This is a genomic window from Oribacterium sp. oral taxon 078 str. F0263 (assembly GCF_000469565.1).
In the GTDB taxonomy this organism is placed as follows: domain Bacteria; phylum Bacillota; class Clostridia; order Lachnospirales; family Lachnospiraceae; genus Oribacterium.
This window is the reverse complement of the sequence record NZ_KI273125.1, coordinates 1-48,045: the sequence shown is the minus strand read 5'-3', so window position 1 is coordinate 48,045 and position 48,045 is coordinate 1. Positions and strand designations below refer to the sequence as shown.

Annotated in this window: 44 protein-coding genes and 1 tRNA gene; 3 read left to right on the top strand and 42 right to left on the bottom strand. The window is 55.5% G+C overall.

The features are described 5' to 3' along the window. Positions 1-70: 70 nt before the first annotated feature. The 4 genes from HMPREF1986_RS09240 to citD form a co-directional block, all read right to left on the bottom strand. Entirely contained in the window at positions 71-1,048 is a 978-nt protein-coding gene (locus tag HMPREF1986_RS09240; protein ID WP_036600099.1) for a hypothetical protein, read from the bottom strand. A gap of 266 nt (positions 1,049-1,314) precedes the next feature. Further along, complete coding sequence (gene citF / locus HMPREF1986_RS09235; protein WP_009214975.1) at positions 1,315-2,877, bottom strand: citrate lyase subunit alpha; 1,563 nt, start codon at positions 2,875-2,877, stop codon at positions 1,315-1,317. A gap of 1 nt (position 2,878) precedes the next feature. Further along, complete coding sequence (locus tag HMPREF1986_RS09230) at positions 2,879-3,781, bottom strand: aldolase/citrate lyase family protein (protein WP_036600121.1); 903 nt, start codon at positions 3,779-3,781, stop codon at positions 2,879-2,881. Continuing rightward, a complete protein-coding gene (gene citD, locus HMPREF1986_RS09225) occupies positions 3,781-4,080 on the bottom strand; it encodes a citrate lyase acyl carrier protein (protein WP_036600098.1) in 300 nt (99 codons plus the stop codon). Before citD ends, HMPREF1986_RS09230 begins: the two co-directional genes overlap by 1 nt. 663 nt (positions 4,081-4,743) lie before the next feature. Between citD and mgtE the strand changes: the two genes are divergently transcribed. Further along, complete coding sequence (gene mgtE, locus HMPREF1986_RS09215) at positions 4,744-6,150, top strand: magnesium transporter (RefSeq protein ID WP_242651629.1); 1,407 nt, start codon at positions 4,744-4,746, stop codon at positions 6,148-6,150. 5 nt (positions 6,151-6,155) lie between these two features. On the opposite strand, the gene HMPREF1986_RS09210 is transcribed toward mgtE, so the two are convergent. The 3 genes from HMPREF1986_RS09210 to HMPREF1986_RS09200 form a co-directional block, all read right to left on the bottom strand. Further along, positions 6,156-7,745, bottom strand: a complete 1,590-nt coding sequence (locus tag HMPREF1986_RS09210) for a helix-turn-helix transcriptional regulator (RefSeq protein ID WP_021774560.1) — start codon at positions 7,743-7,745, stop codon at positions 6,156-6,158. Positions 7,746-7,757: 12 nt separating this feature from the next. Beyond that, complete coding sequence (locus tag HMPREF1986_RS09205; RefSeq protein WP_021774559.1) at positions 7,758-9,143, bottom strand: extracellular solute-binding protein; 1,386 nt, start codon at positions 9,141-9,143, stop codon at positions 7,758-7,760. Positions 9,144-9,402: 259 nt separating this feature from the next. Further along, the gene (locus HMPREF1986_RS09200; RefSeq protein WP_021774558.1) at positions 9,403-11,718 is read right to left on the bottom strand and encodes a hypothetical protein; all 2,316 of its coding nucleotides are present in this window, start codon (positions 11,716-11,718) and stop codon (positions 9,403-9,405) included. Between the two features lie 144 nt (positions 11,719-11,862). Here HMPREF1986_RS09200 and HMPREF1986_RS09195 point away from each other — a divergent pair, with 144 nt between their 5' ends. Continuing rightward, entirely contained in the window at positions 11,863-12,057 is a 195-nt protein-coding gene (locus tag HMPREF1986_RS09195; RefSeq protein ID WP_021774557.1) for a hypothetical protein, read from the top strand. Between the two features lie 33 nt (positions 12,058-12,090). Here the strand turns inward: HMPREF1986_RS09195 and HMPREF1986_RS09190 are convergent, their stop codons facing one another. From HMPREF1986_RS09190 to HMPREF1986_RS09040, 30 genes are all read right to left on the bottom strand, one after another. Beyond that, a complete protein-coding gene (locus HMPREF1986_RS09190) occupies positions 12,091-13,155 on the bottom strand; it encodes a SipW-dependent-type signal peptide-containing protein (protein ID WP_021774556.1) in 1,065 nt (354 codons plus the stop codon). Between the two features lie 88 nt (positions 13,156-13,243). Next, on the bottom strand, positions 13,244-14,434 hold the full coding sequence (locus HMPREF1986_RS09185) for a DUF5305 family protein (RefSeq protein ID WP_021774555.1): 1,191 nt from the start codon (positions 14,432-14,434) through the stop codon (positions 13,244-13,246). Next, entirely contained in the window at positions 14,427-15,785 is a 1,359-nt protein-coding gene (locus HMPREF1986_RS09180) for a signal peptidase I (RefSeq protein ID WP_021774554.1), read from the bottom strand. The genes HMPREF1986_RS09185 and HMPREF1986_RS09180 overlap by 8 nt, the downstream gene beginning before the upstream one ends. Before the next feature lie 3 nt (positions 15,786-15,788). Beyond that, a complete protein-coding gene (locus tag HMPREF1986_RS09175; RefSeq protein ID WP_021774553.1) occupies positions 15,789-16,295 on the bottom strand; it encodes a hypothetical protein in 507 nt (168 codons plus the stop codon). Then, positions 16,292-17,029 (bottom strand): hypothetical protein, encoded by a 738-nt coding sequence (locus tag HMPREF1986_RS09170; protein ID WP_021774552.1) that lies wholly within the window; start codon positions 17,027-17,029, stop codon positions 16,292-16,294. Before HMPREF1986_RS09170 ends, HMPREF1986_RS09175 begins: the two co-directional genes overlap by 4 nt. Beyond that, on the bottom strand, positions 17,026-17,688 hold the full coding sequence (locus tag HMPREF1986_RS09165; RefSeq protein WP_021774551.1) for a response regulator: 663 nt from the start codon (positions 17,686-17,688) through the stop codon (positions 17,026-17,028). The genes HMPREF1986_RS09170 and HMPREF1986_RS09165 overlap by 4 nt, the downstream gene beginning before the upstream one ends. Continuing rightward, complete coding sequence (locus HMPREF1986_RS09160) at positions 17,688-19,337, bottom strand: sensor histidine kinase (protein ID WP_021774550.1); 1,650 nt, start codon at positions 19,335-19,337, stop codon at positions 17,688-17,690. The genes HMPREF1986_RS09165 and HMPREF1986_RS09160 overlap by 1 nt, the downstream gene beginning before the upstream one ends. Positions 19,338-19,444: 107 nt before the next feature. Further along, positions 19,445-20,335 (bottom strand): shikimate dehydrogenase, encoded by an 891-nt coding sequence (aroE, locus tag HMPREF1986_RS09155; protein ID WP_021774549.1) that lies wholly within the window; start codon positions 20,333-20,335, stop codon positions 19,445-19,447. A gap of 106 nt (positions 20,336-20,441) precedes the next feature. Beyond that, the gene (locus HMPREF1986_RS09150) at positions 20,442-21,164 is read right to left on the bottom strand and encodes a YoaK family protein (protein ID WP_021774548.1); all 723 of its coding nucleotides are present in this window, start codon (positions 21,162-21,164) and stop codon (positions 20,442-20,444) included. Between the two features lie 27 nt (positions 21,165-21,191). Further along, positions 21,192-21,944 (bottom strand): 23S rRNA (guanosine(2251)-2'-O)-methyltransferase RlmB, encoded by a 753-nt coding sequence (rlmB, locus tag HMPREF1986_RS09145; RefSeq protein WP_021774547.1) that lies wholly within the window; start codon positions 21,942-21,944, stop codon positions 21,192-21,194. Continuing rightward, the gene (locus tag HMPREF1986_RS09140; RefSeq protein WP_021774546.1) at positions 21,934-22,404 is read right to left on the bottom strand and encodes a Mini-ribonuclease 3; all 471 of its coding nucleotides are present in this window, start codon (positions 22,402-22,404) and stop codon (positions 21,934-21,936) included. Before HMPREF1986_RS09140 ends, rlmB begins: the two co-directional genes overlap by 11 nt. Further along, entirely contained in the window at positions 22,389-23,798 is a 1,410-nt protein-coding gene (gene cysS, locus HMPREF1986_RS09135) for a cysteine--tRNA ligase (protein ID WP_021774545.1), read from the bottom strand. Before cysS ends, HMPREF1986_RS09140 begins: the two co-directional genes overlap by 16 nt. A gap of 156 nt (positions 23,799-23,954) precedes the next feature. After that, entirely contained in the window at positions 23,955-25,397 is a 1,443-nt protein-coding gene (locus tag HMPREF1986_RS09130; protein WP_021774543.1) for a S1C family serine protease, read from the bottom strand. Positions 25,398-25,462: 65 nt separating this feature from the next. After that, positions 25,463-25,966: a 2-C-methyl-D-erythritol 2,4-cyclodiphosphate synthase gene (gene ispF, locus HMPREF1986_RS09125; RefSeq protein ID WP_036600111.1), complete on the bottom strand. Its 504-nt coding sequence runs from the start codon at positions 25,964-25,966 to the stop codon at positions 25,463-25,465. Positions 25,967-26,023: 57 nt separating this feature from the next. Then, positions 26,024-26,956 carry a diacylglycerol/lipid kinase family protein gene (locus tag HMPREF1986_RS09120; RefSeq protein ID WP_009215001.1) on the bottom strand — a complete coding sequence of 311 codons (933 nt, stop codon included), beginning with the start codon at positions 26,954-26,956 and terminating at the stop codon, positions 26,024-26,026. Positions 26,957-27,131: 175 nt separating this feature from the next. Beyond that, positions 27,132-28,505, bottom strand: a complete 1,374-nt coding sequence (locus HMPREF1986_RS09115; protein ID WP_021774541.1) for a S41 family peptidase — start codon at positions 28,503-28,505, stop codon at positions 27,132-27,134. 349 nt (positions 28,506-28,854) lie between these two features. Then, a complete protein-coding gene (locus tag HMPREF1986_RS09110; protein ID WP_009215004.1) occupies positions 28,855-29,943 on the bottom strand; it encodes a PucR family transcriptional regulator in 1,089 nt (362 codons plus the stop codon). Between the two features lie 222 nt (positions 29,944-30,165). Next, positions 30,166-31,278, bottom strand: coding sequence for an ABC transporter ATP-binding protein (locus HMPREF1986_RS09105; protein WP_021774538.1), 1,113 nt, complete (start codon positions 31,276-31,278; stop codon positions 30,166-30,168). Positions 31,279-31,745: 467 nt separating this feature from the next. Beyond that, positions 31,746-32,396, bottom strand: a complete 651-nt coding sequence (locus tag HMPREF1986_RS09095; protein ID WP_036600105.1) for a S1-like domain-containing RNA-binding protein — start codon at positions 32,394-32,396, stop codon at positions 31,746-31,748. Beyond that, on the bottom strand, positions 32,365-33,102 hold the full coding sequence (locus HMPREF1986_RS09090; protein WP_036600093.1) for an acyl-[acyl-carrier-protein] thioesterase: 738 nt from the start codon (positions 33,100-33,102) through the stop codon (positions 32,365-32,367). The genes HMPREF1986_RS09095 and HMPREF1986_RS09090 overlap by 32 nt, the downstream gene beginning before the upstream one ends. 43 nt (positions 33,103-33,145) lie before the next feature. Beyond that, positions 33,146-34,309 carry a cation diffusion facilitator family transporter gene (locus tag HMPREF1986_RS09085; protein ID WP_021774534.1) on the bottom strand — a complete coding sequence of 388 codons (1,164 nt, stop codon included), beginning with the start codon at positions 34,307-34,309 and terminating at the stop codon, positions 33,146-33,148. A gap of 75 nt (positions 34,310-34,384) precedes the next feature. Next, positions 34,385-34,840 carry a large conductance mechanosensitive channel protein MscL gene (gene mscL, locus HMPREF1986_RS09080; protein ID WP_021774533.1) on the bottom strand — a complete coding sequence of 152 codons (456 nt, stop codon included), beginning with the start codon at positions 34,838-34,840 and terminating at the stop codon, positions 34,385-34,387. A gap of 114 nt (positions 34,841-34,954) precedes the next feature. Continuing rightward, positions 34,955-35,797: a MurR/RpiR family transcriptional regulator gene (locus HMPREF1986_RS09075; protein ID WP_021774532.1), complete on the bottom strand. Its 843-nt coding sequence runs from the start codon at positions 35,795-35,797 to the stop codon at positions 34,955-34,957. A 53-nt stretch (positions 35,798-35,850) separates the two neighbouring features. Next, entirely contained in the window at positions 35,851-36,993 is a 1,143-nt protein-coding gene (gene nagA, locus HMPREF1986_RS09070; protein ID WP_021774531.1) for an N-acetylglucosamine-6-phosphate deacetylase, read from the bottom strand. Then, on the bottom strand, positions 36,990-37,883 hold the full coding sequence (locus HMPREF1986_RS09065; protein WP_036600088.1) for an ROK family protein: 894 nt from the start codon (positions 37,881-37,883) through the stop codon (positions 36,990-36,992). Before HMPREF1986_RS09065 ends, nagA begins: the two co-directional genes overlap by 4 nt. A 57-nt stretch (positions 37,884-37,940) precedes the next feature. Beyond that, positions 37,941-38,609: an SGNH/GDSL hydrolase family protein gene (locus tag HMPREF1986_RS09060; RefSeq protein ID WP_021774529.1), complete on the bottom strand. Its 669-nt coding sequence runs from the start codon at positions 38,607-38,609 to the stop codon at positions 37,941-37,943. A gap of 8 nt (positions 38,610-38,617) precedes the next feature. Continuing rightward, positions 38,618-39,490 (bottom strand): carbohydrate ABC transporter permease, encoded by an 873-nt coding sequence (locus tag HMPREF1986_RS09055; protein WP_021774528.1) that lies wholly within the window; start codon positions 39,488-39,490, stop codon positions 38,618-38,620. Continuing rightward, positions 39,487-40,383 carry a carbohydrate ABC transporter permease gene (locus HMPREF1986_RS09050; protein WP_021774527.1) on the bottom strand — a complete coding sequence of 299 codons (897 nt, stop codon included), beginning with the start codon at positions 40,381-40,383 and terminating at the stop codon, positions 39,487-39,489. Before HMPREF1986_RS09050 ends, HMPREF1986_RS09055 begins: the two co-directional genes overlap by 4 nt. 28 nt (positions 40,384-40,411) lie before the next feature. Beyond that, positions 40,412-41,734: an ABC transporter substrate-binding protein gene (locus HMPREF1986_RS09045; protein ID WP_036600085.1), complete on the bottom strand. Its 1,323-nt coding sequence runs from the start codon at positions 41,732-41,734 to the stop codon at positions 40,412-40,414. A 257-nt stretch (positions 41,735-41,991) separates the two neighbouring features. Further along, the gene (locus tag HMPREF1986_RS09040; protein WP_036600083.1) at positions 41,992-42,684 is read right to left on the bottom strand and encodes an N-acetylmannosamine-6-phosphate 2-epimerase; all 693 of its coding nucleotides are present in this window, start codon (positions 42,682-42,684) and stop codon (positions 41,992-41,994) included. Between the two features lie 311 nt (positions 42,685-42,995). Between HMPREF1986_RS09040 and nagB the strand changes: the two genes are divergently transcribed. Next, positions 42,996-43,727 carry a glucosamine-6-phosphate deaminase gene (gene nagB, locus HMPREF1986_RS09035; protein ID WP_036600081.1) on the top strand — a complete coding sequence of 244 codons (732 nt, stop codon included), beginning with the start codon at positions 42,996-42,998 and terminating at the stop codon, positions 43,725-43,727. Positions 43,728-43,979: 252 nt separating this feature from the next. On the opposite strand, the gene HMPREF1986_RS09030 is transcribed toward nagB, so the two are convergent. The 5 genes from HMPREF1986_RS09030 to HMPREF1986_RS09010 form a co-directional block, all read right to left on the bottom strand. Then, a tRNA-Glu gene (locus HMPREF1986_RS09030) sits at positions 43,980-44,051 on the bottom strand. 55 nt (positions 44,052-44,106) lie between these two features. Continuing rightward, complete coding sequence (gene aroA / locus HMPREF1986_RS09025; RefSeq protein WP_021774522.1) at positions 44,107-45,438, bottom strand: 3-phosphoshikimate 1-carboxyvinyltransferase; 1,332 nt, start codon at positions 45,436-45,438, stop codon at positions 44,107-44,109. After that, on the bottom strand, positions 45,438-46,076 hold the full coding sequence (locus tag HMPREF1986_RS09020) for a cytidylate kinase-like family protein (protein ID WP_021774521.1): 639 nt from the start codon (positions 46,074-46,076) through the stop codon (positions 45,438-45,440). The genes aroA and HMPREF1986_RS09020 overlap by 1 nt, the downstream gene beginning before the upstream one ends. Next, positions 46,073-46,954: an ABC transporter ATP-binding protein gene (locus HMPREF1986_RS09015; RefSeq protein ID WP_021774520.1), complete on the bottom strand. Its 882-nt coding sequence runs from the start codon at positions 46,952-46,954 to the stop codon at positions 46,073-46,075. The genes HMPREF1986_RS09020 and HMPREF1986_RS09015 overlap by 4 nt, the downstream gene beginning before the upstream one ends. Next, a complete protein-coding gene (locus HMPREF1986_RS09010) occupies positions 46,947-47,897 on the bottom strand; it encodes an ABC transporter permease (RefSeq protein WP_021774519.1) in 951 nt (316 codons plus the stop codon). The genes HMPREF1986_RS09015 and HMPREF1986_RS09010 overlap by 8 nt, the downstream gene beginning before the upstream one ends. Between the last annotated feature and the right edge of the window lie 148 nt (positions 47,898-48,045).

Below are 48,045 nucleotides of genomic sequence, written 5' to 3'. Positions count from 1 at the left end.
CCCGGGCGGATCAATCCGCCCGGGCCCCGCCCTTTTGCATTCTATGCGGGAAAGATCAGAGTCTCCCGTCTCAGCGCGTCCAAATGCCTGCGCCGTTTACATAATAGCCGTCCGGTGTGCGCGCGTTTGTGAGCATCGCACCGCTCTGCCCGAAGTAGTACCAGTTGTTGTCTCTATTGTAGTGGAACCAGCGGTTTATGTAGATATAGCCCGTTCCGTCGAAATAGTACCAGGCGTTATTGATAAACTTCCAGGTATTTCTCGGATAGGTCCTGTCCGGATTGAGCCACCACCAGCCCACATTGTCGAGGATCCACCTTCCGCCCGTGTTGGGGGTGGGGTTATTCTGTCTGATGCTGTTCACATCCGTGACCTCGAGCTCATCCGAGGTATCCCACTCTCCATAGGTTCCGTAGGCGAAGGCACGGACCTTATAGGTATAGGTTCCGTTCTGCGTGATCGCACTGGAGAAATCGTAGCTTGTATTGGTGGTCTCACCGCTTGTCACGAGACTGGATCCGCGATAGAGTTTCACATAATACTTCTGCGCATTATCAGAACCCGTCCAGGTCGCACTCGCACTGTCATCCTGCCACTGAAGATCCGCCACTCCGAGATCCGAGGTATTGCCCTTCAGCTTCGGAAGTTTCACGGTAAGGGTAATGGAGTTGCTGGAGCCCTGCGCCTTCACGAAGCTCGCGCTGGCGCCGTTCAGGGTATAGAAGGCCGCGGACTTCAGCGCATTCGTGTCAAAGCGGTGATCACTGTCTGCCTTGATCGTGATCTTGAATTTCGGGGTGACATTGTTCGCCCACTTCGCGCCCTCCATATTGATGGCAGTACCGCTGCTGTTTGTGACCTCATAGCTGTCCTCTGCCGCGTCGACAGAGATCGTCTTCGAGGCGGACCCGATCTCGATATCTCCCGCATCGATAGAAAGTGTCACATGATTGATCGGGGTCTTGGTGGATGCCGCAAGGGCGGGGAAGCTCAGTCCCGTCAGCAGGGCGACCGCGAAGCCCAAGCCCAGAATCTTTCCGTTTTTCATGTTCTCCTCCTGTACTCCGTCCTGCGGAGTTTTGTTTTTGCCTTGTCCCGGCAAGTTCTCTCTCAGTTTCACAGACTGCGGGAGCCCCCTTCCGGAACCGCTGTCCCTAGTATAGACAAAAATCGGAAAAGAGTGGTTACTTATTCCCTATCAATTCTGTGACACTTTAATTACAGTCTCTTTCGAAAAAATCAATCTTTATTTCGGCCCCGAAGCTCCCGCCGATGCGGCGCGCTTTGGCGCGCTTTCTCCTATCAGCCGCTTCCTCAATCCCTGAAGCTAAAGGGCTTGATCTCCCGGACCACATCCATGATCGTGCCGTCTCTCGCCTCGATAATTCCTACCACTCTGTCCCCGAACTGAACCTTCTCCGGCTCTCCGGTGATGGAATAGGCGATGTCCCGAAGCTCCTCGATCGTCTTGAAGGGGAGTCCGGAATCCTTCGTCGCCTCAATGAGATCGCTCCTCTTCGGATTGATCGCGATGCCGTAGTCTGTGATGACGACATCCACGTCCTCCCCCGGCGTCGTGACGGTCGTGCAGTCCGTGCAGATCGTCGGAATCCTTCCCTGCATGATCGGCGCGATGACGATCGTGCACTTCGCGCCCGCCGCAGTATCGGGATGCCCCCCCTGCGCTCCGGTGATATAGCCGTCGGAGCCCACGACGACATTGCAATTGAAGTGCGTATCCACCTCCAGTGCCGCCAGGATGACGAAGTCAAGCTTGTTCACATAGGCTCCCTTGTTGAAGGGATCCGCGTACTCCCCCGCCGTGATGTAAAAATGCCTCGGATTCGTCTTCATATTTTCGATCGCATCCTGATCGAAGTCCTGCGTATCCACAAGACAGCCGACAAGGCCCTCATCCAGGAGGTCGCACATGGGCTTTGTGAGCCCGCCGACTCCGAAACTCATGTGGATGCCCCTCTCCCGCATTACCTCTGCAAGAGAAATGGTAGACGCGATCGAGGCACCGCCGACACCGGTCTGGTAGGAGAAGCCCTCCTTGAAATAAGGAGTGTTCTTCACGAAATCCGTGCAGTACTGCGCCATCATCAGCTTTCTCTGATCTGTCGTCGGCTTCGCGGCCCCGGTCGCGATCTTTGTCGGATCGCCGATCTCCGCGACCTTCACGACATAGTCGACATGGGTCTGCGTGATCTGCGCCGGCAGATTCGGGAAGGGCACCAGGCAGTCCGTGACCGCGACCACCCGGTCCGCCATCTCCGCATCGACCGCCGAGTAGGAGAGCACGCCGCAGTCCGCCTTCCCCCCATTGGCATTCAGATTCCCGTACTCATCCGCAGTCGGGGCGCCGATGAAGGCGATGTCAATGTGGGTCTCCCCGGTCTCGATCGCACGGACTCTCGCGCCGTGAGAGCGCATGATCGCAAGCCCCCGGAGCTTTCCCTCCGAGATCGCCTTTCCGATGCCTCCCCTCACGCCGGAGCTCTGGATCTCGGTGATCGTGCCGTCCTCGATATAGGGCACGATCGGGTCGTTCTGCGCCCCCAGAGAGCTCGCCGCGATGCGAAGATCCTTGATCCCCATCTTATGGCACTCCTCGATCACCATATTGAGGACCTTGTCCCCGTTTCGGAAATGATGGTGAAAGCCGAGCGTCATGCCGTCCTTGATGCCGCATTTTTCGAGGGCCTCCCGGATGGACGGGAGAAGCTTCGTGCCGCTTTGGTTGATGACACAGCGGACCTTCGGTCCATCCTTTTTGAACTCATGGCCGTCGAAATGATGGGAGCCCTGGAATACCTCCTTCCCGGTCTTTTTCAGAATCTCCTCCGGGATATCTCTTCCTACCGCATTCAGCATATTATAAATCCCCCTTATAGATGCCGGCAGCCTTCGCAAGCATAATATTTCTCTTTGCGCCGTCGTAGAACGCGATGTCAATCATCTTGCCGTCCACCGTGAATACTCCGATGCCCTTTGCCTTCTTGTCATCGATCTCCCGGATCACCTTCTCGGAGAAGAGGATCTCCTTCATGGTCGGTGTGAAGATCTTGTGGACGACATCGATCTGCCGGGGATTGATGCAGGACTTTCCGTCAAAGCCCATCATATGGATGGTCTCGACATCCTTCCGAAAGCCCTCCATATCATCCAGATTCGTCCAGACCGTATCGAAGCACTGCACCCCCGCGGCCCTCGCCGCGATGATCATCTGCTGCCTTGCTCCCATCAGCTCCACCCCGGTCCCGGTGATTCTGGTCTGTAAATCCTTGGTATAATCTCCTCCGGAGAGCGCTACGCCGATCATGCGGTCCGAGGCCGTGCAGATCTCATAGGCATTCATGACACCCTTTGCGGACTCCAGTGCCGACATCAGAAGCGTCGTCCCCGGCTCTCTGTGGAATTCCTCCTCCGCCGCTAAAACCTTGTCCTCGACTGCCCTCACCATGTCCGCGTTCTCCGTCTTCGGGATGCGGATGACATCCGCTCCGCCCGCCACAACGCAGCGGATATCCTCCTCCCAGAGATCCGTGTCCAGGCCGTTGATCCGGACGACCCTCTCCGATCCTCTGTAGTCAATGCTCCTTAATGCATGATAGAGGGAAAAACGCGCGGTATCCTTCGCCGTGGCCGCGACGGCGTCTTCCAGATCCAGCATCAGAGAATCCGCCCCGTAGATATAGGGATCCTTGATGAGAGACGGCTTCTGTGCGTTCAGAAACATCATGGACCGCCTCAGTCTCTTCTTATTCGGGTTCTCGATCATCTGATGGCACCTCCCCAGGGTAAATCCTTGAACTGCTCCAAGGAGCGGTAAACCGCTCCCTCGACTCTGGCCCGGATCGTACAATCCAGTGCGCCCTTGTCGATAATGGAGATCTTTACGCTGTCCACACCGAGTCTGGAGAGCGTCTCCAGCGCGACCCTCCGGATTTCATTTCCGAACTGCTGCGCCACCACGCTTTCCAGGGTGAAGTCAATTCCTCCCTCCCCCGGCTCCAGGCTGACCTGGCAGTCACTGGACTCCATCGTCCCCGCGACTGCGGGTTTTCTGATTTCCATAAGAACCTCCTTCTGTATCAGCGACACGCTGCCCTTGTCCGTCGTCCAAGGCCGGGCCGCGGACTTGTTTTACAGGGGTCCGCAGCCCGGACTGCCCTCCCGCCGCTTTCTCTGTCCGGGCTTTTGTCCCGCCCTTTTATGCACCGCCGACCGCAGCAGCCGGAGCGAGAGCGTCCTCTGCCTGGCGGGGACTTATATCCTGAAATTATTATAAATCCTTTCCCCCCGCGGTAAAACGGCAGATATACCAGTTTTTCAGAGAGATCCGGGAAAGAACCGAGCATCTCCTACATAGTGCGCGCTCTCCCCGCGGGGAAAATCAATTTTCGCCGAAAATTATTTGGAATCCCGCCCCCTTTCTTGCGTTTCTCCCCTTTGCATGATAGGATAGATTCCGGTTTCAAAAATATGACAGGAAAGGAGAAATGCATGAAATGCAGCGATGACGTGGACCGAAGTCCCGGAAAGATACGAAAATGCTGCGGCGGCACAGATCCTTTCCCTTCCTTCGGGCACTTTTTCCGCCCTTAGAATCGGCTTTGATCGCCGATCTCCGCACTCTTTTCGGAGGACTTCCACACGCCAAAAAAATCCGGATTCCGGGAACTGACCCGGAAGCTTTTCTTGATGCGCATTCTTCAGGCTGTGAAAGGAGCGAATCCCATGGACAACACGATGGAAGCCAGAGTCCAGCAGGACTATGTACAGGAGATTCTCTCGCTTCTTCGAAGCGGGAAAAGCGATGAGGAGATTCGGGATCATCTCGGGGACTACCACGCAAATGACATCGCGGAGGCCCTGCCGGAGCTGAGTCTTGAGGAGCGGCACAGACTTTATGCGCTCCTTAACAACGAAGGCCTCGCGGAGGTCATGGAGTACTCCGACGAAGCGGATGATTACCTGGAGGAGCTCAGTCCCCAGCGGGCCGCGGCGATCCTGGAGGAGATGGAGCCGGATGAGGCCGTCGACCTCCTGAAGGAGACGGATTCCCGGCAGAAAAAGGTCTGGATGTCTCTCATGGACCCGGAGGACCGGAGATCCCTCCAGACTCTGGCCTCCTACGATGAGGACCTGATCGGAAGCCGCATGACCACCAATTTTGTGGCTCTGAACAGCGGTCTCTCGATCAAGGAGGCGATGCGCTCCCTCATCGAGCAGGCAGCGGACAATGACAATATCTCAACGCTCTATGTCGTCGGGAAAAACCGGAGCTATCTCGGGGCCGTCGAGCTGAAGGATCTCATCATCGCCCGCCGGGACACAAAGCTCTGTGACATCACCGCGACCTCCTATCCCTATGTCTATGCGAACGACCGGATCGAGGACTGCCTGGAAAAGCTGAAGGACTACTCCGAGCGCTCCATCCCCGTCCTCTCCGACTCCAAAAGGATACTCGGCGTGATCACCGCTCAGGACGTCATCGAGGTTGTGGACGATGAGATGGGCGAGGACTACGCAAAGCTCGCCGGTCTCACCGCGGAGGAGGACTTAAAGGAACCGATCCGGGAGAGCATCAAGAAGCGCCTCCCCTGGCTCATGCTTCTCCTCGTTCTGGGACTCGTGGTCTCCACCGTCGTCGGCATGTTCGAAGCGGTCGTAGCCAAGCTCACGATCATCATGGCCTTTCAGTCCCTGATCCTGGATATGGCCGGAAATGTCGGCACGCAGTCCCTCGCCGTCACGATCCGGGTCCTCATGGATGAGAAGCTCACCGGGAGACAGAAGCTCGGTCTGATCGGAAAGGAAATGACGGTCGGAGGACTCAACGGCATCATCTTAGGCTTTCTCGCGCTCAGCGGAATCGGGGCCTATATCGCGCTCTTTAAGCATCTTCCCCTGCATCAGGCCTTTTTGATCTCCTTTTGCATCGGAATCGCGCTTTTACTCGCGATGGTGATCTCCAGCTTCGTCGGAACGGCGGTCCCGATCTTCTTCAAAAGGGTCGGGGTCGATCCCGCGGCTGCCTCCGGACCGCTGATCACTACGATCACGGATCTCGTCGGCGTGGTCACATACTATGGCCTCTCCGCCATCCTCCTCATAGACATCATGCATATGGGGGCCATCTGAAGGTCTCACTTATCATAGACCTGATGCTTCTTCGGCGTGAGCAGCTTCTCCAGCCTGCCGCACCTCCGAAAGAGCTCCACATAGACCATGAGTTCATCCTTTGAGGCGACATTCAGCTTCTCATAGATACTCCGGTTATGCTTTCGGACCGTATTGATGGAGATATATAAAAGGCCCGGGAGCTCCGGGATATCATAGCCCCTGACATAATGGGAGAAGACCGCATATTCTGCGGCGGTCAGCCTTCCCACCCTCTCCTCAAAGGCATCGAAGAGCTCCGCGATCTTAAGAGGAATCCCCTCCCGCTCTATGCTGGCCTCCTTCAGCTTCTGGTCCACAAAGTGAAGGAGCTCCTCGATCTCGGGGATGCCGGACTCCAGAGCGGGATCTCCCCCGTTTCGAAAGGCATCCAGACTGTTCCTGATCGGAAGGACATAGCTCCTTGAGAGGAAGAAGGCCGCGATCCCCATCAGAATGAGAAGCACTGCCGCGGCGAGAGTCCAGCGGATCCGGTGAAAAACCACATAGTCCGAGTAGACGGACTGCGGCATCAGGACCGCGGCCTCCCAGCTCTGTCCCGGCTCCCCTCTCATGGGGAGCGGGGCCTGCACGCCGAGGAAGCTCTGCCCCTCAGAATAATAGCGAAAGAATCTCCCCTTTCTTCCGATCCGAAGCGCCTCGTCCGTCCGGACGGAGCTCCCCTCCATCTTCCCGGCAAGCCCCAGATCCATCCTAAGCCGTCTCTCCGAAAGAGGCGCGATGACGAAGATCATGCTGCCGGAGCGATTGGCATAGACCATGTGTCTCATCTGAAAGAGAAGCTCGTTCATTTCGATCCCGCACTCCCCATAGACTCTTCCGTCGCTCCCGAGTATCGGCACGCTGTAGAGAAGGATCTCCTCCCAGGTATCCGGCAGGTCCAGACGGTTTGACCAAAAGCCCGCCTCTGAGGCCTTATCGTAGTGCTTCCCGGAAAAGAGGCGAAAGCCGGGGAGACTCGTCGTGTCAAACTCCATATTCCAGCGATTATGAAGCTCGACCCTGTACTTCCTCGCAAGCTCCGGAATCCCGCGAAAACAGGTGAATTTGGGGTTCAGGGAGTAGTCCGCCGCGATATTGTATAATCTCAGATAGACCCCGCTCCGGGATTTCTCCGCCCCGGGGGCCTCCGTATTGGTCGTCGCATCGATCACCGCGTAGATGCCGGAGCCTCTGGAGAGCTGAAGGATGGAGCTAAGCTCCGGGTAAAATTCCTCCTGGAGCTCTAAAAGCTTATCCGGCTGATTGTTCAGCTTCGAGATCTCCGTGGAATACTCTCCCACGCAATCCTCCACCGAGGAGCCGAGTCTCCCGGAAAGAGTATGCGCATAGCCCTCCATCCTGCCGAGCTCATCCCGCATTTCATCCGTGAGAAGCCTAAGCTGCTGCTCCATCCCCTCATAGAGTCTGTCCTCCGTCAAAGAGAAAAATCCGAAGGCGATCCCCAGAAAGACAAAGGTCATAAAGGCAAGAAAAAGCATGAGAAGAAGGTAAAGGCTCATCCGAAACTGCATGGAGCGCCTCTCCCTTTTCAGATATCGAAGGATCTCAGACATATCGCCTCTCCCTCATTGAACATGCTTCCGAAAGCGATCCGCGGCCTCCTCTGCAAGCTCCCCGATGAGGGCCTCCGGATCCTCCGCCTCCTCTTTCTTCATGCGATACTGCTCCTCCGCGCGGGAGAGCTCCGATCTCATATACTTCTCCGTATTCATCTCAAGCTCCAGATAAGAGGAGAGCTTGGGAGCGGTATAAAAGCGGTAGTCCCTCTGTGTCTCCAAAAGCGCTTCGTAGAGACTTCGGTACTTCGGGGAGGAGAGCTTTTCCACCGCTGCGCTGAGCTCCTTATCGAAGGCCTCCTTTGTGACCGGCATATAGCCTACGCTCGTCACAAAGCGGACATTTCTCTCCGGATCCGTGAGCCAGCGGAGAAAATGCGCGGCGGCCTTCTCTCTCTCCTTCGTTGAGCGGAAGGTGCAAAAGCCCGCGCCCCGCTGCATCACAAGCTTCTCCCCATCAGAAAAGACCGGGCAGGGCCTGGAGATGATCTCTACCGGCTCGGAGGTATTGTCCTCATAGGTCACTTCATCCTTATAGTAGAGAACGCTCGCGGAGGATGCGACGCTCACAATCACGTCCCCGGTGCGGAGCGGCTCCGTCGCATAGCCCTCCCGGAGCCAGATGCCGCCCCGTATGGCCGCATCCGCATAGGCGTCCCAGACCCTCCGGAAGTTCTCATCAAAGCGGATCCCGTCTCCCTCGAAAAACTGTGCTCCCAGACTCTCCGCACCGACCTGGAGATAGTTGAAGAGATAGTCATGCGTGAAAAAGCATTTTCCATCCCCCTCCTTCTCCGGAGTTCTTTGATCGCTCCACTCATGGTAGAGCTTCGAAAGGCGGAAGATCCCCTCCCAGCTGGAGAGATCCTCCAAAGTGACCCCGCTTTCCTTGGAAAAGGCATCAAAGGCAGTTTTATTCACAAAGAGAATCTCCGTGGACTTTGCCACCGGGAAGACCACAAATCTTCCGTCCACCGTGCCCTCCTCGATGAACTCCGGAATATAGCGCTTAAGCTCCTCCTCACTGAAATAATCCCGGTAGTCCACGAGCACGGAGGGATCCGGCAGAGCGAGCACCGTCTTCGGATAGGAGACAAAAAGATCCGGAGCGCTCGGAGCTCCCGGCTCCTGACGAATCGCGGAGAGAATCTCCTCATGGATGGTATTCGTATTGGAGACCGCTACGACGCGGATATGGATCCCCCGCTTCTTTCCCTCCGTCGCGTTGAATTCCTCGATCAAAGGGCTGAGAGGGGAATCCGTCTGCCCCCCGTAGACATGCCAGACAGAGAGCGTCACAGTCTCCTTCCTTCTCCTGCAGCTCTGAAAGACGATGAACCCGGAAAGGAGGAGCAAAAAGCCCAGTACCGCCGCGCACGTTCTCCTTCCACCCATAAAAGACCTCCCTTTTTCGTCATAATTTCGTATGTAAAAATTATATCATCTGCAGAGAAATAGCGAATTATGATAATGGACCATTTATAAAATAACATTTTGTTAAATGTGCATAATCCCGGAGAAAAGAAAAGCGCCTCCCCATCCTCCGGGAAAGCGCTGTTTTGAGAAAGTCCCGCCCCATGACTTGCAGCCATGCCTATAAGGTCGGAATCATAATAGATGCAAAACGGATTTTTCTCCTTGCATGTCCCCATCCTCAGCCATATACCATGAAGTCCTCGGAGCTGACTCCGTCGTAAATGGAGCTGGCCTCCTCCGAGAGCTCCTCCTTCTCCCCATCCGCCCGGTAGAGACAGAGCTTCCCCTGTCCGCTCTTCGTCCGATAGTCGCCGATATAGGCAAAGCCTCCGTCCTTTAAGGGATAAAAGCTCTTTACCTCCTCTGCGGCGAGCACAGCCTTCCTCTTTCCCGGAAGGTAGATATCAAAAAGCCCCCTTCCGTCCCACTCGCCAATGAGATAGACCCTGCCCTCCGAAATGTAGATCCTCTGAATATCCGTCATGAGACGTTTTCCGGAGCAGTAGGCGGTTCCGCTCTCCTCTCTCTCCGCCTGATCCTTCATATAATAGATCTCCCCGTCGCAAAATCCGTTGAGATCTGTGACATTTTGGTCCAGCCTCTTCATCCCCGCGCTCTGCTTCTCCCAGAAAAGAAGCTCCATTTCTCCTTTTCTCGCTTCCAGGATACTTTTCTCCAGATCCGGATCCTCCTTCTCTTCCTCCCGAAGGGAGAGGGGAAAGCTGAGGCAGGCGAGTTTTCCGGAGTTTTCGGAGAAAATATCCTGAAGGATTCCCTCCTCCTCGATCTTCTCCTCCCTTCCCTCAAAGATGATCCGATAGCTCTGCCCCTGCAGGGCATCATAGAGGAGGCGGTCAGCGAGCCGCCGCGCGGCATAATAGGAGATCACGCTGTACTTCCAGCCGTTAAAGTCATCCTCGGAGATCTGCTCCTCCATCAAAAAGATCTCGCTCAGCGGGCTGCCGGAGATTCCGAAATAGTCATAGAAAAGGCATTCCAGATCGATCCCTTCTCCCTCAGCCTCTCCGGGCCATCTTCCATAGACCTGAAAGAAGACCAGGCTGAGATACTCCTCATAGAGCTCCGAGAGCTTCCTCGTCCCCTGATAGCCCTCCGCGATGCTGTGGAGCAAAAGGACCCTGTCCCCTCCCGTGATAAAGGGAAGCTCCGCCCGCTCTGAAAGGACTCTCAGCTCCTTCCCGTCATAGAGGCAGGCATCTCCGTAGGAGCAGATCGCATAATGGCAGGCATCCTTCATGGACTGGACAAACTGATTCCAGAGATAAATCTCCATATAGCGATAGAGAGCGCTCCCCTCAGGAATCCTTTCCTTCCCATAGAGCCTTTCCCTCTCCTTATCTCCGAGAGATGGAATCTCCGGAGAGTCCCTCCGGGACAGATCGTCCTCTGCGAGGAAATTGATCTCATCCGTCTTCTTTCTGATATAGCAAAGATTCCCCTCCGAATCGACCCTCACATAGATGAATTCCGCTCCGCCGTCGATCTGCTCCGGCTCCCCGAAGTTCTCGATCTTAAAAATCCTCTCCCCCTCATCCTCCTCTCTCCTCTCAGAGTAGTAGATTCTGTCCATGCTCTCGGAGCTCCCATAGAAGGTCCAGACTGCATCGCTGAGGCAGGAAAGCTTCCATTCCCCTCCCTCCTCTTTTTGCAAAGCGAAGAGCCGATCTGTCCAGCCGTCCGTGCCTTCCCCCTGATAGGCGAGAAAGAGGATCGTCTTTTCATCCTTACTCAGGAAATACGTGTGCGGTGTCCCGGAATAGAGCTTTTCCTTTTCCCCATCCGTAAAAAGATAGATCCCGCGGTTATTGCTCCTTATGTAGAGAAGGGAACCATCTGAGAGGAGCTGAAAGCTTTCCACTCCTTCCGCGATTTTTTTCACGGCGCTCTCCTCCCCGATCGTCTTCCTGCGGAGTATACCGTCGTGGAGATTTACGCCCGCGCAGCAGGCCTCCATCTCCGCCTCCCCCGACATTTCTTCCTCCCCCCAGGCCTCCTCCATAGCTCCCTCCGTCTCCTTTACCAAAACCTCCGGGCTCTCATATTCGATATAATAGAGATATTTTCCATCCTCGGTATACTGCACGTCCTCTTGATCCATGTGATTCCAGCCATTCTCCCAGCTCCCCTCCTGTACCTCTTCACTCTTTCCCAAGCTCCGGGAATAAAGCCTCAGCCCATCCTTCGAAAAATATAAGACCCTCTCTTCTCCTTCCTCTCCCTCGAGCTTTTTCTTCTCTCTCCCCTTCTCCCCGCTGTCCCTTTCCCGCGCTCTCACCTTCGTCTCCTCCTCTTCCCTGTCCCCGCTCTTCCTCCTTCCCCTGATCCCCTCACAGGATGTGAGAGAAAGCAGCATGGTAAGACAAAGGAAAAAAGCGAGCAGTCCCCTGCTCCTCTCTCCCGATCGAAAAAATTTCCCAAAGCTCTTCCCCCAAAGCCTCATCTCTGCCTCCTCCCCGCGATGCGCTCCCTTCATGCTGCACCTCCATACTATGACTTTCAGTGGCTAAAAACTATTACCCGTCGGATAATCTTTCCCGAAAATCTGCCTTTTCAGAGAGATAGAACGCGCTTTTTCTCATGCGGGCAAAGCGCAGCGCGGAAGGAAAGCAGGCAGCCCATGAATTTATCAGGCTGGGCTTTCGATATCCGCGTTCAGGGACGAAGAAAAGCTCTTAAATCCAATCCGGAGCTCCCGCTTCGATTCAGAATGCTCGGAGACGAGATAAAAGCAAATGAAAACAACGAAAGAAAGGCCCCCGGGGCTTTTGCTTACGCCCCGGAGGCCTCCCTCCTGCTTAGACGGAAAGACTGACTCTCCGCCTATGATATTTCTCTCCTAAGAGACTTAGTTTCCCTTGACCGATCCGGAATCCTTCTGATCCTTCTTCTGGTCCTTCTGTCCGCCATAGTTCTGGTTCTTCAGGATATTCGGCTTGCCCTCATCCTTTCCGACATTGAACTGATCCCAGAGGAAGTCGATTCCGATCTCAACGCCCTTGTTCTGGCTCTTCGTATCGTCATTGTCCTTCTTCAGGTTCTCGGTGCTTCCCGTGGTGTAAGCGCCGTCCTTATCCGGATCCATGGCGATGCCGATGAAGACATCCATTCTGTTGTCCGTAGCCGGGCTGCAGAGGATGGTGGAGTTCTCGATGGCCTTCTTGATATCCTTCTCATCCAGCTTCTCAAGAGCGGAGAGTCTCAGGAAGTCAACGCCGCCGACCGTGAAGAAATCCTTGTCGGAAAGAGCAAGGTCCTTCGTAAGACGGAAGACATGAGCGTTGTTGATCGAGGACTTCGGGTTAAACTGCTCCTGATGCATATAGAGCGCGATACCGAGCATATCCTTCACGGTGCTGGCATCCCTGTCCTTGCTGGAAACGGTGAACTTCATGTTTCCAAGCTTCGCAGCGATGCTTCCGACATTCAGAAGATCAGAGCGGAAAGCCTGTGCGTAGCCGGGATACATCTCGTTGATCTTGATGTCGATCCTGTCGCTTCCGTTCGTATTGGCGGAATTGTAGGGGCCGACCTGCTTCTTCAGAGGAGCCGCATCCTTGAGCTTGGCGTCAAACTCGGTATTGCTGTAGCCCTTCTGGCGCTCCTTGTACTTCTCGATGCTTCCGTCCTTCGCGATCTTGTTGTACTGCGTTCCTCTCTCGAAGAAATCCGACTCGACATAGCCCTTGTCGATGCCGTCGACGATGGACCAGCCCTTCGCTCCGTCGGTGTTGATCTCATCGCTGTACTGCGCATAGAGTCCCAGATCCACGAACTTCATGCCGAACTCGCCGGTAGTTGCCTTCGTCGTGATGTTCAGCGTATCCGTCCAATAAGCATAGCCTGTTCCGCCGAGGATCAGGGACAGAGCGAGAATTCCGCCGATCAGCGACTTCTTTCCTACTTTCTTCATTGGTGCTCCTTTCCTTCATGTGCACGAAGCATTATGTAAATGTTCGTATTTAGTATAACTTTTTTTAGAAAAATTTCATCCCTCGTTCTCAGTGACTTTCCTGTTCCTTTTTCCCAATGTCTTCTACACCTTTCGTTGTAGATGCTTCGGGGATTTCATAGCAGTAGCTCTCCTCTCCGTTTCGGAGAAGGAAACGTCTGCCAAGAGGCAGCCCTCTCTCATCGATACTGCAGGTCACAGGCTGTCTGAGCTCCTCAGAGAGGAGGAGGAGGCTGTCCATATCCCGGAGGTAGCTGAGCCCTCTGGGAAGCTCCTCTTCCCCGGAGCGGAGCATGACGATGCGGCTTCCGTATTTCCTTAGGAAGGCGCGGAGCCTCAGCTCCTCCACCTCGCCCTCATCCGGATCCCTCGTGAGGTAGAAGGTGAAAAGTCCCAGACCGACAGAGAGAAGTATGAGAAGCAGGGCGAGGGGCGTCCTCCCCTTCTCCGGCGGGACTTCCACTGTCCTCGTTTCGCTGAGCGCCCCGCCGTTCTGAACGGGCTCAGACTTTTTGATCATATAGAGGGCGCTGTCTGCATTCGGAAGATTCAGCTTCTCACTGAATTCCTCTGTCTTTGGCTCCTGTCCCTCCGCCTCGATCTGGTAGCTTCCGCTGAAAAGGAGATAGGCCTCTTTTTCGGGACTCCCTCCGATCTCATTCTCGATCTCCGCGAAATGCCCCATGTATTCCTCGGGTCGGATCTGCACGGTATCATCTATGCCGCTCGCCCCCGCCCCGGCCGGGATCTCTCCCTCCTTTATGGGGTAGCTCTTCATGTAGACCTGTTTCTTCTCCTCATTGACGAGGTAGCTGCCCTCCAGGACCGTAGAGATCGAATAATTTCCGTGGACGATCGCATTGAGCTCCCCTGCCCCGCTGAGCTTTGTGTGAAAGCCGGCTTCGATGTAGTCCGTGAGCTTTGCCGAATAGACGCGGTCCGCCTCCAGCCATTCCTCCGGATAGAGAGAATTCTCCTTGAGGTGAACCCGGTATTCGGAATCCGCAGAGAGCTCATAGGAAAAAAGCGGAACATCCTCCTCCTTCGTCTTCTTTTCCAGGAAGGCCAAAAGAAGGGAAATCCCGACCAGGAGAAGGACGGCAGAGAGAGCGAGAACTCCCATCCTCTTCCTCATGCTCCACACCAGGATCGGCTTTATCCTCCCCTCCTCTCCCTCTTTCTTCGGAGCGGCGCCCCCGTTCTCGGAATGCTTCACTACAGAATCCAGCTCTTTATTCATCTCCTCTGTTCTCTCCTCCTGCAATCCTTCCTTCCGACTGTTCGGAATCCGTCTCCTCCGCCTCCTTGCTTCCTCTCTTCTCTTCCTCTGATCTTCCTGTTTCAACCTCTGATCTTCCTGTTTCAACGACTCCCTCCGCTCTATTCTCTCCGCTGTGGAGAAGCAGCTGGTAGCTCCCGAGCTTCGGCAGCACCTTCACTACAGGTCCATTGATATCATTTGGCAGCACCGCCTCCTGATCCTCAGAGACATTATTGTCTCCCTTTGTGATAAAGCTGAGATTTCCGGCCGCATCCTTCTGAATCCGAAGAATGCGGTGTGTGATGACGATGCCCTCCCTCCGGAAATTGATGATGTCCCCCTCCCGCAGCTGATCCAGCTCCGCTTCCGAATGAAAGCGCCGGATCAAAACGATATCCCCGGGCTTTATCCCGGGCTCCATGCTCCCTGTCAGTATCGTGGAAGGGTAGATGGGAAAGACTCCGACACTGAACCAGTAAAACGCGGTGAGCAGGACCAGGGATATGATATAGGACGGCGAAAAGCTGTTCCGCCTGGCCGCCATCCTTCCGTACTCCTCCCCTTCCTGCTCTTCTTTGATATAAAAGGCATAAAAGACGGGAAAGCACAGCCCGATCGCAGACTCCGCAAGCCAGGGGAGGCCGGGAAGGACGGGGAAAAGTCTCTGAAAGAGCGCTATGGACGCCGCATAGAAGAGGGAGGCCGAAAGCCCTCCGTACAGAGAGAGGATCGTGAGCAGAAAGCCCTGGGCAAAGCTCGGCAGCACATGCTCCGTGATCTCAATGAAAATTTCCTTCTGCTCCGGAAGCTTTAAAAACTTGAGGACATTGATCTCTGTCGCCGCAAGGAGAAAAGTCAGAAGAAATATCAGCGCTTTCCGGTGCTTCGGTCTTCGGAGGATCACAGCGAGCGCATAGGCCCGGACAGCCTCCCGGAAAAAAAGCCGAAGCCCGACCAGCAGCACATTCTGCAAAATCCCCGAAGGACTGTGGTCATAGGGGGATTCCGCGAGCCTTCGGAGAAAGATCGAGAGCAGGAAGCGGATCGCAAGAAAGATCGCGGCCCCGGTGAAGGCATAGATCTTGACCCTGTCCTGAAGACCCCTCCGCCGCACGGCAAAGACCGGCGGAAAAACCGCAAATAGGAGGAAAATCATAGTCCCATAGAGAATAAGAAAGAGAATGATGTCCCCGGAAACCCTGTCCCTCCAGAGCGGATTGTCCAAAAGGAGCTCCGTGAGCAGGAGGAAGAGAGCATAGAGCATATAGTTTTCTGCCCCCGGAATGCGTCTCCTCTCCCATTCCCGGATATAGGAAAGTATCTTTTCCATCTCTTACCGCTCTCCGTCTGCCGATGCGGTCTTTTCCTCCGCCCCGCTCTTCTCCGCCTCGGAAGGCAGTTCCTTCCCTTCCTTCTTTTCGGAAGTCTCTGCGCGGGTCTTTTCTTCCTTCTTTTCCGCGGTCTCGGCCTTTGTCTTTTCTTCCTTTACCCCTGAAGTCTCTGCCTTTTCCGCTGAGCTCTCTATCTTTGTCTCCGGGTTTTCTGCCGCCTTTTCCTTTGTCTCCTCTTCCGCTGCCCCGGCTTCCGTCTTCTGGGAGGCATCGGACTCCGACGGCGCACTGCTCTCCGACTCGGCTCCTGTCTTTTCGCCCTCTCCGGAGCTCTCCTCTCCTTCCTTACTTTCCTCCGTCTCCTCCTGCTCCTCGATCTCGATCGGCAGGGGATATGTCACCTTAAGTTCCGCCTTCATCTTAAGCTGCTCCGTCCAGTACGAATAGGCGGAAAAGCCCATGAACAGGCACAGCAGCAAGGAAAAGAAAATCAGTCTGAATCTTTTCATCTCTCCACCTCCTCAGCTTCCTTCTCCGCATTCGCCTGATCCAGTCGGATCGGAACCTCCAGAGAATAGACCACCTGAATCCCTTCTTCCATGGGCCCCGCGTCTCCGATAATCGGAATCTTCGCGAGCTTCCCTCTCTTTATCTTCAATTCCTCAGGCATCCCCTCCAAAAGCCCCTCACTCTGCGGCTTCAGGTAGAGCTTCGCCCTGAGCTCTCCGTCCTCGCTCTCCTCTACTGCCCTGTAGACAGAAAGCACAAGAGGTTTTTTGAAGAAATCATCCGCCTCATCAAAGCGGTATAGTGTCCCCTCCGCAGAGAGAAAGACATCCTTTGGCTCCAGCGTGAGCTCCTGCTCCGCCTCCTTTGTGAAATCCGCTTCCGTGAGCCGAACCACGGTTCCGTTCTTTTCGATGGGATAGCTCAGACAGAGATAATTTCCCTCCGCGAGGAGCTCCATCGGAAGGCCCTCCCGGAAGCTGATCTCCGCCGTGGTCCGATTGTCCGTCGTCTTCCAGTCCGATGCTATCGACTGAAGCTCATTTCCCGCCTCGTCCACGATCTCAGCGGAGCAATCCCCCTTCTGAGAGAAGAAATGCTTGAACTTCCCGGTCGCAAGCTCCATGGAAATGCTCTGTTCCCTGTTCCAGCTGGCATAGCCGTGCCCGATCCCCGCCATTGCGAGGAGCAAAATCCCTGCCAACAGCATATTTCTCTTTGATCCGCGCATTTTCATCTCTCTTCTCCCTTCGGCTGCGGCCCCGGCCGCTTCCCCCTGTTCTTCTCCGTCAGATATCCCTTCTGTCCCGACTGTATGACAGCCTCCACCCGGTTCTTCGAACCCAGCTTCGAAAGAATATTGCTGACATGCCTTTTTGCGGTCCCCTCCGTGATGAAAAGCCTGGCGCTGATCTCCAGATTCGTGTAGCCCTGGCACATCAGCTCATAGACCTCTCTCTCCCGTTCCGTCAAGGTCCCGAGCTTCTTTTCCTCCTCGCTCAGCCTGGGATCCACCAGGGCCGCGGAATAGAATTTCCCGCCCCGCTCCACGGATTTCAGGCAAAATACGATCTCGTCAATGAAGGCGTCCTTCAGGAGATAGGCGTCCACACCGAGGGCCTTCGCCTCCCGGAAATCCGAGTCCCTGGAGGAGGAGGTGATGAGAATCGTCCGGATCTCCGGATTCCTCTCATGGACCTTCCTCAGAAAGTCAAAGCCGCTCTCTCCATTCAGCTTGAGATCCACAAATGCCAGATCGATCTTCTCTCTCTGCACACAGTCCATCGCCTCCTGAACCGTGCCCGCCTCGATGACCTCCTCCTCGGGGCGCGTCATATGAATCACAGCCTTTAATCCCATCCTGGAAACCGGGTGGTCATCCAAAACCAGAAACATCAAATCCTCCTAGCCCCGAGCGGCAGCTTCAAAAGAACTCTGACTCCGTGTCCCTCCCGGTCCGAGATACTCAGCCTCCCCTTAAGGAGAGAGGCCAGATAGTACATATTCTTCATGCCCTGCCCCTCAAAGGGACGGCGCGATGTCTCCTGAAAGCCGCTTCCGTCATCCTCGACCAGCATATTGATGCTCTCCTCACTTTTTTCCAGGCGGAGAAGAAGCTCATGCGCTCCCCCGTGGCGGACCGCATTGTTTGCCGCCTCGCAGGCAACGCGGTAGAGCACAATCTTCTGAGCGGAGCCAAGCTCCTCCTCGGAGATTTCATTCTCCAGACGGACCCGGACCCCGCTGTGATTCTTCTCGATGCCCTCCATATAGGAAGCAAGGCTTTTCTCAAAGCTGTGCTCCCCTCCCCTTTCGAACTGCCGCCCGTAGATCGCTTCCCGAAGCTCCGTCATCGTACTGCCCGCGGAGTTTTGCAGGGAGAGAAGCTCCGAGCGGAGCTCCTCCTCCCCCAAACTGCCAAGCCGCATGCTGAGGCTCTTCAACTGACAGGCCATGCCGAAAATCTTCTGGAGGACCGTATCGTGGATCTCATCCGCGATGCGGTTCTTCTCCTCTGCGGAGATAAAGGACTCGATCTGGCTCTGGGTATCCAGAGCCCGGAAGATACTCTCCGAGAGCTGGATATAGAAATCCCTCTCCCGCCCCTCCACGATATGATTTACATCCCTGGAGAGGAGAAGGTATACCCTGGAGCTCTGAAGCTCTGTCAGGAGGAGAACCTCATAGGCGACACCGCCCGCGAGTATCCCAAAGCATCCCTCCCTCGGGAGATCTCCGGCCGGATTCTTCCGATCCGGCCAGAGGAGTCTGCTTTTTTTAATGAGCTCCTGCTCCTGCTCATCCGTGAGACCGCTGGCGATCACCTGCTTCACAGAGCCGTCCGCCCAGCGCTCAAAAATGACGCAGCCCTGCGGAGAGATGCTGTTCGTCATGAGCTCGGCGAGCTGACGGATGATGCCCTCCGGCTCCACCCTGGCCATCAGCCCGAAGCCCTTATACATATTGCTGAGCTGGTGGAGCGCATACTCGCTCCTCCGGTTCTCCTCCGCGAGGCGCTCATTCAGTCTGCCGAGCTCCGCCCTCTCCACCCACAGCATGCGGACATAGCTTCTCAACACAAAAAAAGCGCCGCTCACAAGGATCAGGCCGATCACCAGATTAAATTTAAGATGCTCCGGCTTCGTGCCGCTCCTGCTGAGAAGTCCGCAGAGCAGACACCAAAGCAGTGCGGCTATGGCCGATCCCGTGCCGTTTTTCCCCCGAAGGGTAATGAGGATGCAGCCAAGATAATACCAGATATATGAGCTCGCCAAGCCACCACTGAGATAGATAAACTCTCCATAGGCCAGAAGCTCCAGCACCAAAATCACATTTGTGAGAAAACGATTTCCCTTGGCCTTCAGATAGAGGAAGTTCGCCATCGCACAGGAAACCGCCATGCCCAGGACGATGCTCCAACTGGCTGAGCTATACTCCCGGTAAAGCAGTGAGCTTATGAGATAGGCACTGGTCGAAAGAACGAGCGTTACCGCCCTGTAGAAAAGACAGATACTGAGATATTCGCTTTCCTCTGTCCTCTGCATTTTTACACCCCTGCCGCCCTCTTCCCCGGCCCGTCCTGAAGCATTCCTATCATAACAGAAAAATCTATTTTTATGTTATTACATTTTTATAAATTTTCACAATATATTTAAAGATAATTAAGAATATTCCTTCGAATATTCTCCATCGGCATTTCTCTCCCGCACCAAAGCCGGAATGCCTCCGCCCCCTGAAAGAGGAGCATGGGAAGGCCGTTTACCGTCCGAAGTCCCCTCTCCTCGGCGAGCCGAAGAAGCTTCGTCTTTCTCGGAGAGTAGATCACATCAGCTACCGTAAGCCCCTCCGGAAAGAAGGAGCTGTCCTCGATGAGAGAGCGCTCCTTATCCGGTGCCATGCCGACACTGGATGCATTGACCAGGATATCGCAGTCGGAGATCTCCCGGTAAAGCGCCTCCCCGTATTCCAAGAGGGAGAGCATGCAGGAGCTCCTTTTTCGAAGCGATGCGAGAATCCGACGGATCCTCGGAAGATCACGGCTCCCCCTTCGGACAAAAAGGGAGAGTTCCCGGACGCCGGAGAGCGCGGCCTGGACGAGGATCGCAGTCCCCGCTCCGCCCGCACCAAGCAGCACGAGCTTTTTCCCGCGGTACGAAATCCCCTCGCTCTCAAGGCCTCGGAAAAAGCCGCTTCCGTCCGTACTGTGTCCCTCTATCCTTCCATCCTCCGAAAAGACGACGGTATTCACGGATTCCGAGATCTCCGCGGCCTCGGAAAGCGTGTCGCAGAGCGGAAGGACGCTCCGTTTCAGGGGCATCGTGAGGTTCAGTCCCCGGGCCCCCATCCTGCGGAGCGCATCCAGCACAAAGGAGAGATCCTCCGTCTTCACATCGAAGGCGAGATAGACATAATTAAGCCCCAGCTCCCGGAAAGCGCTGTTATGGATCCGGGGAGAAAGGCTGTGCGAAACCGGAGACCCCAGGAGGCCGATCAATTTTGTGCTCCCGCTGATCTCGAAAATGTGATCCTCCCTCTCTCTCATAGCCTTTCCTCTCTCTCCTCCCGGCCCCGCTTCTCCGTCCCGCTCCCGCGTTCCACTTACTTCTGTCCTGCTTCTATCCCGCTTCGATCCCCGCTTCTATCCCGCTTCAGTGCCCCCCCGGCTTTCTCAAGAGGAGCTCTCTTTCATAGGTGCGGTCCGCGAGAAGCAGTCTGCAAAAGAGTACCAGAAGGATGAGATCCGCGATCCAGATGCTTCGATAGGAGAAAAGGCGGATTCCCAGAGTCGCGAGAATGACACCGAGCATAAAGAGGAGAAGCATGAGGCCGTGCAGGGCCGACTTTCTCCCGACAGAGGGATCCTTCCCCCGGCAGTATCTCACGAGGAAGGAGGCGAACTGACGGAGATGATTCGTGCAGAAGGTCGTGGCCATGCCGATCCCCTCCGCCTGGCGGAAGGTGTTGAACTGCATCGCGCAGATGAAATTCAGAGTCACCTGACAGATCTGATCCGGCCAGTCCGGCGGCATGAGCCCGAGGAAAAAGACAACGGCCATCTCAAACCCCACGAGGATGGTGTCCCAGCGCGCAAAGCGGAGGCGTTTGATCTCCTTTGCGAGAATCTCCGATACGACGATGCCGAGGAAATAAGCGGAAAATGGAATCAGATAATAGGCGGCCTTCCGAAAATTCCCATTCCCTATATTCATCGCCATCACAAGGAGATTCGCGGTCTGCGCATTGCAAAAGACTCTGCCGCGGATACCGTAGGTATAGCCCCCGTAGAAGCCTCCGACCAGCATGAGCCCCCAAAAGACCCACAGCCTCTCACATTCCAGAAAAAAGCTCTCCCCCGGCTTCTCTTCCTCCATGATTTCCCGTCTCCTCTCCCTTCCGCTCTACCGCCTCTCCGCGGATAATCTCTGCCGCACGATCTCGTAGGCGAGAACGCCGCAGGCCACAGAGGCATTCAGGGAATCGATCTCCCCCTTCATCGGGATAGAGGCTCTCATATCACAGCTCTCCCGGACCAGGCGGGAGACCCCCTCCCCTTCGTTTCCGATCACCAGGGCGATCGGTCCCGTGAGCCTCTGCTGATACATGGACTCTCCCTCCATATCCGCGCAGAGAAACCAGATTCCCTCCTTCTTCAGCTCCTCTATGGTCTTTGAAAGATTTGTGACCTTCGCCACCTTCGTGTAGTTCAAAGCTCCCGCGCTCGCCTTCGCGGCGGATGCCGTGAGCCCCGCCGCTCTTCGCTTTGGGATGACAACGCCGTGCGCACCCGCGAGATTTGCCGTCCGGATAATGGCCCCCAGATTGTGCGGGTCCTCGATCCCGTCCAGGAAGATGAGGAAGGGATCCTCCCCCTTCTCCCTCGCATCCGACAGCATGTCCGAGATCTCATAGTAGCGATAGGCGGCAAGATAGGCCATGACTCCCTGATGATTTTCTCCCCCGGACATCTCGTCCAGCCGGGATCGCTTCACGAAGTCAAGCGGCGTGCTCTGCCTCCGCGCCTCCCGCAGGATAGAGGAGAGTGTCCCCTCCCGAAGCCCCTCCTGCACGAAAAGCCGGTCCACCGTCTGCCCCGAGCGGTAGGCCTCGAGCACCGGCTGCCTCCCGATCAGAGTAAATTGTTCATCCCTCATGGAGCTCTCCTTCCAGATGCCGGATTCCAAGAGACACCAGCTCCATAAGCCGTTCCCCCTCTCTCCGAAGATAAAGGTCCCCGAGCAGCGCCTCAAAGCCGGTCGCCCTCCTGTAATCGAGAATCGTGGAATTTTTCGACCGACTCTCCGACCTGTGGTTTCTGGCGCGTCGGTAGACCGCCATTTCCCGCTCCGTGAGCCCCTTTCTCCCGATCAGATATCCCATGATCTCCGACTGGGCCGACGCACAGACCAGGCGCTTCTTTTTTTCGTTCATCCGCTTGATATTTCCCGGATAGTGAAAAATCACATAATCCCTCACAAAGAGGTCATAGAGCCCGTCCCCAAGGTAGGCGAGCACCAGGGAGGGGCAGTCCCCGTCCCTCCCCTTTGAAAGACCGAGACTTCTCTCATAATACTCCGGAAAAAGGGAAGCCCCCTCTCTCAGCTCCTGCTCCACTTGACTCCCTCTCTCGTATCCTTCAGTGAGATTCCCATGGAAAGGAGTCTGTCCCGGATCTCATCCGCCCTCTTAAAGTCCTTCTTCTCCCTCGCCTTCTGCCTCTCCTCGATCAGCTTCTCCACCTCCCGGTCCAGCTTCTCCTCTTTTCTCTCCGTCCGGATTCCAAGGACCGAGAGAAGCGTCACGATCGTATCCAGCATATAGCGGCAGATCGCAGCCGAGGACTGCTCCGATACGGAGCTGTTTGCGATTCGAACCAGCTCAAAGACCGCGGTGATCGCATCCGCCGTATTGAGATCGTCATCCATTCTCTCATTGAAATTCCGCCTCTGCTCCTCCGCCGCTTCCCGGACCTTCTCCTCTCCCGGAAGAAGCTCCTCCCCCGAAAGCCTTCCGGAAAGCTCCCGAAGACGCTGCACCGCGGTCAGGATGCGCTCGAGACTCTGCTTTGCGGAATCCATGAGCTCCGCGGAAAAGTTCAGGGGATTCCTGTAATGGGCGGAGAGCATATAGAAGCGGAGCACCATCGGGTCCCAGCGCTTTATCACATCCCGGACCGTCAGAAAATTCCCGAGGGACTTTGACATCTTTTTGTGGTCGATATTGATAAAGGCATTGTGCATCCAGTAATTCGCGAAGCGCTCTCCGTGCGCTGCCTCATACTGCGCGATCTCATTCTCATGGTGCGGGAAGATGAGATCCTCTCCTCCGGCATGGATATCCAGGCGGCCCCCGCAGTACTTCGGCGCCATGACGCAGCATTCCGTGTGCCAGCCCGGTCTCCCCTCAGACCAGGGGGAGTTCCAGTACGGTTCCCCCTCCTTCTTCGGCTTCCACAGGACAAAATCCGCGGGACTCCGCTTCTTCTCCTCCCCGGAGACCTTGAGCTCTCTGAGTCCGGACTGCAGTTCATCGATATTCTTATGGGAGAGCTCCCCGTAGTTCCGAAAGGCCTTTGTGTTATAGTAGACCGTGCCGTCATCGGAAGCATAGGCGTAGCCCTTCTCAATGAGCTCCGCGATGAGAGAAATCATACCGGAGATCTCCTCCGTCGCCCTGGGGTGCGCGCTCGCAGGCTCGATATTTAAAGCCTCCATATCCTTTTCGACTTCTCCGATATAGCGCTCCGTGATCCTCTGGCAGCTCGTCCCCTCCTCGTTCGCTCTTTGGATGATTTTATCGTCGACATCCGTATAATTCGATACATAGTGAAAGTGATAGCCCCGGTATTCCATATAGCGGCGGAAGGTATCAAAAACGATCATAGGCCTGGCGTTCCCGATATGGATCAGGTTGTAGACGGTGGGCCCGCAGACATACATCCGGATCTTTCCCTCCTCAATGGGTTTAAATTCCTCTTTCCGGCCGCTCATCGTATTATAGATTCTCATGTCCCCCTCCTTCCATCTCAGGTAGTTTACCCGCTCTCCCCTCTCAAGTCAACGCAGAATCCGGCTCCGGCCCCGGATAGAGAACGAAAAAGGGAGGGGACAGCCGCCCCTCCCTTTTCCGTTCTCCGCCTGATCCTATCCTTTCTCTTCCCGATCCTATCTTTGGTATTGGTCAAAGAACTGCCTGAACTGCTCCCAAAGCTCTTCATCCGAGGGGCTGCTCTCCCCTCCGCCTTCCTTCGGAAGCTCCTGCTCCGGATTCTGTGCGTCTCCATTTCCTTCATTATTTTCCGGAGCGTCATTTCCCTTATTCGGTTTTTCGAAGGGATTCTGAGAGCGAGAGGAGCCTCCCTGATCGGAAGGAGATATGCTGTTGTGACCGAGCTTCACCTCGACCTCCGTCTCCACGTACTTTCCGCTCCCGTCCTGCCTCTGCACCGTGACCTTCACCGTCTCCCCGGCGCGGTACTTCGAAAGCAATGCCTGCAGATCATCATAGCTCTGCACACCCTGCCCGTCCAGCTTCGTGATGATATCCTTCTCCTGGAGACCGGAATTCTCCGCGGAAGACCCCTCCGCAAACTTATAGATAAAGACGCCCTGCGGCATGCCGAAGCTCTCCGCCGTCTTCTTGTCGATATTTTTCACCTGGACGCCGAGATATCCCCTCTCGTTCTCCGGCACAATGTCTCTCGTCTGAAGCGTGGAGAGATTCTCGATCACCTGCTTCGCCTTGTCGGAGGGGATGGAATAGCCCATTCCCTCGACATCGGTGTCCGAGTATTTCGCGACATTGATGCCGATCAGCTCCCCGTTCATATTGAGAAGCGCGCCGCCGGAATTTCCGGGATTGATCGCGGCATCGGTCTGCATGAGCCCGGTCTCCGTGCCCTCCTCGGTCTCCACATCCCTGTCCTTGGCCGAGATGATGCCGGTCGTCACAGACTGCCCATAGCCGAGTGCATTGCCGATCGCGACGACCTGATCCCCGACCTCGGTCTGATCGGAATCTCCCATTGCGATCACCTTGATCTTTTCCATGGTCTCCGCGGGAATGTCGGAAAGCTTTACCGCGAGAACCGCGATATCCGCCGCCGCATCTGTCCCCTTCACCGCGGCATTCACCGCGGCGGAATTATCCACAAAGGTCACGGAGAGAGAGTTAGAGTCCGTCACCACGTGATTGTTCGTCGCGATCAGGAGCTCCTCCTCTGTCTTTCCGATGATGACTCCCGATCCGCTCGCCGGAACCTCCGTCTCCTTCGATTGATAATTTCCAAAGAGAGAGAAGCCGTTTTGCTTATAGCGCATCATGTTCGTGATCGCGACGACGGAGGGCATCGCCTCCTTCGCGACCTGACTCACCGTCTTCCCTCCGGATGAGACCGTCTGCACCGGAGCCTGCTCCTCCTGCTTTGCCGCATCATTTGTTTCCTTTTTCTCAAGCGGAGAGGACTCCGCCCTCTTTTCCTCCAGCGTACTCGAAACCCCCGAAGAGATCCCCGCCTTATGCGCGGCCACATTGACTCCCACCATGGAGGCCCCCGCCACGAGTCCGAAGACCAGTGCCGAGATCACCACTCCCGCTGCTCGCTTCATCAATCCTTCCCTCCCTCACTACGATTCTCCCTTTTCGTCTATTCTAATCCTACAGGAAGAATGTGTCAATTTTGTGAAAGCCCGCGCTCTGCCTCTTTCCTTTCCTCTATCAGAGCGACGGCCTGCGCGGCGATCCCCTCTTCTCTTCCGGTGAAGCCGAGTCCCTCCTCCGTGCTCGCCTTTACGGAGACTCCGGAGACGGGGATGCCCAGGGCGGCGGAGATCCTCTCCCTCATCCTGTCGATATAGGGTCGGAGCTTCGGGCGCTCGAGGAGCACCGTTGCGTCCACATTCACGATCTCATACCCCTTCTCCGTCAAAAGTCCGGCGATCCTCCTGAGAAGCTCCAGGGAATCCGCTCCCTCATACGCCGGATCGCTGTCCGGAAAATGCTTCCCGATATCGCCAAGCGCCGCCGCGCCGAGGAGCGCATCCGAGATGGCATGCAAAAGCACGTCCGCATCGGAATGCCCGAGCAGTCCTCTCTCATAGGGAATCTCCACTCCGCCGAGGATCAGCCTCCTCCCCTCTATCAGCCGATGTACGTCATATCCGCATCCTATTCGCATATTTCCTCCCATTTTCCCTCCGGGCAGTGCTCCTCAGACGGGGGAGCGCCGCCGCTCTCACAGGCGGATTCGAAGCCTTCCCGGCACGCAGCAGATGCTGAGCTTCCTGGCTCTCCCCCAGGCCTCTCCGTCTGTGTGGACCGGGAGCTCCTCCTCCATGGAGATCTCCGCTCTCCGGCAGCGATAGCAATGTACCCCGGGCAGCGCCTTGTGGAAGCCGAAGAGCGCGGCTATCATGATCCGGATGAGGCGGTGCTTGCTCCGCGTGCTCACCACACAGAGATCCAGACAGCCGTCCGAGCCGTTTGCGCCGGAGGCGAGCAGACAGCCTCCCTCATAGGGATGAACATGGGCGGAGATGAAGAGAACATTATTGAATTCTATCCTCCTCTCCGCATCCAAAAGCAGTGCGCCCCGGCTCTTCTTCGCCCTCCGAAGCTCCCGGACAAAGCTGAGAAAATAGGCAAAGAGCCGGAAGGGGAGGTGAAATCCTCCCCTCTCCCGGCTCCTCCCCTCTTCCTCCAGCATGTCCTGAAAGAGCGCCGCATCAAATCCGATCCCGGAGCTCACCACAAAGCGCCGGTTTCCCCTCTCGGAATCCAGTACGCCGTAGTCCAGGCGCATCTCCCTCTCCGGCAGCGCCAGCTCGCGGAGACTTCTGCCCGGCCGATAGCGTTTCCGATAGGTCTTTGCGAAATCATTGCCCGAAGCGCTCGGCACAAAAATGATGGAGACTCTGTCCCGATCAAGGCAGCTTCCATCCACCACCTCATTCAGGGTTCCGTCTCCTCCCACAACCACGATCGTTCGCTCCTCCTGGCAGCGCTCCGTGAGCTGCCGGGAAATATTTCTCGCGTCCCCGGTCTTTTCCGTCAGAAAGAGCTCGTAACTCTCCCGATTTTCCGGCCTCTGAAGCGCCTTCTGCATCCTGCGCCAGACTCTCATGCCCCTCCCGCCGCCGGCACGGGGATTCACTATGATGTAATACATCCTCTGCTCCAGATCCAATCACCGAAAACCCGATCCGAATCCAAAAAGGACTGCGGGCCATACCAAAACAAAGCTCTTGGTCCCGGCTTATCCTCCTTTGGACCACTTTTTCAGAAAGTATAGCATGCTCCGGCATTTTCATGTATTAAAAGACTATAAACGATGGCTTCCTCTCTTAAGAGCCTCGCCTTCTGAGCTCTGCGGCGGCGCTTTCGATCTGACTGTCCCCGTCAGAAGCCTCTGCCCCGCTCTCTTCGGGGAGCACGATATCCGCCTCGATCCCCGTCTTATGGATGTTCCGTCCCGAGGGCGTATAGTAAAAATGCGTCGTGAACTCGATCGCGGAGCCATCTGTAAATTTCCGTATCGTCTGAACGATGCCCTTTCCATAGGAACGGCTCCCCATGATGAGAGCTCTCTGATAGTCCTGCAAAGCTCCGGCGAAAAGCTCCGAGGCGGAGGCGGAATTCTGATTTTGCAAAATCACAATGGGAAGCTCGACGGAATGCCCGTCCTTCGCATACCACTCCTTCCCCTTATCGTGCTTGTCTCTCGTATAGACAAGGAGCGTCCTGCCCTCCTGAAAGCCCGCCTTCCCATCGGTGAAGCTCCCAAGATCATCCGGAAGAATGTAGTCGAGAAGTTTCGCCGCGACCTCTACATCACCCCCGGGATTCCCCCGAAGATCGATGATCAGTCCCTTGACAGGCTTCTCGCAGAGGGAATCCAGCGCGGCGAGAAAGTCCTTCTCTCCCTTTTCGTAAAAGGAGGAGAGGGAGAGATATCCGATATCACTGTCCCTTCCCCCGATCCCGAGGCTCTCCAGTGTGCCCGCCTTCACCGCGGGAATATTGACCTCTCCCCTCTCGACCCGAAGAGAAATCGTTTCCTCCCCTCTCTCGATCGTAAGCTCCATGGAGCTTCCCTCCGCTCCGCGGACCAGATTATCCACGATATATCGAAGATTCATGGAACGGATATCAATCCCATCGATTCTTCGGATCACATCCCCTCTCAAAAGTCCCGCTCTCTCCGCCGGTGAACCGGGGTAAACCGTCTCCACCGTGCATATATTCGTCTCCGGGTCCTGCTGCACCGCCGCGCCGATCCCCTGATAGACACCTCTGTGCATGCTCTGATCCTCCGAGAGCTCCTCCTTCGTATAGTAAAAGGCATAGGGATCCTCCGAGCGGAGACTGTTCACAAGCCCCTTGTAGATCCCCTCCTCCGCCTTTTCGCTGTCCTCCTGGTATAGATAATCCCGCTCGATATACTCCTGTAATTTCGAGAGCTTCCGCTTCACTCTCCCCATGTCGAGCTTCCCGCTCTCCGCTTCCGCGCCGCTCGCCGTCTTTCCCGAAAAGGAAGAAAAGGGAAGAGACGCTCGGCTTAGCTGATATCCTCCGAGGCAGAGCCCCAATGTAAAAAGCGCTCCCAGCATGCTTCCCCGGAGGAAGCCCGCCCGATAGCCCCTGTCAGCCTTTGCTCCCGAGGGAGAGCATTCTGCCCTCTCCTCCCCTTTTTCCTCCTGATTCTGCTCTTTTCCCATAGAATCTCTCTCCCGCTCCGCTGCCCGGCCGATATCCCTTCCTGTATCCTTCCCGCCTGATCTCAAATTCCTGTCGTATTATCGCATCGCCCCGGCTCCTCCGTCCATCGAGGCCTCCGCTCCGACTGCCAAAGCCAGGGTGAAAAGCGAGCATGAAAGAGCGGATCGCCAAGCGCCCGGGCAATGGATAGACCGCCTTCGACAGAGGGATTAAGAGGGAAGACAGGGAAAAGCCGCAGAATCCCGCGCTTTCCAAGGATGCGAAGACCCGCGCAGACGATGGATCCGGGAGAGGGAGGGGCGGGCAGCAATCGCTGTCCGCCCCTCCCTCTTTTAAGCACAGCTCCCTCTAATAGTCCACGGTCTCCATATATTTCATATACTTCACGACCATGAGCGCGATCTTAAACGTGATCGCATCGTCAAAGACCCGAAGGTCCAGTCCGGTGGATCTCTCCAGCTTGTCCAGCCGGTAGACGAGGGTATTTCTGTGAATATAGAGCTGACGGGAGGTCTCCGAGACGTTCAGATTGTTCTCAAAGAATTTATTGATTGTCGCGAGGGTCTCCTCATCGAACTCATCCGGCGAAACCTCGGTGAAGATCTCCCGGATAAACATCTTGCAGAGCGGAATCGGGAGCTGATAGATGAGTCTTCCGATCCCGAGGGCATTATAGGCGATGATATCCTTATCGACGTAAAAGATCTTCCCGACCTCGAGCGCCATCTTCGCCTCTTTATAGGAGCGGGAGACCTCCTTGATCTCATTCACGATCGTTCCATAGGAGATCTTTACCTGCACCATGGCCTCGGTATTCATCATATCCAGCATGGTCTCCGCGACCCTCTGGATCTCCTCATAGCCCTCGTTGGGCTTTAACTCCTTCACGACGATGACATTCTTTTCGTCCACCGCCGTCACAAAATCCTTGCTCCGCGATGCAAAGAGCGTCTTCAGGGCCTCCTGCGCGCCGCTGTCCGTTCCGTTCTTCGTCTCGACGAGATAAACGATGCGGCGCACGCCGACATCGATATGAAGCTTTTTCGCCCGGTTATAGATATCCACCAGGAGGAGATTGTCGAGGAGGAGGTTCTTCACGAAATTGTCCTTGTCGAACTTCTCCTTATAGGCCACGAGCAGGGTCTGGATCTGAAAAGCTGCCAGCTTTCCGACCATATAGACATCGTCCGTGTCTCCCCGCGCGATCAATACATACTCCAGCTGATGCTCATCAAAGATCTTGAAAAACTGAAATCCCCCCGCCGCCTGAGAATCCGCCTGAGAGTTTGCGAAGGAGACGACCATATCGCTGATCTCCCTCTCCTCCGAAAAGGTCGTGGCCAGCACCTTGCCGTCGATATCGGCGATCCCGATATCCACCCTGGCGATTCCCTTCAGGGAGTCGATCGTACTTTGTAATACCTGATTTGAAATCATTTGCTCTCCATTCTCTAAGGAAACACTGCTTTGCCTTCACGATGCACCTTTTTCTATCATAATCATCTTTCCGGGATATTTCAAGCTTCCACGAAAAAAAAGCGGCGCAATCACCGGAATACGCCGCTGCTCTCTCTCCTCTTTTGGACTAAGTGTATAAGTCAGGCCCGGAGAGGGGAAAATTCCCTCCCCGGGCCGCTGAGATATCTGTCGATCAGGCACTCAGTTTGTGATCGTCTCCTCCGTCTCCTTATCGAAGATGTGGATCTTGTTCTCGTCGATCGCAAACTTCACGGTATCGCCGGTACGGGCCTTGGTCTTCGGGTTCACCCTCGCAGTCCAGGAGGCATCTCCCAGATCGAAGTAGAGGAGGGTCTCCGCGCCGAGCATCTCATAGACTCTGATCTCCGCGGAGATGAGTGACTTCGCATGATTTCGGAGGGCCTCCTCATCATCGTGAAGATCCTCCGGACGGATGCCGAGCGTCACGGTACGTCCGATATATCCCTTCTCCTTCAGCGCCTTCGCCTTCTTCTCATTCAGTGCGATCTCATGTCCGGCAAAGCCAAGATGCAGCTCTCCGTTCACCTCCGTGCATTCCGCATCAATCATATTCATCTGCGGAGAGCCGATGAAGCCGGCGACAAACTTATTGCAGGGCGTGTCGTAGAGATTCTCCGGCGTATCCACCTGCTGGATGATGCCGTCCTTCAGGACGACGATCCTCGTTCCCAGCGTCATAGCCTCTGTCTGATCATGCGTGACATAAATGATGGTCGTCTCCAGCGACTTATGAAGCTTTGCGATCTCTACCCGCATCTGTGCGCGAAGCTTCGCGTCCAGGTTGGAGAGCGGCTCGTCCATGAGGAACACCTTCGGCCTTCTCACAATGGCACGGCCCATCGCGACTCTCTGTCTCTGTCCTCCGGAGAGAGCCTTCGGCTTTCTGTCCAGAAGATGCTCGAGATCGAGGATCCTGGCCGCCTCATGCACCTTCTTGTCGATCTCATCCTTCGGCACCTTCCGAAGCTTGAGCCCGAAGGCCATGTTGTCATAGACAGACATATGAGGATAGAGGGCATAGTTCTGGAAGACCATGGCGATATCCCGATCCTTCGGCTCCACATCGTTCATGCGCTTCCCATCGATGAAGAGGTCGCCGGAGCTGATATCCTCAAGTCCCGCCACCATGCGGAGGGTCGTTGACTTTCCGCAGCCGGAAGGACCGACAAAAATGATAAATTCCTTGTCCTCAATCTCCAGGTTGAAATCCTTTACGGCGACGAAGCCGTTCGGATACTTCTTCACAACGTTCTTCAGCTGTACACTGGCCATGCCATTCTTCTCCTTCTTCTGCCTGCCGCCCTGTCCGAAAGGCCTGCCGCGCCTGACCGGGGGCTTTATTCCGGCGTTTTGCCTCTAGCTGTTCCCTGTCGGATCGGAAATCCCTCCGTCCTCCATTGGCTCATATTCTATACCGGAAGCGGAAAAGACGCTATGGGGACTTCTCCCGAAAAAAAAAACGGAATTTCGGCATCTTGCGAAGCGCTTCCCGCTCTCTTTGGCAAACCCCACAAAAAGCCCCGGGATTTTTTGTTCTTCTCTCGATGGAAAGATCTCGCCGGAATTCATCCCGCCCATTTTCACGAAGCTTCCCGCGTTTTGCCATAAGTCTCTCTTATCCGGATCCGGAATCAGACCGACAAAACAGCAGGGAGGTGGTCCGAGCTGCAAATGCCCGCTATGGACCGCCAGGGCGGAGCAGAAGGAAAAGAAGGTGGCCCGGCCGTGGAGGCAGCGAATCAGTATCTGCAGAAGATGGCGGTCTTTGTGATTTTAACTCTCTCCTCCTTCAGGAGCTTTCCGATGGCCCTCTTAAAAGCGGCCTTGGAGAGCCCGAAGTCTCGGGCGATTCTCTCCGGATCCGCTTCCTTGTCCGTATAGGGGAGCTGCCCGGAAAATTTGCTCTCCAGGATGTGAAGAACCTTCTCCGCATCCTTCTCATAGTGGTAGCGTTTCCGTTCTTCCTCCTCGATATGCCTCGCGTCCTCCCGCTTTTTCGTATACGTGCTTGCGGCGAGGCGGCCCGAATGATCGACGTAGAGGTAGACCTCGACCTCCTGTCCCTTCTTCAGCTCATAGCGCATCTCCCGGTGCGGAATCAGGACCTCCTTTTCCAGCCCTATACTTACGAAAGCGCCGATCGGGGTGATATCCGAGACCCTGACCCTCGCAACCTCCCCCACCTCCATGAGCGGGGTCTCCGTCGTTGCAATGAGTCGATCCCTGGAATCCCGGTAAACAAATACCGAGAGCTCGTCTCCGAGCTTCTTTCCCGCGGGAAGCTGACGAATGGGAAGGAGCACGCTCTCTCCCTCCGAGTCCTCCAGATAGACTCCGAAATCCTTCTCTCGCCCGATCCTAAGCTTCTGGGTCTTCCCCAATTTCAACATTGCAAAATACCTCCCCCTCCGGATTTTGAATACTGACGATCCGCTTCCCATCCCGCTCTCCGTATCGGGCGCAAAGCAGATCCCCAAAACGCGCGGCCTTCTGATACTCCGCGCGGATTCTTCCCCGGGAAAAAGCGGGGAAGCCCTCCGGACTGTCCTGCAAAAGCTCCAGAGAAAGCGCGATGTACTGCGCGTTGTTGACATGGTGATTGGAGTCGATCTGCTGCCTCATAACAGGAAAGCTCCCGCCGTCATGAAGCTGATCCGGAAGCAAAATCCTTCGGACAAGCTCCGGAAGATGCAGGACATCCCGCATTTCCCCAAAGGGGGTGAGCACCTCCGCCTTCACCCTGGCGGGACGCATCCGCTCCGTATCCAGAGAAAACCACTCGCTCTCTGCCCTTAGGAGAAAGCACTCCCTCGAATCCTTGATCCAGAAATTCCGATGCGCGAGGATTCCGTGGAAGCTGTGGGGACTTGTCCCGATCGTAATGCTCTCATAGAGCTCGGGCAGTCTTAAGATCCGGATATCCCAGGCGCTCAAAAGCCAGCTTCTCCCCTGCTTTCTGAGCTCCTCGACAGAGAGCCCGACATCCTTTAGATGAAAGGTCGAGCAGTCCTGCAGCGCATTGAGCACAGAGAGAAGCGTCATCCTCCCTCTCTCATCCGTCTCGGAATAACGGACCCTCTCCTGAAATTCGTACATTGCCATCCTCCCATTTTCCGCGCCGGGAGAGGGAAAACGCCGCTTAATCCGGCTTTTCCCCCTCCTTCTCCCCGCTCTCCTCCTCCGAGTAGGGATGGTCCAGCGTGATGCTGCAGCAGATCCTCGGATTTTCCTCCCTCATCCGCTCCGAGAGCTCCAGCATCAGCTGATTCTCCTGCTCCTCCCGGATCCCCCACGGGAGCCATAGATCAAAGCGGAGGAAAAGCCTCCGCCCCTCCCCATGGCTGATCCGAAAATCATGGATCCTCGCCCGCGGCTCAAGCTCAGAGAGAAGCTGCAGGGCGATGCCGCGGTAGAACAGAGTTTCATCCCGGTCATCCCTCGGATCCATATGGATCACGAGCCGCACACCGAGCTCTCTCTTCACCCTCCGCTCGATCTGATCCACAAGCTCATGCGTCTCCGCGATGCTGCTCTTCCCGTCGACCTCCACATGAATCGTCCCCATGTACTGCTCCGGACCGTAGTTATGGAGGATCAGATCGTGGCTTCCGTAGATCCCCGGATAGGATTCCACGAGCTCCCTCAGAGCGCGGCAGAGCTCCGCATCCGTCGGCTGGCCGAGGAGAGGCTCCAGCGTCTCTCTCGCGATCCCGATGCCGTTCCAGATCACAAGAAGCGAGACCAAAAGCCCCACATAGGGATCTGCATTGATGTGAAAGAAGCCGTAGATCAGCATGGACAGCAATGCGGAGCCCGTGATCAGAGCGTCCTGAAAGGAGTCCGCCGAGGAGGCGAGGAAGAGGGCGGAATCGATCCGATGCGCGACGCTCCGGTAGTAAAAGCCCATGGCGAGCTTCGCGAGGATGGAAATTCCGAGGATCCAGAGCCAAAGAGGCCGGAAAACAATGAGCTCGGGGTGAAATATCTTTGACACCGCCCCCTCCAGAGATTTCACTCCGACCTCCAGAACCAGGAAGGAAACGACGAAGGCCGCCACATACTCCGCCCTCCCATGTCCGAAGGGATGCCTTTCATCCGCCGCCTTCTCCGAAAGCCTCGCGCTGAAAAGAGAGAGCAGTGAGCTCGCCGCATCCGACAGATTATTGAAGGCGTCCGCTAGGACGGAGACGGAATGCGCCATGAGACCAAGTCCGAGCTTAAACAGAAAAAGGAGCAGGTTGCACAGCATCCCCGCAAAACCTGCTCTCATAACAATTCCAGACCGCTTCGTTTTTCCGTTCATATTTCGCTCCCTCCCCTCCTCGGGGATTCCTCCAGGCTCCGCCGCAATCTCCGCGCCGCCGATCCCGTAAAAAAGCTACGGCTCGGAGAAGCCGTCCAGCTTCGATGTGCAGTGCGGACATCTCACCGCCTTTACAGGAATCATGCTCTTGCAGTACGGACACTCCTTCTCCTTGACCTCCGCCTTCTTTTCTCCGCTCTTTCTGAGACGGTTCACCTGCTTCACCATGATAAAGACAACCATCGCCATGATCAGGAAATTGATCAGTGCTGTGATAAAGGATCCGTAGGCGAGGACAGAGCCCTGCTCCGCGGCCTCCTTAAAGACCTTTGTGGTCTGACCCGCAAGAGGAAGGAACATGTTCTCAAAGTCGATCTTCCCCGTGATGAGAGAGATCAGCGGCATGACGAGATCATCCACCAGATTCTTCACAAGAGCGGTAAAGGCCGATCCGATGATCATACCCACCGCAAGGTCAAGCATATTCCCCTTAAATGCAAATTCTTTGAATTCCTGAAAAAACTTTTTCATTTTTCTCCCCTTCTGCTCAATCCCGCTTTACGCTCCTATCTTTACCGGAACCACTTTATTACAAGTCCCTTCCGATTTCAAGCGGAAATCGCAGAAAGAGTCCGCCCCGCATCTTCAGGAAAGCTCCGTCCTCGCAGCTCTCTCCCCGGACATCAGAGCGCGCAGCGTATTTCCGTGCAGAGCCTCCGTCTGGTAGCGGTCCTTCATGACATAGGCATTGTATATGATATCTAAAAGGAGCAGGATCGGAAGCTGCGGGGAGATGATATTTCCGCCGCTCAGATATCTTCTTGATGCCAGGAGAACGAGCTCATCGCAGTAATCCCGAAAGCGCGGATCGTCCTTACTCGTCATAAGGACCGTGAAGGCCCCCCTCGCGTGCGCCTCCCGGAGAAGGTAGAGAACCGACTCCGTCTCTCCGCTCAGGCTAAAGCCCATAACCATCATGCTTTTATCCAAAAAGACGCTCTGCATCCGGATTCGGTCATCCTCGCACACGGAATCCACATCGACTCCGATCCTCATAAAGCGGATCTCCATCTCCTGCGCCGCCATCCCGGAGCTCCCCTTCCCGCAGACAATGACTCTTTTCTTTTGATAGAGCTGCTTTACGATGCGGTGAATCTGGCCGTCCTCCAGGAGGCTGTGGGTCTTCTCCATAATTTCCCGGTAATTTTCGAAGACCTCCGTCGTGTTCTCAGCTCCCATGAAATCTCTCGCGGCCTGGAAGGATCTTTCATATTGATAGACAAATTCGCGATAGCCCCGGAAACCGCACTTTTTCGCAAAACGGGACAAGGACGCCTCCGAGACATAGAGAGCTCCCGCAATGCGCCGCGCGGAGAGGTCCCCGATCTCCGCATTCTTCAGAAAAAAATCGGCGATATTTTTCTCCACCGGCGTGAAGCTCTCATACTTCACCTCCAGCACCGGCATGATCGATTTCTCCTCTCTCATCACAATGCCTCCTTCCTCCGAAAGCCCGTCTCCCTTTTCCCGGCGGATAAGCCTCAGCCCAGGACCTCTCCGTCCTTTATCACCTTCTCCAGACTGAGCTTTCCGTCCCTTCGGAGCAGCACAAGATTTCCCTTCTTTCCGTCCTCGATGGAGCCGTAGCGATCCTCTACATGGATCGCCCGCGCCGGCTGAATGCTCGCGCAGGCAACGGCGTCCTCCAGGGGGATCCCCATTTGCAGGACCGCGCAGCGCAGACAGTCCATGAGATTGGACACCGAGCCCGCCAGGTTTCCGCTCTCCTTCAAGGTACAGCGGCTCCCCTTCTTCACGACGGTCTGCCCGGTAAAGGGATACTCTCCATCCGGCATCCCCGCCGTCCTGAGACTGTCGCTGATCAATAGAATGCGCTCCTTTCCCAGAAGCCGAAAGGCAGCGCGCACTGCCGCGGGATGGACATGGATTCCATCGCAGATCAGCTCCGCATTCACCCCGGGGCTGTCCGCCGCGGCCCCCACCAGTCCGGGATCTCGGTGGTGGAGCCCCCGCATCGCATTATAGAGATGTACGACATGGGACGCTCCGGCCAAAAAGGCCCTCCGCGCCTCCTCATAGCCCGCATCGGTGTGAGCGAGAGAGAGGATGAGCTTTCCGCGGTTCTCGCGGATGAAGCTCTCAAAATCAGGATTCTCATCCGGAGCGAGTCCGATGATCCGGAGGAGGCCTTCGGAGGCGCGGAGAAAGCGGTCTACCGCCTCGCTGCTGCAGGGAATGATGTATTTCTCGTTCTGCGCCCCCTTCCTCGCATGGCTGATAAAGGGTCCCTCCATATTGAAGCCGACGAGATCCGCCCCCCCCTGCCCGCTTTTCGAGAATTCCGCCCCGAGCTTAAGCACATTCTCAAGCTCCGGAACCGGGAGAGTCATGGTCGCAGGACAGATTGCCGTGATCCCGTTTGCAGCCTCATATTCCGAAATGCGCTTATAGGCCTCCCAGCTCGCATCGCAGATATCATAGCCCATTGCCCCGTGAAAATGAATGTCGAGGAGGCCCGGGATCGCAAAGCAGCCCTCTGCGTCCAAAACCTCCTCTCCCTCTTCTCTCTCCGCCCTCTGTGCGAAATTTCCCTCCCGGATATAGATCTCCCTCTTCTCAAAGACCTGATCCGCTGTATAGACGAAAGCATTTCTGACGATCACTGTCTCCCTCCTCTCGCAGCGCAAAAATGATAATAGGCCCCCAGCATGCCGGCCTCATTTTTGTGCTTCGCCATCCGAAGCTTCGTGTTTTCCGAAAGCATCGGAATCAGATTTTTATCGAGCTCCCTCCGAATGCGGGGATAGAGATAATCCTCCTCCGCCATGATTCCGCCTCCGAGTACAACCACCTCCGGATTCAGGATGTACACAATATTGGAAATCCCTTCCCCGAGGGCAGCGCAGAGCTCATCGAGCGCGAGGATGCAGTCCCGGTCTCCCTTCTTTGCCTCCCGGAAAATTCGCTTTCCGTCCCAGTCCGCGGCGCTCCCTCCCTTTCGCTCCGAAATCCTTTTGCTTAAAATGCTTGCCGCTCCGAGTTCTTCGAAGGAGCTTCCCCGCATATGCATATAGCCGACCTCGCAGGCAGAGCCGGTGAAGCCGCGGAGGATTTTCCCATCGAGAACCGCGGCTCCTCCGATTCCGGTCCCTATCGTAAGGCAGAGCGCACTGGAGCTCCCCTTCGCAGCCCCCGAGCGATATTCGGCGAGGGCCGCGCAGTTGACATCATTTTCGATCTCACAGGGGATTCCGAAGCGTTCCTCCATCGGCTGCTTGAACTCCGTCCCGCTGTAGTCCGGTATCGTCGGACCGGCGCAGACGATCCTTCCCCGCCGGATATCCACGATGCCCGCGGAGGAGATGGCAATCCCGGAAACTTCCTCCCCACAGGAGAGAAGCTCTTCCGTAAGTCCCATGACCCTCTTCTGGATCCAGCCTCTTCCGCGCCCGGATTCTGTCTTTATGATATTTCGAAAGAGGATCCGATCTTCTTCTGACAGCGCATACTTGATCGCCGTCCCTCCGATATCGATGAGAATGTATTTCCCCATAGACGCTGCCTCCGCTCCTTCAAGGCTGCCTTCCCTCACTCCTTAAGGATATGCTGATCAGGAAAGCGGCCGGACGCCGGAATCATTATAGCGGGTGAGGATGCGTTTTGCCAGCTCTCCCGCAAGCGCCCGGTGCGCATCCGGGCTGAGATGCATATAATCATAAGGATACATTTCCACACCGGGAATCGTCCCGGCATCCAGGAAATCCGCCCCGCATAGTTTCGCTGTCCTCTCAAATAAGGGAGCGAGCTCTCTGCTTTTTTCCGCGCAGAGCTCCCCCATTTCTCCGGCCACCGCGCTTTTCTCATAGCGCTTATCGATCGGAGGAGGAGCGATCACCAGGATCTCCGCCTCTCCCCCGCAGAAAGCCTCTTTGCAGGACTGAAGCTTTCGAAGCAGGCGCTCGAGCCCTCTTGCGATATTCTCAGCTGTCGCGCAGAAGCGGGATTTCACATCATTCGTACCAAGCATAAGAATGAAAAGATCGACGGGCTCGTGACTCATCAGGATCGGATGGATACAGCTGATTCCGGAAAGCCCCTCGTACAGAGGATCCTCAAATACGGTCGTCCGCCCGGAAAGTCCCTCCTCTATCACAGAATACCCCTCCCCGAGAAGCTTTGCCAGATGCCCGGGCCAGCGAGTTTCTCTATCGAATCTCCCGCCGGTCCTGGAATCATATCCGTGCGTATTGGAATCTCCGAAGCAGACGATTGTTCTCATTTTTTCTCCTATCCCTTTACGGCTCCCATGGCCAGTCCCTGAACGAATTGCTTTTGCATAAGCCATACCAAAAGGAGGACCGGCAGCAGAGTTATGAGCGAGGTGGCCGCCATAGGGCCCCAGTCCAGTCCCTTATCCGTGATGAAACCGGCCACAGCGACCGGAAGCGTCTTCGCTTTATTGATGCTGAGTATAACAGCAAAGAGGAATTCATTCCATGCCCCTACAAATGCCAGTATTCCGGCCGCCACCAGACCCGATTTCGTCACCGGGAAAACCACGAAGAAGAATCTTTGCAGAAAGCTGCATCCATCGATTTTGGCCGACTCCTCCATCTCTTTGGGAAGCTGCTCGAAGAATCCCATCATAAGCCAGATCACAAGAGGCAGATTAAAGCTTGTATTCATAATCACAAGCGCAGTCAGCGTATCGATCAAATGGAGACGGCGCATCACAAGATAAACCGGAATCGCGGTGGCGATGGCAGGATACATCTTCTGCACCATAAACCATATTCCGAAGGCCCCTCTCACATAGCGGTGAAACTGCCCCCGGACCACGGAGTAGGCGGCCATGGAGCCAAAGATCAGAGAAATCGCGCTCGACAGCAGGGCGACGAAAAAAGAGTTAAAGAACTGGCGCCCCAGACCATTCATGGCAAATACGTTCCGGAAACTCTCCAGCGTAAATCTTTTGGGCAAAAGCACCGGCGGAAATGCCAGATAATCCGCCTTGAATTTGAAAGCACTGATCGTGAGCCAATAGAGAGGGAAAAGAATGCTCAGCATTAGAAGCGACACCGCGAAAAACCGAAACGGCCTCCCGGCAAAATTTCCGATCACATCATCAATGATCGATCTTTCTCTTGCTCTGTGCCTCATACCAAGGACCTCCTCAGCCTCAGGAAAAAGATTGTGACAAGGCTCATAAAGAGGACGAAGACAACGGCGAGCGCCGCCGTATAGCCCGCGTCGAAAAATTTCAGTCCCTGCTTGTAAATATAGTTGGGAAGCATCTCCGTCGCATTTCCCGGCCCTCCATTGGTCATGGTATAGACGGTGTCAAATACCTTGAACGCATCCACGAAGCGAAGCATCAGAACAATGAGTAAAAGAGGAGAAAGGATCGGAAAAACAATCTTTCGAAAAATCTGGAAATTCCCGGCCCCGTCCACGCGGGCTGCCTCCAGGCAGTCCTGCGGGAGGGATTTCAGTCCGGCTGCGCAGATGATGGAAACCCAGGGTACAAGCTGCCATACATTGACGAAAATGACCGCCGGCATGGCATAGCGGGGATTGCTGAGCCAGTTAATACTCTGTAGCCCGATCCCGCTCATAAAATAATTGATCACCCCGCTTGTGCCGTCCAGCATCATCCGCCACAGTGTACCGATCGCCACCGGCGCCATGATCGTGGGGATCAGGAGGATCGATGTGCAGGTACGCGCCCAGAGACGGTCGGAGCACAGCAGCATGGCCGCTGTCAGACCGAATACCATCTCTAAGCCCACGGACAGCAAGGCGAAGAGAATCGTATTAGCAGTGCTGATCTGCAGGTTCCTGTCAGAAAGCATTCGAAGATAATTCCCAAGCCCGATCCATACCGGTCTCGCATTCGGCAGATTGATCTTATAGCGGAAAAAACTGAGATAGGCGGAATACAAGAGCGGAAGGAGGGCTGTAAGGGAAAGAAACAGCATGGTCGGAAGCATAAAGAGCCATGACCATATCCTTTCCGTTCTTCCGCCGGACGCGCTATTACGAATCCTCTTCATACCGTTCCTCCGAATCTCACGCCGATCCCTAGCGATTGTAATTTTTGCTTCCCTCTTCGGGAGGTGCCGCGGCAAGCGCCGCCTCGATATCCTCCTTCATCTTCCCGATGGCGCTGTCCATATCCTCCTGACCGGACAGATATGCGCTGACATTGGTATTCAGACTCGAATCCACCTCCGTAGACGCCGCAATCCTCCACCACATGTTCGCGCTGTCCAAGGCCTCTCGGACTGTATCCATATAGCTTCCCTTGATGCCGTCCTTTTCCCAGAATTCCTTTCTCGGAGAAAGGATTCCATTATTTTTATAAAACTCCTCCTGCTTCTCAAGACTCGTGTACATCTTGATCCATTCCCATGCCAGATCCTTATGCTTGGCCGAAGCCGGTATGGAGCAGTCCCAGGCACTGAGCAGAGTGATTCCGGTCTTGTCTTTGGGGATCGTATCGAGCGCCCACTTTCCGACTACCTTGGATTGATCGGGATCATCCGCGGCCTGGACAAGACCAAGTGTAGGCCAGGTTTCGCATACCGCTGCCTTTCCGTCCAAAAACGCCTGAATGGACTGGTCGGTTCCCCAGTTCAGCCAGTTGGGGTCGCAGTATTTCTGTACCTTCATGAGGTGATCCAGAGCGGACCTCGTCTCGGGGGAGTCAATGCTCACCTTCCAGTTCTCATCCGCCCAGGCCCCTCCCATGGACCAAAGCACATAGTCAAAGACACCTCCCAGCTGCCCCGTGATCCCCGAAATGGAGTCTCCATAAAATCCCTCCTCCGGCTTATTCAGCTCCTCCAGCTGCTTCCTGTAGTCCTCCCAGTTATCTGCGATGCCGTTCGGGAGAAGATCCGTGCGATAGGCGAAAAGCTGCGGCGTACTTGCATTGGGTATACCGTAGTAACTGCCCTGCCACTTCCCGGAATTTGCAAGAACATTATCGATGAAGGCGCTCATATCGAACTGATCCTTGTCAATATATGGCTGAAGCTCTGTCAGATAGGGGGCGAATTCTCCATCCCACTGGCTGGCGACATCGATCACATCGTAGGTCCCGGACTGGCTTGTCAGATCCAGAAGCATCTTCTCGTGCAGCTCCATATACGGCATATCGATAACCTCAACCTTGGCACCGGTTTTCTTCTCGAATTCATCCACCATGGAGCGCGCAGCATCCGCATAGACACCGGACATGTAAAGAACGGTCAGCTTTTCCCCCGCCGCATCCTTTTTCTGATCCGCATCCCCGGACTTCTCTTCCGACTCTTTCCCGCTGTTCTGTGCTCCGCCGCAGCCACTGATCGCAGAAACCGAAAGCGCCGCTGCCGCCAAAATAGAGATCCATCTTTTTTTCATAATGCTCCTCCCTGTAAAGTGAACCATTCCCCCTGAAAACCAAGGTTTCCAGTATTATTCCTCTCCCTTTGGTTTTTGTATCACCAGCTCTGATCGTTTTTGTATCACTGACTTTGATTCTCTGCTTCTGCGGCATCCACGAAGAATCTTCCATCAGCAGCATGAATATACGCGCTGCTTTAGCTCCTCGAAGCTCTGACAGCATTGAGATACATTTCCATTTCAGCCTGCGCCTTATCTATGACTCCGGCGCCTCCCTATGGCTCTGACAGCGCCTCGGCAAAGGCCTTCGTGATAAGCTGCGGTCTCGTGATAATAGAACCGACCACAACAGAAAAGGCCCCGAGCTCGATCACTCTCCTCGCCTTCTGCGGCGTGTCTATATTTCCCTCCGCGATCACCCTGTGAGAAACCCGGGCCAGAATCTCCCGGAGAATCCGGAAATCATCCCGCTCTATGTGATCTCCCGCAGATTGCTCGGTATAGCCCACAAGGGTCGTGCCGATAAAGTCAAAGCCCAGCTCATCGGCATGGACCGCCTCCTCCACCGTCGAGCAGTCCGCCATATAAAGCTGCTCCGGATAAGTTCTTTTAAGCTCTCTGAAAAAATCATCCAGCGTGACCCCACCCGGTCTCAGCCGCTCCGTGGCATCCACTGCGATGATTTCAGGTCCCGCCTCCATCAGCTCCTCTACCTCCCTCATCGTGGGAGTGATATAGATCTCGCTGTCCTCATAATCTCTTTTTACGATTCCGATCAGCGGCAGATCTACCCTGGATCGAATCTCCAGTATATCCTCCTTTGTATTTGCGCGGATTCCGGCCGCTCCCCCCATCTTCGCCGCAAGCGCCATCCTCCCCATAATAAAGGATGAGTGCAGGGGCTCCCTGGGAAGCGCCTGACAGGATACGATCAGGCGTCCCTTTAAGCTTTCCACTTTTTGATTCATATGCCGAGGCCTCCTAATATCCCAGAGTATAAGCAGGCGTAATTTTATTTTCAATGATCCGGCGCATTTCAGAAATATCTTCCCCTTTTTTCGAAGTATTGCACGATATCTCATATATTCCATAGGCTTATTTTATCTATTATCCATGAATTTAGAAATGTATTTCAGAAAGGGAAGATTCATTGAAATTTGATCTTGGCTTTGTTAAGATGATTAGGCGCTCAAGGCTGTTTTCGCGCCGCGAAAGCCTGCCCGCATTTTTGCATTATTTTGTCCCGCTGCATGCTGTCTTTCTTCAAAGAGGTGCTGAAATGTTTTCATTAGAAATAACAAAGGATTATCAGGAGCTGAGTGAAAGAGCCGCAGAGCTTGTAGTAAAGCAGCTCAAAAAGAAGGCGAATTCCGTTCTGGGGCTCGCGACCGGCTCCACCCCGCTTGGCTGCTATGAACAGCTGGTCAAGCTTTATAAAGCGGGAGAGCTTGACTTTTCGGGGGTCCACTCCGTGAATCTCGACGAATATCGGGGCCTCGCAGCGGAAGATAAAAACAGCTACCGCCATTTCATGGACGAAAACTTATTCTCTAAAATCAACATAGTGAAAGAGCACACCCACGTTCCGGACGGGATGGAAGAAAACAGGGAGAAAGCCTGCAAGGACTACGACGCAGAGATCCTCTCTGTCGGAGAGATCGATCTCCAGATCCTCGGGCTCGGCCTCGACGGGCACATCGGATTTAACGAGCCCGCGGACTTTTTCTCGAAGGGGACAAACTGCGTAAGGCTGACGGATGAGACGATCGAATCCAATCAGCGCTTCTTCCGATCAAAAGAGGAGGTCCCCCGGGAGGCCTATACCATGGGGATCGGGAGTATCTTCTCTGCAAAAAAAATCCTCCTCCTCGTATCCGGGAAGGCCAAGGCAGGGATTCTCGAAAAAGCTCTCAAGGGTCCGGTCACACCGCGTGTCCCCGCCTCCATCCTTCAGTTCCACAGGGATCTCACTGTCCTCGCAGACGAAGAGGCCGCTTCCGCTCTCTCCTAAGCTCCCTGTTCTGCATCGGTAGAGGAAGAGGCACCTAAAGCGCGCCTCTTCTTAAATTCCGAAAGGGCAGAAGGATCAGAGCAAAAAGATCGAAAAGGAAAAAGCAAAATTTACAATTTATCTCCACCCGCATAGCGGGTGGTTTTTTGCTTCGCAATGCTCCACTTGCTTTGCAAGCGAAGCACATGCTCAGCAGGCTAAAGTCAAAAGCCAAATAAAAAATCCTCGAACTTTCGTCCGAGGTCTTTTTTCTGACAGATCCGGGAATCGAACCCGGGATTCAGCCGTGAGAGGGCTGCGTCTTAGCCGCTTGACCAATCTGCCTTTCCATGTCGCTCTCCCTGCGACCTTCTCATGATAGCAGACGGGAAAAAAGCTGTCAACAGATTTTTTCAAAATCCGAGAAAAAATCCGGATAGGAAATCCCGATGCAGTCACTGCCATGGATCCGGAGAAAGCTTCCCGGCTCTTCCAGCAGGCCGAGAACGGCAAAGCTCATCGCAATCCGATGATCTCCCCGGCTGTCGATCTCCGCTTCCCGAAGGGAGAGCTTCTCTCCCTGCCCCAGGATTCTCATTCCGTCCTCTCTCTCCTCTACGGATACTCCCAGCGCGCGAAGTCCCTCCGCGACCGCAGAGATCCGATCGGATTCCTTCTGTCTGAGATCAGCCGCATCCTTTATGAGTGTCTCCCCCTCCGCGGCGGCTGCGGCAGCGGCAATCACCGGAAGCTCATCGATCAGACGGGGGATGAGAGCGCCGGAGATCGTCGTCCCATGCAGTTTCGAATGCCTGACCCTCAGATCGGAGACCTCTTCTCCCGCGATGATTCTGTTTCTTTCCGAAGAGATATCGCCTCCCATACTCCGATAAACCTCCAAAATCCCGTCCCTTGTGGGATTGGTGCCCACATTCCGAAGAAGAAGCTCTGAGCCTGGAACGATCAGGGCGGCAGTGAGGAAATAAGCGGCGGATGAGATATCGCCCGGGATGAAAAGGGGATTCGGAAAAGAGGCAAGGCGCTCCACCGGGCGCAGACGAATTTCCGTCCTCCCATCGGAAAGAGTGCGGCTCTCGATCGGGACTCCGAGGGAACAGAGCATGCGCTCCGAATGATCTCTGGAGAGTCCCGGCTCGATCACCCTGCTCTCTCCCTCCGCATAAAGCCCTGCGAGAAGGATCGCAGACTTTACCTGTGCGGAGGCCAGCGGAGACTCATAGGAAATCCCGCGGAGCGCCCTCCCATGGATATGAAGCGGCGCCCGGCCATCCCCCCGCTCCGAAAAGATATCCGCTCCCATCTCCGTGAGCGGGCGAATCACACGCCCCATCGGCCTCCGCCTGATACTCTCATCCCCGCTCAGGACGGAATCAAAGCACTGCGCGGAGAGAAGACCGGAGAGAAGACGCATGGTCGTGCCGGAATTCCCGCAGTCGAGGATCCTCTCCGGAGCCCTCAGCCCGCGGAGCCCGACGCCCCGCAGCAAAAGCTCCGGCCCGCTCTCTCCTTCACGGCTCTCGATCGAAACCCCCATCTCCCGGAGACAGCCGATCGTGGAAATGCAGTCCGCCCCATAGAGGAAGCCGCGGATCCTCGTCTCCCCCTCAGTGAGGGCCGACAGCATGAGAGCGCGGTGGGAAATGCTTTTATCCCCGGGGACAGTGAGCTCTCCCCGGAGGGCTCTCCCTTTCCCATAAATTTTCTGATCCATCAGTCAATATACCCCTTCATACGGATATAATCCCTCATAAGAGAAAAGAGCTCATCATAACTGATGCGGGAGGCATTGATCATGAGATCATAATTATCGAGCTTCATCCATTCCTCACCGGTATAGTACCTGTGGTACTCCCTTCTCTCCCGATCGATTTTCCGGATCCGCCTGAGAGACTCCTCCCGGTCCGTCTTGGTATAGTCCATCGCCCTTTGAATCCGGGTCTCCAGATCCGCATAGACGAAAAGAGCCACTCTTTCCCGAAATCCGGCCTCCCGAAGCACATAATTCGCGCATCGCCCGGCGATGATGCAGCTCTCCGCCTCTGCCAGCTCCTCGATCACCTCCGCCTGGAAGCGAAAGAGATTCTCCGGCGTCACGATATGCTCTCCGACGCGGGGCTTCCCGAGCTGCGGCTTCAGCTTATCCACGATTCTGTAGAGAAGATTGGAGCCCGCCTTTTCGTCTGCAAGCCGAAAATACTGCTCCCCGATCGCCGTCTTCTCCGAAGTCAGGCTCAGGATATTCTCATCATAGAAATGAATCCCGAGCTCCTCAGAGAGACGCTTCCCGACGAGCCTTCCCCCGGAGCCAAACTGTCTTCCGATGGTGATGACGAAGTGTTTCTTTATCATGGCTCTTCCCCCCCTCTTCTCTCCTCCCGGCCTCTCTCTCCCCCATCCGCCTCCTCCCGCATAGAGCCTTTGGGAAAGGCAGAGAGAAGAATCCTGTCATTGTTGAATTCCCGGCCGGCATTGCCCGCAAAGCGGTCCAAAAGATCCTGTACCGTCATCCCGGCTCTCTCCTCCCCGGATACATCGAGCACGACAGTGCCCCGGTTCATCATGAGCGTCCGGTTTCCGAGGGAGAGGGCCTGATTCATATTGTGTGTGATCATAAGGCAGCTTATCTTTCTCTCCCGGATAATATTCTCCGTGAGAAGCAGGACCTTCTCCGCCGTTGCGGGATCGAGCGCCGCCGTGTGCTCGTCCAGAAGGAGAAGCTTCGGCGTCACCATCGTCGCCATGAGAAGGGTCAAAGCCTGCCGCTGTCCGCCGGAGAGAAGCCCTACCGGCTGATCCATCCGGTCCTCCAGCCCCATATTGAGGAGGGAAAGCTGCTCCCGGAAGCGCTCCTTTTCTCTTTTCCCCACCCTGCTGAAAAAGGAATAGCGGCTCCCGGAGGCCCGGAGATAGGCGACGGAAAGATTCTCCTCAATGCTCATATGCGGCGCGGTCCCCATAAGGGGATCCTGGAAGAGGCGGCCGATCTCCCGGCTCCTAAGATGCTCCGGACGGAAGGTAATATCCTCCCCGTCGAGCTCGATGAAACCGGAATCTGTGAGGAAGCTCCCCGCGATCGCATTAAAAAGCGTGGACTTCCCCGCCCCGTTTGAGCCGACGATGGCCGCGAAATCCCCGTCGGGAAGGATGAGACTCAGCCTGTCCAGCGCTCTCCTCTCATTGACGGTGCCCGGATAGAAGGTCTTCGAAATGGATTCGATCCTAAGCATGTCCCTCCCCCCTCTCTCTCCGCCTCTCCCGCATGGCTCTCCGCCTCTTTCTCTCAAAAGAGAGAAGCTCCTTCACCCTTGGGGCGGCGATCGCAAATGCGACGATCAGGGCAGAGACCAGCTTGAAGGCCTCGGTCGGAGCCTTCAGGCGAAGCGCGACTGCGATGACCAGACGATAGAGGCAGGAACCGATCACCACGCCCAGGATGCGCATCGTCATCTTCTTCCTCCCAAAGATAGTCTCCCCGATCACAAGGGAGGCCAGCGCGATCGTCACCATGCCGATTCCCAGATTGATGTCGCTGCTCTTATTGTATTGCCCAATCAGGGAACCGGCAAGAGCGGTGAGAGAATTTGCGGCGCAGAGCCCCACAGTAATCGTAAAAGCGGGGTTGATGGAAGACGCGCGCACCATTGCCGGGCTGTCTCCGGTGGCCCGGATGGACAGTCCGAGACGGGTGCTCAGAAAAAGGCGAAGCGCGGAGGCAATCAGGAGAAGCACAAGGGCGAGGAGAATCAGGCTGCTCCAGTCCTGCCAGAACGCGGAGCCGGAGATTCCCTGGAAGAGCGAAAAGATCGTCTCCGTCCCAAAGATGGAAAGATTCGAGGAAAATCCCATCACAGCGAGATTCACAGTATAAAGCCCGGTGTTCACAATGATGCCCGCGAGGATGCTCTCCACGCCGAGACGGGTCTGGAGAAAGGCCGTGACATAGCCGGAGCAGACCCCCGCCAGCATAGCGGCGAAAATTCCCAGGATCGGATGTCCCGCGATCGTGAGAACTGCGCCCACAGCGGATCCCAGAGTATAGCAGCCGTCCGTGGAGAGATCGCAGATATTCAATATACTGTAGCTCATAAAAAGGGAAAGCGCTACCAGGGAATAGATCAGCCCGACCTCAAGCGCCGTCCGGATAATCCCCGCCGTCAGAAATGCCGTCACTTCGTCTCCTCTCTATCGGAAGCATACTCCGGGTCCGCGAAAATTTCCTGTCCGTTCCTCTATGCTAAGCTCCGATCCGCTTTGAACCAGCTCATAAATCCCATGCCGCTTTGTCCGTCTGCCGCCCCGGCGACTCGGCTTCGCCCGG

Coding starts and splice junctions, on each gene's coding strand:
- HMPREF1986_RS09040 (WP_036600083.1), bottom strand. CDS start 42,684: ATGAATCAAAAAGTGGAAAGCTTAAAGGGACGCCTGATCGTATCCTGT.
- HMPREF1986_RS09190 (WP_021774556.1), bottom strand. CDS start 13,155: ATGAAGAAAGTAGGAAAGAAGTCGCTGATCGGCGGAATTCTCGCTCTG.
- HMPREF1986_RS09175 (WP_021774553.1), bottom strand. CDS start 16,295: ATGAAAAGATTCAGACTGATTTTCTTTTCCTTGCTGCTGTGCCTGTTC.
- nagB (WP_036600081.1), top strand. CDS start 42,996: ATGTTTTCATTAGAAATAACAAAGGATTATCAGGAGCTGAGTGAAAGA.
- HMPREF1986_RS09165 (WP_021774551.1), bottom strand. CDS start 17,688: ATGTTTCTGGTTTTGGATGACCACCCGGTTTCCAGGATGGGATTAAAG.
- HMPREF1986_RS09115 (WP_021774541.1), bottom strand. CDS start 28,505: ATGGGAAAAGAGCAGAATCAGGAGGAAAAAGGGGAGGAGAGGGCAGAA.
- HMPREF1986_RS09150 (WP_021774548.1), bottom strand. CDS start 21,164: ATGGAGGAAGAGAAGCCGGGGGAGAGCTTTTTTCTGGAATGTGAGAGG.
- cysS (WP_021774545.1), bottom strand. CDS start 23,798: ATGAGAATCTATAATACGATGAGCGGCCGGAAAGAGGAATTTAAACCC.
- HMPREF1986_RS09120 (WP_009215001.1), bottom strand. CDS start 26,956: ATGTATTACATCATAGTGAATCCCCGTGCCGGCGGCGGGAGGGGCATG.
- HMPREF1986_RS09130 (WP_021774543.1), bottom strand. CDS start 25,397: ATGAAGCGAGCAGCGGGAGTGGTGATCTCGGCACTGGTCTTCGGACTC.
- HMPREF1986_RS09200 (WP_021774558.1), bottom strand. CDS start 11,718: ATGAAGGGAGCGCATCGCGGGGAGGAGGCAGAGATGAGGCTTTGGGGG.
- HMPREF1986_RS09060 (WP_021774529.1), bottom strand. CDS start 38,609: ATGAGAACAATCGTCTGCTTCGGAGATTCCAATACGCACGGATATGAT.
- HMPREF1986_RS09205 (WP_021774559.1), bottom strand. CDS start 9,143: ATGGGTGGAAGGAGAACGTGCGCGGCGGTACTGGGCTTTTTGCTCCTC.
- HMPREF1986_RS09180 (WP_021774554.1), bottom strand. CDS start 15,785: ATGGAAAAGATACTTTCCTATATCCGGGAATGGGAGAGGAGACGCATT.
- HMPREF1986_RS09110 (WP_009215004.1), bottom strand. CDS start 29,943: ATGATTTCAAATCAGGTATTACAAAGTACGATCGACTCCCTGAAGGGA.
- HMPREF1986_RS09085 (WP_021774534.1), bottom strand. CDS start 34,309: ATGAACGGAAAAACGAAGCGGTCTGGAATTGTTATGAGAGCAGGTTTT.
- HMPREF1986_RS09020 (WP_021774521.1), bottom strand. CDS start 46,076: ATGATAAAGAAACACTTCGTCATCACCATCGGAAGACAGTTTGGCTCC.
- citD (WP_036600098.1), bottom strand. CDS start 4,080: ATGGAAATCAGAAAACCCGCAGTCGCGGGGACGATGGAGTCCAGTGAC.
- mgtE (WP_242651629.1), top strand. CDS start 4,744: ATGGACAACACGATGGAAGCCAGAGTCCAGCAGGACTATGTACAGGAG.
- HMPREF1986_RS09185 (WP_021774555.1), bottom strand. CDS start 14,434: ATGAATAAAGAGCTGGATTCTGTAGTGAAGCATTCCGAGAACGGGGGC.
- HMPREF1986_RS09045 (WP_036600085.1), bottom strand. CDS start 41,734: ATGAAAAAAAGATGGATCTCTATTTTGGCGGCAGCGGCGCTTTCGGTT.
- HMPREF1986_RS09160 (WP_021774550.1), bottom strand. CDS start 19,337: ATGCAGAGGACAGAGGAAAGCGAATATCTCAGTATCTGTCTTTTCTAC.
- citF (WP_009214975.1), bottom strand. CDS start 2,877: ATGCTGAATGCGGTAGGAAGAGATATCCCGGAGGAGATTCTGAAAAAG.
- HMPREF1986_RS09015 (WP_021774520.1), bottom strand. CDS start 46,954: ATGCTTAGGATCGAATCCATTTCGAAGACCTTCTATCCGGGCACCGTC.
- HMPREF1986_RS09065 (WP_036600088.1), bottom strand. CDS start 37,883: ATGGGGAAATACATTCTCATCGATATCGGAGGGACGGCGATCAAGTAT.
- aroA (WP_021774522.1), bottom strand. CDS start 45,438: ATGGATCAGAAAATTTATGGGAAAGGGAGAGCCCTCCGGGGAGAGCTC.
- HMPREF1986_RS09095 (WP_036600105.1), bottom strand. CDS start 32,396: ATGTTGAAATTGGGGAAGACCCAGAAGCTTAGGATCGGGCGAGAGAAG.
- HMPREF1986_RS09075 (WP_021774532.1), bottom strand. CDS start 35,797: ATGAGAGAGGAGAAATCGATCATGCCGGTGCTGGAGGTGAAGTATGAG.
- aroE (WP_021774549.1), bottom strand. CDS start 20,335: ATGAGAGAGAGGGAGGATCACATTTTCGAGATCAGCGGGAGCACAAAA.
- mscL (WP_021774533.1), bottom strand. CDS start 34,840: ATGAAAAAGTTTTTTCAGGAATTCAAAGAATTTGCATTTAAGGGGAAT.
- HMPREF1986_RS09210 (WP_021774560.1), bottom strand. CDS start 7,745: ATGTCTGAGATCCTTCGATATCTGAAAAGGGAGAGGCGCTCCATGCAG.
- HMPREF1986_RS09050 (WP_021774527.1), bottom strand. CDS start 40,383: ATGAAGAGGATTCGTAATAGCGCGTCCGGCGGAAGAACGGAAAGGATA.
- rlmB (WP_021774547.1), bottom strand. CDS start 21,944: ATGAGGGATGAACAATTTACTCTGATCGGGAGGCAGCCGGTGCTCGAG.
- HMPREF1986_RS09170 (WP_021774552.1), bottom strand. CDS start 17,029: ATGAAAATGCGCGGATCAAAGAGAAATATGCTGTTGGCAGGGATTTTG.
- HMPREF1986_RS09055 (WP_021774528.1), bottom strand. CDS start 39,490: ATGAGGCACAGAGCAAGAGAAAGATCGATCATTGATGATGTGATCGGA.
- HMPREF1986_RS09195 (WP_021774557.1), top strand. CDS start 11,863: ATGAATTTATCAGGCTGGGCTTTCGATATCCGCGTTCAGGGACGAAGA.
- HMPREF1986_RS09090 (WP_036600093.1), bottom strand. CDS start 33,102: ATGTACGAATTTCAGGAGAGGGTCCGTTATTCCGAGACGGATGAGAGA.
- HMPREF1986_RS09105 (WP_021774538.1), bottom strand. CDS start 31,278: ATGGCCAGTGTACAGCTGAAGAACGTTGTGAAGAAGTATCCGAACGGC.
- HMPREF1986_RS09240 (WP_036600099.1), bottom strand. CDS start 1,048: ATGAAAAACGGAAAGATTCTGGGCTTGGGCTTCGCGGTCGCCCTGCTG.
- ispF (WP_036600111.1), bottom strand. CDS start 25,966: ATGCGAATAGGATGCGGATATGACGTACATCGGCTGATAGAGGGGAGG.